Raw genomic sequence first — 57671 nt, forward strand, 5'->3', positions numbered from 1 at the left:
GGAAGGGCGCGGGTTCGATTCCCGCCTCCATGGCCAATCAGCCTCGATGGCCGATCAACTGTGGAGTCCACTGTGCCTGAGCAGAACCGCGCCGCATCAGCCGGTTACGCGACCGGTCAGCTGGCGCGGGCGCTGGCTGCGGCGGTCAGCGCGGGCACCGAGGCCGACCGCCAGCGGGCGTTGCGCAAGCTGCGGCGCTGGGAGGATGTCGTCAGCGGGATGGCCGACGCAACGCTCACGGTCGGTTCCCGCACCCCGGTCGCGGATACCCCGGCGTGGGTGACGCTCGAGGTCGCGCACGGTGGGTTCGCGACCGGCAGGTATCGGGCCGAGGTGCCGCTGTCCGAGGACGAGGCGGCCCGCGTCGCCTGCCTGCCCGAGGGCGTACCCGGGCGCAACGGGCGCGAACGGCTCAACCTCTGGTATCTCGGTGACGCCGGTCAGGCCGAGTTGCTCGACGCGCTGCGCCGCGGGCACTACCGGGTCGAGGTGCCCGAGGACGCGGCGCTGCCCGTGGTGGCCTTGCTGCTGGACAAGGGTTACCCGGAGCAGGCTCTCGACCTCGTGGCCGAACTGCGCCCGCTGATGCACCGGCTGCGGCTGACGCCACGTTTCGAGCCGGTCACCCGGCCGTCGGACTCCGCCGTCCGCGTCACCTCGGTGGAAGAGGCCGCCGCGGCGCTGCGTGCGGTGCGGGTCCCGGCGCAGATCGCCGCGATGCGGGACACGCTGGCCGCGTGGGATCCGCTGTACGACCGGCTGGTCGCGTTGTGGTGCCGGACCGTCGACGGCGAGTTGCCGTCCCTGGAGAACGGGACCGTGCGCGGCGGTTGGCCCTGCCGGACGTGGCCCGCGGACTGGGCGGCGGCCCGGGCCGGGTGGCTCGCGGACTTCGCCGACACGTGTCGCACCCACACACCCTCGGGCAGGCAGACCAGCCCGAAGAGCAACTTCGCGATCCTGCGCCGCGCACTGGAGTCCTGCCCGCAGGGCAGTGACTCGCTCACCGCGCGGGAGGTCGGCCGGATCCGCCGCGCCCTCGCCAGCACGGTCAGCCGCCGCGGTGCCCCGGACACCGAACAGCGCGGCGCGTGGCGCACCGCCCAGGCCGCTACCGTCACGGCGCCGACGAACGCCGCACTCGCCGCTGTGCTCGCCGGCAGGCTGGACCGCTACCCGGCCGAGAGCGGTCTGCCCTCGCTCGAGGTCGCGACGGCCGCGGTTTGCGACACCGAGACGACCGCCGCCATCCCCTGCGGTACACCGATGCCGGGCCGCCTGGTGCGCAAGGCGGCACGGGCGCTGGAAGCACCGGCGGACGAGCTGGTGGGCCTCGGCGTGATCGCCTCGGGGGAGACGCTGGCGCTCGTGCTGCCGCAACTGACCTCACGGCTGCTCAGCGCGGCGATCGAGGACCCGGTCGTGGCCCGGCTGCACGAGCAGACCTACACGGCGTTCCGGCGTCGCCGCAGCCTGCTGTTGCTCAACCTCGAGCACCAGGTGCGCTTCAGCGAGCTGCCGTGGGTGCACGCGCTCGCCCCGTGCCACTCACCCGAGCCGGGCACCGCCGCGGCCGCACTCCGCGTCCTGCGCGAGACCACGATGCTCGCGCTCACCGCGTTCCCGCACGCCGTGCTGCCGAATCCGCTGGTGTCCGAGCTGAGAACGCTGGCGAAGCAGGCGGGGCTGGAGCTGCCGCTGGTGGAGGAAGTGGCCGCGGACATCTTCATGGGCACGTTCACCACTACATGGCGCGACGCCGCCGCGGTGGCGAGCCGTCTGCTGGCCGGCACGCTCTACGCGCACTACTACGACCTGCCCGCGGACTGGTCGGAGCCCTCGAAGACGGTCCTGCGCTGGGGCAAGCGGACCGCCGCGGACTTCACAGCTGTGTGCCGCCAGCGGGCGGGTACCCCGGGTGGTTCCGTCGCGGCGAACGGCATGCTGCTCGAGCAGAGCCAGATCCTGACCACGCACAACCTCGCCGTGCTGGTCGATGCCCTGGATTTGACCGGCGAACTGCGCGAACGCGCGCCGCAGCTCGCCGGGCAGACCTTCGGCTGGATCCGGCGCAGGCTGGCCCAGCGCGCAGGCCACCGGCACGCGGCGCTGATCCAGCTGAAGAACGCCGCGTACGCGTGGCGGCAGGCCCTGTTCCTGCTCAGCTTCTGCGAGCCCGCCGCGCAGTTCGCTCACGCGGAAAGCCTGATCGATCAGGCGCGCGGCACCGTGCTCGAGCCGGCAGCCGACGGTCTGCTGCACGTGCTCCACGGTGGCCGTTTCACCACCACCGGCACGGTCCGGCGCGGCGCGGGCGTGCGGTTCCTCGGCTGGGCCGAGGGCACGAACCAGCTCCTGCTCCACTCCGGCCGTGGCTGACCCAGGTCTGCATCTGGCAGGGCAGCGATGGCCGTGGCACGTGCTCGCCTCAACGGGCTGCGGCTAAATCGATGCCCTCGCGAAACGGGCTTGGACGCGTACTCGGTCGGGACCGCGCTGCGCGGCGGCGGCATTCTCACCTGCCGCGACCTGCTCCCGATCGGCTGCCGTCCGCGCGACGTTCGCCGCCAGTTCAGTGGCCACGGCGCCCCACCGCTGCTCGTGTGCGGGCGGTGCCGGCGGGAACTCGTCCATGCGATCACCCCGTCCTAGAACACCGGCGCCTGCGGTGGGTGAAGGCGGGGTTGCTCCATCCGGTCGCCCTCCTGGCCGCCTTGCCCGCCCGCGATCCAGATGTCCTTGGTGCGGATGGTCTCCAGCTGATCGGTCAGCCGCCCGGGCAGGCTCGTCAGCGCTTCGTAGGCCTCGTCACCGATCCGGTTGGCTTCGCGGATGAAGTCGTCCGCGAGTTCGCGCCAGGTGCCCTCCGGGACCGGCCGCTTTTCCGCGCCCTTGCCCAGATCGGTCGCCAGCGAGCCCAGCGCACCCATGATGCCGGTCATCGCGGCCGCGATGACCGGCATCATGGGTGCGCTGGGCTCGCTGGCGACGATGGCCGCGATCGCTGCGGAGACGAAGCTCAGCTCTGGGCCGCTTTCCTCGGCCGGCTCGAGCTTCTGGGCGAAGCGCTCGGTCATCTTCACCATCAGGTCGCGGACCTCGTTCAGCGCCACCAGGTGGATGGCCCGGTACCGGCCCAGCGACTCGGCGATCGCCAGCATCTGGTTCTCGTGGCCCTTGGCATAGGCGAGCGCGCGCTGATGGTAGGTCAGGAGCTGAAAGGTCCGGTCGTCCTGGACACCACGCTGGATGGCCTCGAAGGCGGAGTGCACGTTGGCCGCGGACTCCTCGGAAGACTCCGGGTAGTCCTCACCGTCGGCCTTCGCCGCGGCCGCCGAATCCAGCAGGAACGGATCAACAAGCTTGCCGAAGGTCTCGCCGATCTGGCCGGGCGGCTGGATCCAGACGTTGGAGAAGGCGTACAGCGCGTAGAAGAACTTGCCGGGATCAATGCCGTCCAGCACCGAACGCACTCCAGGCAGCCTCACTGTCCGCGGCTACCTGCACTTGCGATCGGCCATCCTCGCCGCTCGATCGCGTGACAAGGCGAACTCGGACGCGCATCTCACCGAGGCGGCATCCTGCGCGAGGGCGATCGCGCCGACGGCGGATTTCTACGACACCGCCTTCAACCGGGCAAACGTGACAATCCACAACGTCGCCGCCGCCGTCGAACTCGGCGACGGCGAGACCGCACTATCGCGGAACCAGCCACTGCCATCCGGAACGCTGCGTTCGCGGCGCGCCCACCACCACATCGACCTCGCGCGAGCATGGCTCCTGCACGGACACCGCGAGAAGGCGTTGAGAGAACTGCACACCGCCCGGCGCCTGGCGCCACAGCTGACCCGAAACCACCCACAGGTGCGAGAAACCGTCGCAACATTGACATATCACAAGCGGCGACAACCTGATGCCTTGGCCAACTTCGCGCACTGGATCGGCGTTCACCTATCCCTCGACGACGTCGCGATCTGATCGCGGCCCGCGGTCATGATCGACGGGTCGATCCGTGCAAGAGGGTGGAGATGTACGCTGCGTCGCCCGGGATCAAGGCGAGGTCTCCGGGAGCGACGCGGTGATACCCGGCGTCGAGCCGAGACTACTCCAAGCCGCTCAGCGGTGCGTCGCGATCGAACGGTTGAAACCTCCGGTGCTCCAGCACGTGACCATGCCGCTCGCCCGCGTGCGATCGGACGTAGACGAGTTATAAATTGCTGCCCGCCGAAGGCGTCAGAAGGTGCGTGCCCAACTCCTGGCGAGCAAGATCGACCATCGCGTCGCGGACCGCACGGATCCATGCCTCATCCTCGTCGGCTGCCGCTTCGCTCCATCGCCCGAGCAGTTCGCGGGCTTGCGGGCTGCCGTATGTCTCCAACCCGATCACCGCGTCCATCTCCATCTGCACGCGTTTTGCCTTGGGCCAGGTCTGATCGAGTTCGGCCAGCTTGCCGGCCTTGCCCTCTCGCTCATATCGCCTGCGTCGAAGACCTAACTCTGCAACCAGCATCGCAGCGAAATATGCCTCGCGACGTTCTTGCATCAGCCGATCCCGCGCGGCCGCTTCCTCGGTACGGCGCGTCATCCGCTCGACCTGGCTCCGGCCCTGGCGACCGGTTAACCAGGTGAAAAACACACCGGTCACGGCGGCCAGCCCAGTAGCCGAAGGCGCAACCCATTCCCATGCCATCAACGAATTATGCCGCCTGGCGACCGTCGTGTGCTGATGAGGCGGCCCAGTCGGCAGCGGCCCAGAACGCCATCAAGCGCGCAGCAAATACGTCTCCGGAAGCGTCGACCGCTGCCGTAAACTCCGGGACTCCTACTGATCAACAACGCCGGAAACACCGATCACGGGACCCTTCTGATCAACTTTCCTGCTACCAGGGCTTCTTGTGCTCGTGGCTATCGGCGCCGTTCGTCGCGCACTCTCTGCGGATTCCTTGCGTCACCTGCATGGCGGTATCGGATTTCGTCGTCGTGCGACGACGCTGGGCTGCGGGAGAGCTTGAGTGAAGTGCCCGGCGGGGTTCGCGCCGGTGTCGGGTGCGTGTGCACAACGAGATTCGTCCGTGGAGTCTGATGCGGTATGTCATCGAGTCCGGCGCAAAACGTGCTGCTCCTCGATCGAATCCTGAGGAGCAGCCAAGAACACGCAGACAAGCTGGCGTACTGTTTCTTGGACTACGGCGAGGCCCCGGTCGAGTCGATCACCTGGGGTGGGTTGCACCGGACGGCTTCGCGCCTGGCGGGCGGCCTCCGAGCCAACGGCAGCGCGGGGCGGGTCGTGCTGCTGCCCACCGAACCGGGGCTGGGGTTCGTGGTGGGCTTCGTCGCGTGCTTGTACGCCGGAGCCGTGCCAGCGCCCGTGCCCGTGCCGGACACCCCGGCGGCGCTGCGCCGCCTGTCGGCCATCGCCGCGCAAGCCGACGCGCACTGCCTGCTGCATCGGAATGGTGAGCCGCCCGACTGGGCAAGGGAGATCCGGCCCGACGCGGAGGGACCACTGCTCTTGGTCCCCGTGGTCGGCGGGCCGGGTGACGCCCTGCCGCCGCCGGAACACCGGCCGGCGCGCGAGGACACCGCGCTCGTCCAGTACTCGTCCGGCTCGACGGGCGATCCAAAGGGCGTGATCGTGACCCACGGGAACATCGCGGCCCAGGCGCACGAGTTCCGGGTGGTCGCGGCGGTGGACGACCGGTCGGTGTTCGTGTCGTGGCTGCCGCTGTTCCACGACATGGGTTTGATGACCGCGGTCCTGCTGCCCGCGTGGTCGGGCGGGTCGTCGTATTTCATGACGCCGCGGTCGTTCCTGCGTGAGCCGGTGGTCTGGCTCGACGCGATCTCCCGGTTCCGGGCGACCCACACCGCGGCGCCCAACTTCGTCTTCGACCTGTGCGTGCGCCGGACGAGCCCGCAGGTGCGCGACGAGTTAGACCTCTCGTCGCTGCACATGGTCATTAACGGCGCCGAACCGGTTCGCCTAGCGACTCTGCAGCGGTTCGCGGAGGCCTTCGGCGACAGCGGGTTCGACCGTGGCGCGATGTGTCCGGGGTACGGCTTGGCCGAGGCGACGCTGGCGGTGACCATGAGCCCGCCCGGCACGCACCCCAAGTGGCTGCGGGTCGACCCGGAGGCGTTGCGCCGGGGCGTGGTGAGCACCACGACCAGTCCGGGCGCTGACTTGGTGTCCTGCGGCCCGGCGCAGCCGTTGAGCCGGGTCCTGGTGGTCGGCCCGGACGACGGCCGGGTCCGGCCGCACGACGGGGTCGGCGAGATCTGGGTGTCGGGTCCGAGCATCGCGGCGGGCTACCGCGGCCGGCCGGACCTGACCGAGCGGACCTTCCGCGCCGAACTGGCCGACGACCCCGGTGGCCAACGTTTCCTGCGTACCGGTGACCTGGGTTTTGTGCACGAGGGCGAGCTGTACGTCACGGGCAGGCTCAGCGACCTGATCATCATCCGCGGTGTCAACCACTATCCCGAGGCGATCGAGGCGACTGTCGCCGAGGCGGTGCCGGAGGCCCGGACTGGACACATCGCCGTCTTCGTCGCCGACGATGATCCCGAGTGTGACGCCGTGGTTGTGGCGCTAGAGCTGCGAGGTGACCTGTCGCCGGAGCGGGTCGTCGCGTGCGCGGACGCGGCGAGGCACGCGGTCGAAACCGGGCACGACCTGGTGGTCCGCGACGTGCGGCCGGTAGCACCGGGCGGTGTTGCGCGCACCACCAGCGGCAAGGTGGCTCGCCGCCGCTGCCGGGACGACTACCTGGCCGGTCGCCTGCCGCGGCCGGTGTCAGCGACGTCCGCGTCCGATGCCGTGCCCGCGCTGCTGGACTGGGTGGTGTCGTGGAGCGCTCGCCGGTTGGACCCCAGTCTCGTCGACGAGCGCCGCACGATGCCCCCGCACGTGGTGCTGGACCTGGCGGGACGGGGCCTGCTCGGCATCAGGGCACCCACTGCGGCGGGCGGCTTGGCGTTGGGTCACCAGGACGCCGCCAGGGTGCTTGAGTGCCTTGCCTCCGTCGACCTCACGCTCGCCACTTTCGTGTGCGGGCACAACTTCCTCGGCGTGGATGTGGTGTCCCGGTTCGCTGCGGACCCTGTGCGCGAGCGGCTGCTTGCCCGCCTGGCCTCCGGACGCGCGCTCGTGGCGTTCGCGTGGACCGAACCGGGCGCCTCCCACGCCGTGGGCGCGATGAGCAGCACGGCCACGCCGCTGCCCGGCGGCGGCTACCGGCTCGACGGGCGCAAGCTGTTCATCGGCTCGGCTGGCTGGGCGGACACGATCGTCGTGTTCGCCCGTCTGCTCGACGAGGACGGGCAGGACCGGGGCCCGGTCTCGCTGGTGGTGCCGTCGGACGCGCCGGGGGTCCGGGTCGGCGCGGAGGCGCTCACCATGGGGCTGCGGGGCATGACGCAGAACGAGGTCGTCTTCGACGGTGTGGTGGTGCGGGCGGACGCGGTCCTGGGCGAACCCGGCAACGGCGGCGCGGTGGCCGAATCGGCGATGACGCACACCAGGTTGATGATCGGCGCACTGTGCGTGGGTGCAATGAAGCGCCTGCTGCGCGACGGCCTCGCCTACGCGGCGCATCGCCGGGTCAGCACCGGTTCGCTGCTGGACAATTCGGTCACCCTCGCCCGCCTGGACTCCGCGACGTCCGCCGTCGCGACCGTGGAGGCACTGGTGAGTGCGGCCGCGTCGGCGCTCGACCGCGACGAGCCGGTACCGCCCTCGGTGTTCGCCGCCGTCAAGGTACTCGGCCCCGAACTGCTCTGGGAGGTCGCCGACGACGTGGTGCAACTGCTGGGTGGACGCGGCTACGTCGAGACCAACGACGTGCCGCGGTTCTTCCGGGACGCCAGGGTACTGCGCGTCCTGGAAGGCCCGACCGAAGCGATGCGAATGCACCTCGGCGCCATCGGCGTCCACCGGTTCCCGGAGGTCTCGGTGGTCCTGCGGGACGTCCTACCGGCGGCGCCGGTCCACCGAAGGCTGCGCGAGGTGCTGTCCACCGCTGCGAGCCCGGGCGCCCCGAGTTGGCGTGACCTGCACCGGCGCTATCAGGTCGGCGCCGTCGTGGCGTGGGGCTACGCCGCAGCGGCGGTACACGCCGTTCCGCCCGCCGACCCGGGCCCGGTGGCCGCCTGGGTGGCCGCCCGGTTGGACCACGCCGTGCGAGACCTCGACGAGCCGCTTGCGCCCAGCGCGTCGGTCGAACGGCTCACCGCGATCGTCAACAGCTACGGGCACGGCCGCGGGCCGACCGTGCACCACGAGGGCCTGGAAGCGGCACCTCAGGCGGCCTCGCCGCCACGACCGCCGAGCGACCGCCAGGTCCCGCAGACCGTCACCCGGTGGCTGACCGACTGGATCGCCCAACGCACCGGCACGCCGGCTGCGGAGATCGACATCGGGGTGTCGCCGCTGCGCTACGGGCTGGACTCCGTGACCACTGCGGCCTTGGTCAACGACGCGGCGGCGCGGTTCGGGGTCGAGGTGTCCCCGCAATTCGCCTGGGGCTACCCGACCATCGCCGAACTCGGGGGCGCACTGCAAGCCTTGGTGGAACGCAACCGCCTGGGGAGGGCCGGATCGTGACCACACAGGTGGATGTCGTCGAACGGTCGGTGAGCACGGGGCAGGATGCGTTGTGGTCGGCGTACCTGTCGGCGCCGGCGGGAACCGCGTACAACGTGGGTATCGCGGCGGAGGTCGACCGCCAGCTCGACCCCGCGCTGCTCGCCGAGGCGTTGCGGCTGCTTGCCGATCGGCACGAAGTGCTCCGGTCGACCTTCGCCCAGGACGACGACGGCGTGCTGCGCCGCCTGGTCGACCGCGCGGCCGGTCCGGAGCTGGTCGTGCGCGACGGCGACGGGCTCGACGTCGAGCAGGTACGTCGACTGGCGCGCGACCTATGCCGTGAACCGTTCCGGCCGCAGGTGCGCCCGGCCGCGAGGCTGGCCGCCGTACACCGCGGTGACCGCACGGTGCTTGTGCTGGCCGCCCACCACCTGATCACCGACCACCTGTCGCACGGCACCCTGTTCACCGAACTGCTGCGGCTGTGCGGCCGGCTCTCCGGGGAACCGGTGGAACCGTTACCCGGACGGGTCCGCGCGTTCGATGACCACGTGGCCGCCGAGCGGGCCCTGCTGTCCGGTGCCGAGGTGGACCGGCTCAGGCAGTTCTGGCTCGACGCCCTGCGCGGTGCGGACACGGTGTTGGACCTGCCGCGCGACCGGCCCCGGCCCGCGCGACGCGGCTACACCGGCGAGACCGAGCGCGTGGCGATCCCGTCCACGACGCTGACAGCGTTGACTGAACTGGCCACCACCGAGGAGGTCTCGCGGTTCACGCTCGTGCTCGCGGTGCTCCAGATCGTGCTGCACCGCTACACCGGGCAGACCGACTTCCTCGTCGCCTGTCCCGGCAGCACCAGGGCCTCCGGGTTCGAAGGGACCGTGGGATTCTTCGTCAACCCGGTCGCCATGCGTTCCCGCGTGGTACCGGACCACAGCCTGCGCGCCCACCTGAAGGCCGTGCACGAGCGCGGTGTGGCCGCCCTGCGGCACGGCGCGTACCCGTTCGCCCTGGTGCCGGCCGACCTGCGCGTCCCACGCGACCCGGCCGTGCCGCCGCTGTGCCAGGTGGCCTTCGGCTACCGGCACGCCTACGCGACCGACCCGCTGCTGGACCTGCTGGCCCGCGTCGAGAACGGCGAAGGCAGTGGCGCGAGCGCCGAGATCGGCGGCGCGACCGTCACCCCGATGGACCTGCCGCAGCAGGAGGGGCAATTCGACCTCGCGTTCGAGGTCGTGGAGTCCAGCGCGGGCGCGACGCTGGTGGTCCGCTACGACACCGACCTGTTCGAGTCTGCCGGTGTCCGGTTGCTGGCCGGGCAGGTGGTGCACGCGTTAGCCGAGACGGCACGCGACCCGGACGTCGCGGTGAGGCGGCTGCGCATCGGCCCGCCCGGCGGCCCCGTCGAACCGCGCCCAGCGGCGGCAACCGGCGCGCCGCTGGTGGTCGAGTCCGTGGTGGACGCGGCCCGCACCACACCCGACCGGGTCGCCGTCGATGGGTCGCGGCGGCTGACCTACGGGGACCTCCTCGCCCTGGGTCGGCGGCTCGCCGCACGCGTCGCGGACCTCCCCAGCAGAGCCCTCGTCGCGGTGCTGTGTCCCGACCCCACCTGGACGGCGGCGGTGGCGGTGGCGACCTGGACGACCGGCCGCGCGTTCCTGCCGCTGGACTCGCGCTACCCGCCGCAGAGGATCGAGTTCATGGTGCGCGATTCCGGCGCCGCGTTGCTGGTGACCACCCGATCGGCCGACCGCCCGGCCGGTGTGGCGGTACCGGTCGTCCACGTCGAGGACCTGACCGGCGACCTGACCGGCGACCTGGCGGCTGACCGGACGGGCGATCCGGTCACCGCGATGCCGGGACCGGGGCGCGACGACACCGCGTATGTCATCTACACCTCCGGGTCGACCGGCGCACCCAAAGGGGTCCCGATCACCCACGGTGCGTTGGCCAACCTCGCGGCGTGGCAGCGGGACTACTTCAAGGTGCGCCCCGAAGATCGGGTAATGCAGTGCGCATCACCGGGCTTCGATGCGTTCGTGTGGGAGCTGGCGATGGCGCAGGGTTGCGGAGCCACCCTGGCCTGTGGTACCGGACCGGCGGTGCTCGTGGGCGCGGACCTGCGCCGGGCGCTCGTCGAGCGGGCGCCGACCCTGCTGACGATCACGCCCACCGCGCTGCGGACGATCGACTCCGGCGATGTGCCCGCGTCGTTGCGAACCGTTGTCCTGGCGGGGGAGACATGTCCGCCGGTGCTCGTCGAGAGGTGGCAACCCGTCACCGACCTCGTCAACGCCTACGGTCCGACCGAGGCAACGATCTGCGCAACCGCCTACCGGTTCGACCGACCGGACGGGCCCGTCCGGATCGGGACGCCGTTACCCGGCGTGGACACCGTGGTGGTGGACGGATCCGGCGAACCGGTGCCGGCGGGCGTCGTCGGCGAGCTGCTGATCGGCGGCGCGGGCGTGGCCCGCGGCTACCTGGCCCGTCGGGCGCTGACGGCCGAGCGGTTCACCGAGCGCGACGGGCGGCGGTTCTACCACAGTGGCGACCTGGTGCGGTGGGACGCCTCGGGCAACCTGCGGTTCGTGGGCCGGACCGACCGGCAGATCAAGGTGCACGGCCACCGCGTGGAGCCGGGGGAGGTGGAGCATGTGCTCGCCGATCACCCGACCGTCGCCGACACCGCGGTCGCGGTGCTCGACGTTCGCAGCTCCGAAGCCCTGGTCGGGTATGTCACGGGAGCGCCGCGGGTCGATCTGGACGACCTGCGCCGTCACGTGGCGCGGGTCCTGCCGCACCACCTGCGTCCGCACCACCTGATCGAGGTCGACCACATCCCGCTCACCGCGCACGGCAAGCTGGACTTCGCCGCCCTGCCCCGACCCGCCGCGGACCCGAGCCGGTCCGGATCGCCGATCGCGCCGGGCGGGGTGCGCGGGACGCTCGCCGAGGTGTGGACCCGGCTCCTGGGGCCCGCGGAACTGGCCGAGGACAGCGATTTCTTCCGGCTGGGTGGCCACTCGCTGCTGGCCACCAAGGCCGCGCACCTGCTCACTACGGCGCTGGGGACGTCGGTCGGCGTCGCCGAGCTCATGGCACGCCCCCGCTTCGGCGAACTCGTGGACCACCTGGAACAGGCAGTGGGGCGAGCGCCGCGGGCACCGGCGGCGCCCGTGCCCGTCACCCCGGCGGACGCGCCGTTCCCGCTGACCGAAGTCCAGCAGGCGTACTGGATCGGCCACCGCGACGACTTCGAACTGGGTGGCCTGCCCACCACGGGCTACGTCGAGCTGGCCACGCGCCATGTGGACGCGCACCGCCTGGAGGATGCCTGGAACGCGGTGGTCCGGCGGCACGACATGCTCCGGGCGGTCATCACCCCGGAGGGAAGGCAACGGGTCCTCATCGAGGTGCCGCGCTGCGCCGTGGCGGTTCACGACCACCGCGACAGCGCGCCCGCCGTGCTCGCCGCCCACCTACGGCAACTGCGCCGAGACATGGCCGAGCAGCCGTTGGACCCCACGCGGTGGCCCTCGTCCGAACTGCGGGTCACCCGCTGCCCCGACGGCGAGACGCGCGTGCACCTGGCCGTCAACGGTGTGTTCGTCGACGGGTCCAGCCTGATGGTCCTACTGGGCGACCTCGGCCGGGCCCACCGCGACCCGGCCGGGCTACCACCGCCCCCGGCGACGCGCTTCGCCGACGTCGTGGCCGCCCTCGCGGTCTCCGATGCCGACCGGTTACCCGCCGCGCGCGCGTACTGGCTGGACCGGCTGGCCACCCTGCCGGACCCGCCGCAGCTGCCCGCCGCGACGGACACCGGCCGGAGCGACCGCGCGGAGTTCACCTCCTTGCACCGGCGCATCCCGGCCGCGACCTGGTCCGCGATCCGCGCGACGGCCTCGGCCAGGGGCCTGACCGCGTCGAGCGTGCTGCTGACCGCGTACGCGGCGGTACTGGCGACCTGGGCAGGACGACGGCACTTCACGGTCAACACCACCGCGTCCCGGCGTCCCGGCGGGCAAGCCGAGGAGGTGGTGGGCAACTTCACCGGCCTCATGCTCACCGAGATCGACCTCACCGCGCGGCAGAGCTTCGAGCTGCACGCCCGGCGGGTGCAGCGGCAGGTGGCCCACGACCTGGAGCACGTCTGCTTCGACGCGGTCCGCGTCCTGCGCGAGCGTATGCGGCTCACCGACGACCCGGTGGCGGGGACGGCGCCGATCGTCTTTACCAGCGTGCTCGACGGTGCGGGCGGTCACCGCGATGGCGTCGGCGCGCTCGAATTGGTCACGACCCGCACACCGCAGGTGCTGGTGGACCACGTCGTGTTCGAACAGCGGGGCGAACTGGCGCTGCGGTGGAACGTGCGGGCGGGACAGCTGCCCGACGGGGTGGCGGACTCCATGTTCGAGTCCTACACCCACGTCATCGAATCACTCGCCGACGACGACACGTGGCAGGTTCCGCTCCGGGTGCCACTGCCCGCGCGTGACCGGGCCGAGAGGAGCCGGGCCAACAGCACCACCGCGCCGATGCCGCGCACCGCACTGCACGAGGCTTTCTTCTCGTCGGCCCGCCGGGCACCCGAACGGTCCGCGGTGCACACCGCCGACCGGACGCTGACCTATGGTGAGCTCGCGGAACGCGCGCTGGCCGTGTCCGGTGAGCTGCGCCGCCGCCGAGTGTGCGCGGAAGAGCTGGTCGCGGTCGCCGCGACGCGCGGCTGGCCGCAGATCGCCGCCGTCCTGGGCGTCCTGCACGCCGCGGCCGCCTACCTGCCCGTCGACGTGGACCTGCCGCCGGAGCGGCAACGTCGGCTCGTTGCCGATGCCGGCGCGCGATTCGTGCTCACCAGCGCCGCCACCGCGCTGCCCGCCTCCGTGACGGACACCGCCGAGGTGATCGTGGTCGACGACCTGCCCGGTGACCAGGACGCGCCGCCACCCTCGCCGGTCACCGGTTCGAACCTCGCGTACACGATCTACACCTCCGGTTCCACCGGCACGCCCAAGGGCGTGATGGTCGAGCACGCGGCCGCCGGGAACACCGTCGAGGACATCAACCGGCGTTACGCCCTCGGGCCGGACGACGTGGTGCTCGCCCTGTCGGCGCTGTCGTTCGACCTGTCGGTGTTCGACGTGTTCGGTCCGCTGTCGGTGGGCGCCAGCCTGGTCGTGCCGACCGCGGACCGGGCACTGGACCCCGCGCACTGGCTCGACCTTGTCCGCCGGCACCGGGTCACCGTCTGGAACTCAGTGCCGGTGCTGCTCAGGCTCGCCCTGGACCGGGTGCGCGAGGACCCGACCCGGAACGCCGCGTTGTCGTCGCTGAGACTGGTGCTGCTCAGTGGCGACTGGGTCCCTCGGGAATTGCCGGGAGAGCTGGGTCGCCAGGCCTGCGCACAAGTGGCCGCCCTGGGCGGCGCCACCGAAGCAGCTATCTGGTCCATCCACCACGAAGTCGGCGACCTGCCCGACTCGTGGCCGAGCGTGCCCTACGGGACACCGCTGGCCAACCAGACCTTTCACGTGCTCGACGAGGATCTGCGTGACTGCCCCGCGTGGGTGGTCGGCGAACTGCACATCGGCGGCGCCGGCCTGGCCCGCGGCTACCTGCACGACGACCAGCGCACGCGGGACCGGTTCATCACCCACCCAGAAACCGGGGACCGGCTATACCGCACCGGCGACCTCGGCCGGTACCGCCGAGACGGGGTGATCGAGTTCCTCGGCCGTGCCGACTCCCAAGTCAAGATCAGCGGTCACCGGTTGGAACTCGGCGAGGTCGAAGCCGTGCTGGCGCGTCATCCCCAGGTCGAGTCCGCGGTGGTCACGGCTCCCGAACGCGACGGCGGGCGTTACCTGCACGCCCACGTCGTCACCCGGACGGCGCCGGCCGGCGACCACCCGCCGGTCCTGAAGCGGGCGGCGCCCGCGGTGCTGTCCGGGACCGGCGCACAGGCCGCCGCGGAGCACGCCGCACGGGTGCGCGTCGACCACGTCCACCAGCAGCCCCTGCAGACCATGAAGCGGTTCGAGGATCTGGTGGAACAGGCCGCCACCAGGACGATGTACGACCTGGTCGCCTCGACCGGGCTGCTGCGGCTGCCGGGCGGCCGGTGCTCGGCCGAGGATCTGATGCGAATCCTCGGGGCGGCGCGGCGATACCGCCCCCTGTTCGGCCGTTGGCTGCGCGTGCTGGGCGAGGCCGGGCTGCTGCGGGTAGACGGCCACCACGTCACGACCGCCCGCCCCGTCGAGCGGGCCACGGCGGCAGAGCTGTGGAACGCGTGCGAGGCGGCAGCGACCTGGGAACCCGGTGGCGCCCTGCTGGTCGACTACCTCCGGCGGTGCGCCGACCGGGCCGGTGACCTGCTCACCGGTGAGACCGACCCTCTGGAACTGCTGTTCCCCGGCGGGAACCTGGACGTGGCCGACGCACTCTACAGCGACAACCCCATCACCCGGCTGTGCAACGAGGTCGTCGCGCACGCGATGGGCGCGCTGACCGGCCAGGGACGTGACACCACCCGCCTGCTGCGCGTCCTCGAACTCGGCGGCGGCACCGGTGCCACGACCCGGGCCGTCATGCCCATGCTGCCGTTGCACGACCGCGACTACCTATTCACCGATGTGTCCGACTACCTCATCGACCGCACGCGCCGCCGCCTCGGTCAATACCCGTTCCTGCGCTTCGCCAGGCTCGACGTGAATACCCTCGCGCACTCGCCGCTGGTGCAGCCCGCTGCCTTCGACCTGGTGCTCGCGGTCAACGTCCTGCACAACGCGCGCGACCTCGACGCCACCCTGGGCCACGTGCGCCGACTGCTGGCGCCAGGCGGTTCGCTGCTGCTGGTGGAGGGAACCGGGCGCAACCGCATGCAGCTGATCAGCCTCGCGTTCCTGGAAGGACTGGCCGAACCGACCGATGATCGGGAGGACGGCGAGGTCCTGCTGTCCGAGGCCCGGTGGCTCGACAAGCTGACCGCGGCGGGATTCGTGACCGCCCGGACGTTGCTGGGCGCCGACCACCTTCCGGTCGTGGCCCTCGCGCAGACCGTCATCCTCGCCCAGGCACCACCGACCGCGCAGGTGCTCTCCGGTGATGCCGTCCGCGACCACCTGCGACGCCACCTGCCCGCGCACGCGGTGCCCCACGCCGTCACGGAGCTGATCGCCGCACCGCTCAACGCACACGGCAAGGTCGACCGTTCCGCGCTGACCCGGCAAGCCGCCCCACCCCGGCGCAACGCACCCGCCGCGAAACCCCCGCCCGGCGACCGACCGGCGCACCTGGCCGAGGTCCTCGACATCTGGCGCGACGTGCTCGGCCGCCCGGACAGCCAGCCGGAGAAGAACCTGTTCGACAGCGGAGGGGACTCCTTGTCCGCCATCCAGCTCTCCGCCCGGTTACGCGAGCGGTTCGGGGTGGACGTGAGCCCCCGGGACCTCCTGGGTGCCGCCAGCATCACGGCCATCGCGCGTCTGGTCGAAGGCGCGCATCCGGCACCAGCGCAGGCCCCGCAACGCCCCTCGCGTCCGGCGCCCGCTCAAGCGGAGGTCCTGCCCGTCTCGGTCCGCCGCGACCGGGCCACCTACGCCTACAGCGCCATGCCGCTGTGCGTGGTGCTGGGCAACGGCGGCGAGGAGTGGGCGCACAACCGCTACGTGGACCTGTACTCGACTTCGTTGCCGGCTCGACCGCCGTACCTGGACTTCGTGGACTCGTTCGGCTACGGCGACTTTCTGGACGTGCACACCCTCGACCTGGCCGCCACCGAGGGGATCGACATCATCGAGTTCCTCCGCGCGCAGGTCGGCGGAGGCAACTATGCGGTGGTCTACCTGGATGACCACCACCTGCGCGGCCTGCCCTCACCGCACGTGCACGAGATCCTGGTGCACGGTTACGACGACGGGGCCGGGCTGGTGCACGCCGTCGGCTACGACAACGACCGCCTCCTTTCCCGGCTCAGCTTCGACTACGCGCTGTTCGCCGAGGCGTTCGCGCGGGGCAGGACGCAGATGACCGGCGCCAACCGGCTGTCCGACGTGGTCGCGCCGATCCAGCTGCTCACCCCGCCGCGAACCGCGCCGGGGCTGGACCTGGCCGGCCTGGTCGCGCGACTGGAGCACTATTTGCGCCCGGACGCCACCCGGTTCGGCCGCCTGGACCGCTCGCAGTGGTGGTGGTGGTCCAGACCGGCACCCAATCCGGCGGTGGAGGTGCGAATGGGACTGGACACCTACGACCACCTCGTCCGCTACCTGGACTCGGCCGAACCCCGAATGGGCATGGACTACCGCACCTTCCACCTCCTTTACGAGCACAAAAGCGCGATGGCCCAACGGCTGACCTACCTGCGCGGACGGCTGGGCGACCTGCCGGGTCTCGCAACGGGCGCAGCCGCCTACACCACACTTACCGACGAGTTCAACGACCTGCGACTGGTCGTGCTGCGGCACCTGCACGACCCGCGACCCGACCTGATCACCGGCATCCCGGCCCTGCTGCACCGCACGCGCGAGCGTGAATCTGCCGTTCTGGCTGGCGTGGTGGACGCGCTGGGTGAGGTGGCATGAGTTCCCTGAGCCGACCTCTGCGGTGGTCGCGCCACCACCGAACCGATACCAGGTGGGCCGGCAGAACTCACTCCGACCACCTCGTGGTGCGCACCGAAGACCGCGCACCCACCGGACCGAGAGACGACACCCCTACCGGTCAGGGCTGCGAAAGGAATGGTGGCCCGATGAGCACCGAGGAAACGATGACCCCGTTGCGTGCGGCGACCATGCTGCTGACCCAGCGCACGATCACCGACACCACCGGGCTGTGCCGGGCGATCGGATCGGCGGGGCCTGCCTATCGGGCACCGTTCGGGGTGACCTTCGTCGGCCATTACGCGCTGGGCCGCGAGGTGCTCAAGAACCCGGCCTTCGGTGCGGTGACGGTTGAGCGCATGGACCGCGTGTGGCCCGACTGGCGACACCACCCGGCCGCGATCCAGTTCGTGGACAGCATGATCGGCGCCAACCCGCCCCGCCACGGGCTCCTGCGCAGACCGTTCCGGCCGCACTTCACCGCGGCTGGCGTGAACCGCCGGTTGGCCGTGATCACCGCTATGGTCGACCACAGACTGGACACCCTGGCCGACGCGCTCGACCGCACGCCCACCGCCGACTTCGTCAGCACCGTCGCCGATCCCCTCGCGCTCGACCTTTCCTGCCACATCATGGGTGTGCCACCCGACGAACGGCCGCGGGTCGGCCGGGCGCTGAAGCAATGGTCAAAGGTGCTGGAGTTCTCCCGGACCTCCGCCGACACCCGCGCCGCCGACCGCGCGGTCGAGGACCTGCACGAGGTCATGGAAGCGTCGCTGCGGCGAGGCGGCGAGGCGGATTCCCTGGTGGCCGACCTCCTCCGCTCCGACCTCGCCAGCGCACGCCGGGAACTGGTGGCGAACATCGCGATGGTCGTCGGCGCGGGCGCGGAAACCAGCGCCAGCCTGTTCGGCCATCTCGTGCACTCGCTGGTGAGCGACCCGCGACGGTATTCCGCCATGACCGCGGAGCCCCGGCTGGCCGCGCCGATGGTCGATGAAACGCTGCGCCTCACACCAGCCCTGCTCAGCACCTCGCGGATAGCGCGGACCGACGTTACCGCCGGCGGCGTCCACTTCCGCCAGGGCGAGGAAGTCCTCGTGCTGCTCGCCGGCTGCAACCGCGACCCCCGTGCGTTCCCCCGACCGGATGCGTTCGACTGGTCGCGCCCACCACGCCGGTCGCTGAGCTTCGGCGGCGGCGCACACCACTGCCTCGGCGCCGTGGTGGCCAGGACCACGGCGGTGGCGCTGGCACAACGCCTCGTACGACGCCTGCCGGACCTGGCGGCCAGTGGACCGGCGGTTGTCGCACCAGGCGTGGGGCTCCGCTCGCTCGACGCCGTGCCGGTGATGCGCCGTCGTGCGTCGTCATGACCACGCCGGGTCTGCTGCGCAACCGCGACTTCGTGAGGCTGTGGACCGGGCAGGCGGTGTCGTCCCTGGGGTCCGGCGTGGCTGCGATCACCTACCCCGTCCTCGCACTGACCGTGGCGGGGTCGACCGCGCTCGCCGGGCTCGTCGGCTTCGTCGCGCTCGCCGGCGGGGCGCTGCTGCGGCTGCCCGCCGGCGCGCTGGTCGACCGATGGCCGCTCAAGCCGGTGCTCGTCACCGCGGAAGCGACCAGGGCCGCCGTCACCGGCCTGCTCGTCCTCGCCCTGCTGCTCGACCGGCTGACCCTCGCGCAGTTGCTCCTCTCCGCGTTCGTCACCAGCGTCAGCGGCGTGCTGTTCGACACCGCGCACGCGGTCGCGCTGCGGCATGTGGTGCCCTCGGGCCAGTTGGCGCCCGCGTTCGCGCTCACCGAGAGCCGCAGCCACGTCGCCGACCTCGTAGGCCGACCCGCAGGCGGGTACCTGTACCAGATGTACCCGGTCTTGCCCGTCCTCGCCGACACGCTGTCGTTCCTGTCCAGCGCGAGCCTCGCCGCGTCGATCAGGCAACGCATGGCGCCGTCCGCGCCACCGACACCGCGCCGCCTCCGCCACGACATCGGGGACGGCCTCCGCCACGTGCTCGGCCAACCTCTCCTGCGGGTCTGCCTGGTGTACGCGGCGGTCTTCCAGTTCGTCCTCGCCGGACTTCCGCTCGCCCTCATCTCCCTGATGCGGGCCGACAACGTGGGAACCGGTCAGCTCGGCGCGCTGTTCGCCGTCGCGGCGGCAGGCGGACTCCTCGGAGCCGCGGCGGCACCCGCCGTCCAGGCCCGGTTGTCCCCGCCGGTGCTCGTCCTGGGCTTCGGTTGGACCGCTGCGCTGCTCCTGCTTGCCATCGGCGTCCCGCAGGGACCGTGGACGACCGGGGCTCTGCTCGGTGCCCTGTTCTTGAGCGCCGCGCCGGCCAACGCCATGCTCCTCGCCGTCCAGCTGCACAGCACCCCTGCGGCTTTGCATGGCCGCGTGCTGAGCGCGGGGATGTTCATCGCGGGCCTGGGTGCGCCGCTCGGCCCACCGGTGGTGGGAGCACTAGCGGACCTGCACGGCAGGACGTGGACGTCCACCACCCTCGCCTGCGGTGTCGCGGTATTCACGGTCGGGATGCACTGCCTCCGCTCGGTGCGCACCATGACCCGGCCGGTTTGAGGCCCCCGGTTTCGCCGCGGAGCCAGTGATGGAGGTGCATGGTTGTGAGAATCCTGATGTGGCACGTGCACGGTGCTTGGACCAGCAGCTTCGTCCGAGGACGGCACGAGTACCTGCTCCCGGTCACACCCACCCGCGATCCGAACGTGGGCCTGGGCCGGGCCGAGTCGTGGGACTGGCCGCCCGCAGTGCGGGAAGTGCCGTACGACCGGTTGCGGGACACCGAGATCGACCTGGTCCTCCTCCAGCGCCCGCACGAATTAGACCTGTGCACGGCCTGGTCCGGCCGCACGCCCGGCCGCGACATCCCGGCGGTGTACGTCGAGCACAACACACCACGCGGCGACGTACCCGAGACCCGCCACCCGCTGGCCGGGCAGGACTCCATCCCCGTCGTGCACATCACGTCGTTCAACGACCTGTTCTGGAACTGCGACGGCGCTCGCACCACGGTGATCGGCAACGGCATCCCAGACCCGGGCGACCGATACAGCGGTGAGCTGGCGCGGGCGGGCGTCGCGATCAACGAGCCGATCCGCCGAGGCCGGATCACGGGCACCGACCTGCTGCCGCGCTTCGCGACGGCCGCGCCGCTGGACGTGTTCGGGATGGTCACCGAGTGGCTGCCCGACTGGCTCGGTGTGGCGCCCGACCGGATGACGACCGCGAACTTGGCGCAGGACGCCATGCACACCGAACTGGCGAAGCGACGCGTGTACATCCACCCGTTCAGGTGGACCTCGTTGGGGATGTCGCTGGTGGAAGCGATGTATTTGGGCATGCCGGTCGTGGCGCTGGCCGCCACCGAGGCGCTGCACGCTGTGCCGCCCGAGGCAGGGGTGATCTCCACGGACGTCGACGTGCTGGTCGATGCCGTGCGGCGGCTGGTTGCGGACCCGGAGGAAGCGCGCCGACTTGGCCGGCAGGCCCGCGACGTCGCGCAAACGCGGTTCGGCCTGGACCGGTTCCTCGACCAATGGCACCAGTTGCTGACCAGGACACGTGCGGAAGGTTGAGTACCACCGCCGGACGTGACAAGGTCGTACACATCTGGCGCCCGACACTGGCGTGATGGAACAGACCTTGCCTCGGCGCATCCGGGGGGATTGCAGGATGGCCGCCGCGAGCACGCCCCGGCCGCAGCTGGCCATCAGCACCGGACTCCTGCCGGCAAAGGTCCACCTGCGGGACCCAGCTACCGGACGCAGGCTGACCCAGCGCGCAGACCACCGGCACGCGGCGCTGATCCAGCTGAAAAACGCGGTGTACGCGTGGCCGCAGGCCCTGTTCCTGCTCAGCTTCTGCCAGCCCGCCGCACAGCTCGCCCACGCGGAAAGACTGACCGATCAGGCGCGCGGCACCGCACTCGAGCCGGCCGCCGACGGTTTGCTGCACGTGCTCCACGGTGGTGGCTGTAGCCGAGCATTTCGGCGACGAGTGGTGGCGGGACCTGGGTAACGACGCGGTGCGGATCGCCGTGATGCGGGCGCCGAGGAGTTGATGCCGAGGTCGGGGATGCGCGTCATAAGGGCGTGGGGGCGAAGGTGTTGCCCGGCGCAGAGGAATGCCGTTGATTCATCTGATGCAATACCGGGCGTTCTACTTAACATAACGACACTATCGGCCAAACTCTCAGCCACGGGCGCGTAGCCACTCATCCCCGTCGAACACACGAAAGCCAACGACTGAACAGGCGGGTCGCGACGCCGGCGCTCGCCGTAGTACATACGACTGCAGTGACCCACGGGCCGACAACGTACAACACGGCGACGATCCCGCCGATCACAGTCACCAAATAGGCAATAGCCCACCTGGGCGCCGTCCGAGCCGGAAGTAGCCGAAAGATCACTCGGCGAAGCGAACACGAAAATCTCGTCTCACATGCAGGTTGCTTGCGAACGTTCGTTTCTGGATTACCCATGCGGTGATTACCCCACGGCCACGAACCCTGACGCCAGCGAACTGGTTGCTCCATTCGAGTGTCCGCGCGCCATCCTAGCTGGTCACAGCCTCGAAGTTACTCTTTATGGGTGTACTTGTACTCGCGAGTACGACACCTTGCGCTGAACCTTGTCCAAGCTCGCCACAGAGGTACTAAGCGCATCTTTCTGGCACATTAAGCAGGCAGAACGAGGAATCGATCGATACCTTGCCGTATCAGAAGTCACAATATGCGCCATGTGAAGCTGGTTAATCGAATGAGCCCGCGTTATACGCCCCCGTGAATCATGCATAGTAGTCATTATGCATGAACTGAAACGATGGCGAGAAGATGAACGATCGACTGTTTCTCGAAGTGGTTTAGCGTCGGTTGGACCTTGCCTTCCGAGTTGAGCTCTAGAATCTGTGTGCCAATGTGTGCGAGTTCGGCGGCCTGCCTCAACGAGATTCGCGTGTCTCGCTCGACAAAACCACTGATGCTCTTGATCTGGTCGAGTGTGTCGTTATCGTAGCCGTCGGGCAGTTTCAGGGCTCCCCCTCGCACGCGATCGGCTGCAACGGAGGCGATGACGTAAGGCGGGCACGAAATGAATCCGCCGGCGCTCCTTGACACAAAGCCGCCAGATTCCCGACGGAAGGTCGCAATGATTTCGGGATCCGTCACTTCCTTGGGTATATATCCGCTCATGTCGCTTTCCTTTCGGCCGTAGCTACGGTCAAGCTCCGCGCCTGGCGCGGTGCAGCGCAGCCACTGCGGCCGCGCGTCGTCCAGCTCGAACATGACCAATGTCCTCGTGAGTGTTGAGTAATTACGACTATAGACCTGCCTGGCGGGCTTTTCTGCAGGCCTCCGGTTGTCGCAGGTGTGCGACCATTGAGCAGCTGAGATGGAAGGCCGAGAGGCAGCGCTCCACTCAGGGGGCTCATCGACACAGTTCACCCGCCCGTCGGCGGGTGGGTGATCGTAGAGGTCGAGGATGCGGGTCTTCTTGGCCACGAAGTCCGGGTCCTTGCTGGCTTTCCAGGTCTTCGTGGGCTGCCAGGACACGCCCTCTTTGCGCAGGATCTGCCGGACGGTCTCCGTGCTTGCCCTGATCCGGGCATGTTCGGCGAGGTAGTCGACCAGTTTGGTCAGGCTCCAGGTGGTGAACGGCAAGCCCAGCTCAGTCGGTGTGCAGGCGGCGATGCGGCAGATCTGATCACGGGCGGCCGGCCCGAACTTACCAGGTCGGCCGCCGCTCCATTTTGGGGACAACGCCGCGAACCCGGATTCGTTGAACGCGTGGATCACCTCCCGCACATAGCCTTCGGTCGCGGCGAACATCACCGCGATCTCTCTTGCGGACCGGCCCTGCACCGAGGCCAGTACGATCCCGGACCGGCGCAGCCGCACCCGATCCCGGGTCGACCTCGTGATCTTCACCAGCCGCTGGGCTTCCTCCTGCTCCAACGACCGCGCGAACACCTCCGGTTGACGCGCCATGGGCTTACGTGCTCAGGCCGCTCGCCAAGACCACGCCGACATCGTCGGACGCTGCCGGCGCCTGCGCTGCGCAGCACCCGCGAGAGCATGCCGCGCGGCGTCCGGCCGGGCAGGATCGGCGCAGAGACCGCGGAGTGCGCGCTTCGGGCGGTGACTGCGAGAGAATTACTCGCATGACGCCCTGTAGTTGCGAACCGTCGGTGAAATGTCTATCCGGCAGCGTTGTTCACGCCCTGGCGATCGTTTTACGGGCCGCGTCGTGAGCGTGCTCGGGACGCTGATCCTCGCGTTGGCGCGGCGGCTGCCGGTGCAGGAGCGCCAGCTCATCGCCATGCAGCTCAGCGAGAGCGTGCACGACCGGGCCATCGTTGCCGCCTGCCCGGACGACCCGGTCGGAGACGAACCGGACTGGAAGTACGTGTCGGAGGTGATGAGCGAAGCCGTTGATCACGCAGACCGCATTGAGACGCTGCTGAGCAGTGAGCGGGCGTACTTCGATTTCGGCGACCTCAGCCACGCCGCCACCGACCTGGGAGCACAACTCGATAAGACCCACCGGCTGCTGTGCGAAGCCGGCAACCTCGGCGGTCTGGCCCTGCACGCCGGTGCCAACCTCGCCCAGGTCCAGAAGCTGGTCGGGCAGCGCCGCGCGGAAATCTTCGACGCCCAACTCGCCCCCCTGCGCCCGGCGGTCGGCCCCAGCGCGCCGGTGTGGACGGTTGAATTCGACAAGCACGGTGGCTTCGTCGCCACAACCACCCAGCACGACGACGTCGCGCCGTGGAAATTCCACGGGCGGGCCGCGACCGCGGCATCCGCGGTGCACACCCTGCAGTGGACTTTCCTCGATGAGCCGCCTCACGTCAACGTCGATCCGCCAGTGGGCCCGCAGCCTCTGGCGGGCGGCGGCCCGGGCGCCGACCGCTCCCGGGAAGGCCCTGCGATACCGGAACTGCTCGCCCGCCGCGGCTCGCTCTACCAACAGCACCACAGCGCGCTCCAGGCAGCACGGGACAGGTTGCGTGACCGGCCCGGCCGCCTGCAGGACTACCTCGCCGAACGCGCCGCCGAGCTGAACACCTCGGATCCGCAACTGCCCGGAAGCCGCCGAGCGCTCGACACGCTCGCATCGGCCGAGAACGGCGATCACGACGGCGTTGCCTACACGGTGATGTGGGTGCCCACCACGCTGGTCGTGGCTACCAGCCACCGCGTCTGGGGCGACTTCGGTGGGTTCCGCGACGAGGTTCCGTTCGACATCGCGACCGGGTTGCTCAGCACCGACGATCCAGAAGCCTTCACCGAGCAGCTGTTTCGCGATCCCATCGTCCTGCAACGCTCCCCTGGCTGGGCCGGCCCGCTGTACCAAGTCGGCAGCAACGGCAACCACCGCGTCCACAGCGCCAGAATGCTCGGTTTGCCCTGGCTCGCCGCGGAGGTGGAAAGCGAGGCCACAGCCCCGGGCTGGAGCACGCGCACCTTGGTCACCGCAGATCCCCACACCGACAGAGAGCTACGGCGGCCCTTCCAGGAGCGCCTCGACGAGCGCGCCGCTGCGCTGCTCGGCCGGATCCGCCGAGCTCCGCGGGGCACGAGCCACCCGACGGGCCCTCGCAGTCGACCTGGTCGCCGAGATCCGCCATCTCGACAAGAAGATCTCCGCCGCGGAGCGGCGAGTATCGGACGCGCTGTCCGACAGTGAACCGACATTGCTGCAACTGCCCGGCGTCGGTCCCATCCTGGCCGCCCACATCATCGGCCGTGTCGGCTCACTCGACCGGTTCCCCAGCGCCAGCCACTTCACGTCCTACTGCGGCACCGCGCCCATCGAGGTGTCCTCCGGCGACGTCACACGCCACCGGCTATCCCGCGCTGGCGACCGGCAGCTCAATCATGCACTGCATCTCATCGCGCTCAGCCAGGTCCGCTGCCATGCCCCCGCCCGGGCCTACCACCAGCGCAAACGCTCAGCCGGCAAAGGACACCGCGAAGCCATGCGCTGCCTCAAACGGCGCCTCGCCACTGTCATCTTCCGCCAATTCACAGCCGACCAGCGGGCCGGAACACCCGCTGCGGCTTGACAGAAGGAAGCTACCATCGACCACACACCGCCGCCGGAAACCAGCCACCAGCCGCCCGGCTCCACACCGGCGTCACCAACGTCATGACCTCATATAGTTAGGCGGCGCTCGGCTGCGTCGTGCTCGGTGGGACTGCTGGCGCCGCCAGGCCAGCACCAGCATCATGATCGCCCCGGTCCCGACGCCGACGGTCAGCGCGGTGCGGACCAGCTCCAGCCAGCCGCTCGAGCTGGTGGTGTCCAGCAGTGGCAGCAAGACCAGAACCGCGAGCGCGATTACGAACACGACCGGCATCACGATCACCGGGACCGGCTGCCACCAGGGCAGCGTTGAGGTGGAGCGGCGGCCAGGCCGCGAATGTTGGACCATGCCGCACCATCCTGCGGCGACGGCAGGGAGTCACCCGTCGAGGTCACCATCGCAGACGAGCCTGCGGGTGCGGAAGCGGTCGGTACTGGCCGGGCTGCGTTCGGACGTGAGCAGGTGTATCGCGGTAGACGCTCACGGCCCGGTGAGCCGGGTAGGACCGCGAGCGCGGAGGCGAATTTGCGGCGTCCAGTCGACGAGCGATTCGACCGGGTCCTATCACTCGATGTGTCCCCCGCGTGAGCGGGTCGTCCCGTGCTGGTGTCCTCTTGCTATCAAATAACAACTAATAACATTGAGGGCAAACTATGGAACAGTAACGTTCAACGGTCGGCGGCGATACAGTGGTCATGCCGGACCAAAAGGACATGCCAGAGCAGGCCGATAAGGCTCGATTAGACGTCCTGATTCAGGACTACTCGATGGCGCGAGACGACGAAAGATCGTATTTGACTGTCCTCGCAGCCATGTTCGGCGTGGTGATCACTCTCTTGGGCCTACTAGTTGCTGTTGCGTCGAGCGCCTGCGATTTTCGAACGGAACGGACTCAATGTTTCGATATCCCTCGACCGGCGCTGGCTGCGTTGCCGCTTCTTCCGCTCGCCACCATGGCTTACATCCAAATTACATCATCGTTGGCAACCTTGCGATCCTATTATCTCAGGGGTGTCGAGCGAGAAATTAGAAGTATTGCAGGGTCACCCATCGAAGCTTTGCCTGGAGTGCTATCAAGCTCATATTTTGACTTCATTCAGACACTAGTGAGCCTACGTCGGGGACGCATAGGAATCAGGATTAGCGGCCTGATTGTCCTGTGCTCCATAATGGTGATCTTTGGCGGATTTACTTTTATTGTCGCAATGAAGATGCCCCTGCCATATCGAGCCGCCATGGCATTCGTTTACATTCCATTGGTGCTCATTCTCCTTAAGGAAGCGATGAGCGCTACGATTGGCGGACGTTCACTGTTTGCCAAGGTGCTACATCGATACGTTGCCGATCCAGGGGAGCGATTGTTTACCAGCTCGCCGCAAACAACCGGCCGCGGGATTGGTTCATACCTCGTGTTCCCTCGCCCTGAAGACTGGCACAAGTGGCTCTTTCTTCCCTGCGCGTTCGGTTTCGGCTTGCTCTGCAGCGGGCGACTGCCAAGTAACGACACCCTCATGGAGCTGATGATTGCCATTTTGGTAGTGGAATATCTCGTCTACCAAGGCCGATACCAGTGGAATGACATCAGAGGGCTGGATGAAGACCTGGTTCACCCTGAGTCAGGGGCAAGAAAAAGGCTGCCAATAACGCACGACGATGCGCGAGGTTCTGTAGGGAAAAGTACGTGGTTGATTGCCATGCGTCAAAGTCTCGCGATCACGGCAATCGTATGGATGTTCTACGCAGGACATGGTGAGACTGGCTGGATATTGACCACTGCAATGGCGGCTGTATGGCTCACGGCGATAGGATATGAGGCACTCCGCTCAAGAAAATCCACAGTAAATTTGACTAGAATGACACGAGGCTCACTGTGCTTAGTAGTCTTGGTGGGGTGCGGTTATGCGGTCCGACTATTCGTTGGATTCGGCATTTCAGGAATTTCCCCTCTGGAGCAGCCGATCGCCTGGACATTAGTAGCGGCCGCATGGGCTTTTGGAGTGATGTTTGTTAGCATTACGTGGGCTCTTGAGGGATTAGCTCATGTAAACCAAATCGACGACAAATACTACTACGCCACTGGAGGGAGCACTGGGCAACCCGGGCTCCCCCTCCTTAGTCGGAAGCCACATTTGGGTGCAATGCTCTCTTTTCTCAAGATTGATGTTCATTTCCGTGGACACTTGACGAAAACGGAAGCCCCCTTATGCGTTAATCTCAAACCATTCACCGAAAGCGGAGGCAGTCTACTGGCGCCATGGAACCTCGGGTTGATCATGTCCACCGCTCTTGGGGTTATGTTCAACGTGGGGTTTTTTCAGCTGTCCTGGCAGGTTGGACTCGTTGTATTCATAGCCGCGCTGGCTGCAACTCTCGTCGTCATAAAAATGCGTATCGGCATCGGGTACTGGTTCATATTCGGCGGCTCGGTGCTTGTACTAGGAATGATTAGCCTGACGTCAGGAGTGCTATGTCTTGCATTTGTTTTGATGTACACTCTCTTCAGATCAAATTCTTATCACTCATTGAAGAACCCGTTTGAGGAAATTGCCAAGTCGCTGCGTTCAGTACGGTCAAAATTATTTGTTCTCTTTGTTGGCAAACAGACCGCGAGCCTCGTCAATAATTGCGATCCAATGCAACCGCCTGACTAAGGGAGGGTTCCGCAGATCTTCTTCATGATCGTGTGCAGAGGATCGGCGTGTGGTTGAACGTGGTGACCTGACGAACAGGGCGTGGCCGAGGATCGCGCCGTTGCTGCCTGCGGAGACTGGGCGGCGGGGCGGGCGCTGGCCGCAGCCAACAGGGTGCAGGTGTGCCTGTGGGCTGGTGGCGTGTCGGCGCTGGCGGATGTGTACTCAGTCGGCGCGACCACGTCGATGACCTGCGCCGGTGACGGTGTCGGGAACGACGCCGTGGACAGCGCACGCACGCGGCAGTTGTTGCGCTCGCGGTACCGCTCGTTCGAGTCGAGGTACGGCCTGGCATGTAGCAGGCGACAGGCGGAGAACGACAGTTCAGGAGTGACCGAACCCGAGAACCTGACACGAGCTCGCGCTCCCGCCGCTGCGGAGGCAGCGAGAGCGCGCGGACTCGACCTGCCGAGGGCCCGGCCGCCGTTGCGTCCGATTCCCACGTGGGTCATCGCGGTGGGTGTCCCGGTCATGGTGCTCATCGCGGCAGGTACGGCATGGCTGCTGCTCGCTTCGGGGGCGACGAGAGAACAGCTGGACGCGGTACGAACCGCTGGCGCACTCGGCATCGGCTTCGGCGGGGCAGTGGGGCTATGGCTGGCGATTCGCCGGCAGCGTTCCACCGAACTGGACTTGCTGCAGAAGTACGAGGACCACGAACTCGCTGTTCGTGCCGCGACTCACGCCGAGCACGACGCCCGCGAACGACGAATCACCGACCTCTACCTGAAAGCTGTCGAGCAGCGCGGCTCGCCGCAGGCCATGCTTCGGCACGGTGGCCTCTACGCACTGGAACGACTTGCCCAGGACAACCCGAGCCAACGACAGACCATCGTCGACGTGGTCTGCGCCTACCTGCGGGCTCCCGACGCGCTACTGCGGCGTCCCACCACCCGTAGGTTGGGAGTGAGGCGACCGCTATTGAAATCCGCGTCGACGCGAGCTGCCACAGCCAAGGCCGACACCCGCGTGGCACCGGCACGCTGCGACCTGGAGATCGAGGCCCGAAACGAACGCGAAGTCCGCCTTACCGCTCAGCGGCTCCTCGCCCGCCACCTCCGGCCCGTCCGCGACCAGGCATCGACGCCCACCTACTGGGAAGACATCGCCCTCGACCTCACTGGAGCAGTCCTGACCGACTTCGATCTCACAGAGTGCCACCTCCGTGAAGGCCGATTCAATAAGGCCACCTTCAATGGAACTGCAAGGTACACTGGCGCGAGGGTCGACCAGGAAGCCTCGTTTGACGGTGCGACGTTCGCCGAAGATGCCAGGTTTGATCGGGTGACCGTCAACGATCGGGCCACCTTCGTCGGGACGGTCTTCCTCGGGTGCGCCAATTTCAGAGAAGCGAACTTCGTTCGCGCAAACTTCTCCGCAGCGCAATGCGCCGAAGCTGCCCACTTCAGCTGGGCAACCTTTACTAGAGACGGCGACTTCCACAACGCGGATTTCGCTGGATACACCGCCTTCAACGGAGCCAACTTTCTCGGCTACGCTGGATTTCACGGCGTTTCTTTCCACAGTTCCGTCACGTTCCGGGACATCCATCCCGTGGATCATCTCTCGCGCACCAAGGCCGAGATCGCCGAAGGCGGCTCTGCGAGGTTCGCGAATGAGATTCCTAAACAGGTGGCATCTTACCTTGCGACGGCGAGCGATGCAGGTAGGCCAGAGGCGCCGAATCCGGCAACATAGGCCGGTTCCGCGCACCACTCCGTTGACATCGTCTCGAGGGTGGAATGCTTAACGAGGAACGTCAGATGACAAGACGCATACCCGCGGGTTCGTGGAGGCGGTGGCGCCAGAGTTGCGGCGGTCACCTGTTCAGCGCAGGAGTTGCTGGCCTCGGCGCGCTCGCACGCATGCCACCCGCGGCAAGACAACCATACTGCGAGTGCTGTCGTACCGTGTTCCGCTCGACCTCGCGGTACTTGTTTGCCTGCACGACCACAGCGCTCAGCGCGTCGACGACGCTGAGCGGCTAGTTTCGCTCTACGCTGGGATTCATGAGCACGGAAGAGTTCGATCTCCACGATCCCGTCGACGTGGCCAAACTGGTATTCAGCGCAGAGGACGGCGTGATCCAGGACAACCTGACGTGGCAATCTTGGGTGGTGACCACCGACACCGGTGAGGTCTTCGTCGACGTGTACCCCGACTACAACCCGATGGGCGAGCACGACCTCCCGGCCTACCGCTACCGCGTCGAGCACGTTGGCGAGCCACCCGAACACCCCAGGCCGTGAACGCCGAGCAGAGCGACGCGGGACGATAGCTCCGCGCGGCCGATGACCAAGCACGCCGACAGCCCCTGCCGCCGGACCGCTCTCCGATGGCTTCATCGGTAGTGGCGTGTGGAACTAACCGTCGCCGACAGTGACCGGTTCAAGGTCGTCTGAAGTGCCGTGGCGGTCGCCAGGCGCGCGGCGCCGGCCGCTGCCTTTTCGCAGCTCAGGGCTACCTTGGCTTCGGCATCCCGCAGCGGATCACCCACGGCCATCCGTACGGGGCTTCACGGCGTCTGCAAGGACCCATTGCGATACCCGCGTGTAGCCCTCGCCGGAGCGGTACGAGAACGCAACGAACGCCACCCAGTGACCCGAGGTCATCCGGTTCCACATCTTCAGGTCGCCGGGCACCACGGCGCGGAAGTCGATCCCACCCTCCAAATGGACCCCATCCGAGGCGTCCACCGGGTACACCATGGCCAAATTCACCCACACCGGCTCGGGCACCTTCAAGGTCTTCAGGTACCCGCGCTTCGGCGACGGCTGCGCGCTATCGATCACGGGCTCGATTATGCGCTGGGCGATCCAAAACAGCCGACCGCACAGGAGTGTCTACTCTGCAGCTTCGGTGGGGTCGTCGTGCGCCGAGGGCAGCGTGGCGGGAACGGGCACAAGCCGTAACCAACGGCTTGCGCGGTCGGCAACAGCAGCATCTTCGGTGGTGGCCCATCCGGTCGGCCATGTTGACTGTCTCAGACGCGTCTTCGCGCCTGTCATCACTGCGAAGTTCTCGAAGTCCGCCTTGTCGAACGCGGCGTCCCCGGTGAATTCCGCCTCGTCGAACCAGGCGTCCCCGGTGAACTTCGCCTCGTCGAACCAGGCGTTCTCGGCGAACTTCGCTTCGCTGAACGCGGCGTCCCCGGTGAATTCCGCCTCGTCGAACCAGGCGTCCCCGGTGAACTTCGCTTCGCTGAACGCGGCGTTTTCGGTGAATTCCGCCTCGTCGAACCAGGCGTCGCCGGTGAACTCCACCCCGCCGAACCGGGCGTACCCGGTGAACTTCACCCCGCTGAACCAGGCGTCCCTGGTGAACTCCGCCTCGTTGAACCAGGTGTTGCCGGTGAACTCCACCCCGCCGAACCGGGCGTACCCGGTGAACTTCACCCCGCCGAACGCGGCGTCCCTGGTGAACTCCGCCTCGTTGAACCAGGCGTTCTCGGTGAACTCCGCCCCCTGAACTCGGCGTCCCCGGTGAACTTCGCCTCGTTGAACCAGGTGTTGCCGGTGAACTCCGCCCCGCCGAACCGGGCGTACCCGGTGAACTTCGCCCCGTTGAACCGGCCCGTTCCAATGTGGCAATCGGAGAGATCGAAGTTGATGAGGGTGGCGTCGGTGAAGTCGAGGTCGATGTCGGGCCAGAAGGTGTGGACGGGGCGGCGGGGACGGTCGCCGGGGTACAGGTGGCGGCTGAGGATGCGTTGGGCGGTGAGCCGGACCTCGCGTTCTTGGCGTAGATCCTCTGGCGTGGGGGACGGTGTGGGTGGGTGGAGGCTGGTGCGGCGTGCGGCTGCGGTGGTGGCGGCGACGCGGGTAGCCGGGGTGCCACGCAGGGATACGGATAGTCCGGCCCGGCTAGGGGCGGAAGGATCTGAGGGCGGGGTATAGGGAGCGCGCAAGTACGCGCAGAGCACGTTGACCACGGTCTGGCGATGATCAGGGTTGTCCTGAGCGACGCGTTCGAGCGCGTAGAGCGCGCCATGGCGGACCGGTGCCTTCTCCGAGCCGAGCTGTTCGACCGCTTTGACATATAGGTCGGTCAGGCGGCGTTCATTGGCGTCGTGCTCAGTGGACCACTGGCGGCGCCAGGCCAGCACCAGCGTCATGATCGCCCCAGTGCCGGCGCCTACGGCCAGTGAGGCGCGGATCAGCTCCAGGCGACCGGTCGGACTACTGGGGTCCAGCAACTTCAGGAACACCAGCACCGCCACCGCGGTCATGACCACGACCGGCACCACGATTACCACGACCGGACGCCACCAGGGCACCACTGATGAGTTCGAGCGACGACGAGATCGTGTGCCGTTGACCATGCACCCACCATCACGCCGTGGTGCCCGTCCGTTACAGTGCGCGGGCTGTCACAGCTGCCGACGACCAAACTCACCGCTCACACATTGAACGCATCTCGGTGACAACGCGATGTGACGTCTTGGCACCAGATAGGGCTACGTCCCGGCAAGAGGACTATCCACGGTGGGCGACACGCGAGGTGTGGCCGATCGGGCGCCTGAGTAGCACTAGTTTCATATTTGCCGTGCGAAGACGCGGTGGGGTGGCTGCGCGACGCTGTGGCCATGACAAGCGAGCGTGTGTGCCCGCGACGGGTGAAATAGCACTGACCGCGCTGACCACACCACCAGTCCAGAACACACACCGCCCACGCCGCCGACACCTCCTGGACCCCCACGGCCCGCTCCTGCGCCCCGACCCGCCCGCGCCCGGCATCCGCCCCTACCCGCTGCCCGACGCCACAGCCGCACTCGCCTGGCTACAGGCCGAGCACGCCACCCTGCTGGCCACCCAGCGCGCCGCCGTCGCCCTCGGCCGCCACCACGTCGTCTGGCACCTCGCCTGGGCACTGGACACCTTCCTCCTGCGGCGGGGGCACCGATGCGACGCGCTCAGCATGTGGCAGGCCGCGCTGGACGCCGCCGCACACCTACCCGACCCCGCCACCCGCAGCCGCGCCCACCGAATCCTCGGCCACGCCTGTGCCCGGCTGGGCCTGCACGAGCAGGCCATCGAACACCTGGACCGGGCCCTCGACCTGGCCGTGCGCCACCGCGACCTCGCCGAACAAGGACACACCCACCGGGCACTCGCAGTCGCCTGGGAACTGCGGGGGGACGATCGGCGGGCTCTGGAGCACGCCCGACACACCCTCGACCTCTACCGCGCCTTCGACCAGCCGGTGCGGGAAGCCGAGGCGCTCAACCTCGTGGGCTGGCTCGCCGCACGGCTGGGCGAGTACGACGCCGCCCGCGACCTCTGCCACGCCGCCCTCACCCTGTACCGGCAGCACCACGATCCCGATGGTGAGGCGGCCACCCTGGTCAGCCTCGGCTTCATCGCCCACCGCACCGGCGACCACCGCCAGGCCCTCGACCACTACCACCAGGCCCTCACTCTGTTCCGCACCGTCGGCTACACCTACGAGGTCGCGAACACCCTCGACAACGTCGGCCACCCCCACGCCGCGCTCGGACACCACGAGCAGGCCCGCGCGGTGTGGCGGCAAGCGCTGGAGCTGTACCGGGATCAAGGCCGTGACGCCGACGCCGACCGCGTCCAACGGCAACTCAACGACCTCGACAACTCCACCGACCACGAGCAAATCCCCCCGACGGGGACACCCTGAACTCGACGGCGTGCGCATCGCCGCGCACGCGCGATCCGGTTCCGGCCAATCCCACCACCACCCAACTCGGTGTCCGAAGCGATTCCGGCACGGGACCAGCACCGGACGAGCGGGCCACCGTTGTGCGGAGGCCGGCCTCCGCCTACTTGCCTGTCGGGGGGTGCGACGATGGTGGTCTCGGCGATCGGCGGGGCCGGGGGATCGGCAAGACCTGGCTGGCCGTGGCGTGGGCGCACCGCCACCTGGACCGGTTCCCCGATGGGCAACTGTTCGTCGACCTGCACGGGTTCAGCCCCTGCGGAAGAACCGACGGCGTCCGGAGCGGCGATGCGGGGTTCCTTGACGCCCTGGGGAGTCACCCCCGGCCGTATCCCGCCGGACCTGATCAGTCCGACGTCGGTGGCATCCCTGCCCGCGGCCGCACGGGTTGCGGTCAGAAGACTTCGTCGTCCGGGTAGCGCAGGACTTCCGTTTCCGTACGGGCCCACCAGAACCCGGCGACATGGTCGAAGAGGTGAGTGGCGTCGGGAAGCCCGACGATCCGCACTGTGCCGTCGGCCGGGTTCAGCACACGCTGGCGGCCACCGGACTTGAAGGCCGGGGTGAGGATCACGTGCTCGCCGCCGTGGGTGAAGCGCCCGTCCACACCGTGCTTGCCGGGCTGGTCATGCAACCGGGTTTCTTGCCAGGTCCGGACGGTCGGTGACCCGGCCGTCCGGACCCAGCCGGTAGCAGCCGTAGAAGTCCACACCGTGCTTGCGGCGGGCCCACAACCCGCGCCCCACGACGAACACCAAGCGCTCGTCGCCGTCGGTCCACACATCGCCGAGGTCGGGCAGTTGGTCCGGGTTGTCCTGGCCGGAGGCCGGGAAGTCCGCTGCCACCAGGCTGAGCAAGTCGCCGTAGGCCGCGGTCCCCCCGTCGACGACCAGGTCCCGCAGATAGCGCGGCCTGTCGTGGTTGAACTGCTGGCGCACTGGCCACACCCGGCCGTCGGCGCTGTGCGCAGTCCACCCGGCCACCACCGGCGGCGCCGCAGCGGGCACTTCCGGACCCGGATCGACCGGCAACTCTTCGAAGTCCGTCCCCACCCGCAGCACCCGGTCGTGGTTCATGGCGACGACCAGTTCGCCGCCACCCACCAGCAACGCCGCCCGGTCGAACAAGCCCGGATCGGGCAAGAGGAGTTCACGCACGCCCGTGTCGACATCGGCGATCAGCAGGACGGTCTGCCCGCCACCGTCGCGGTGCCCGACCAGCGCGGCTCGCTGCGCGTCGATCGCCGCCGCCGTGTCGGGGAAGGCGATGTCCACGCCGTCCGGGATGATCACGTCCGCGATCGTACTGCCGGAAATGCGCGTGTCGAATTACGCCTGGCTCGTTGGACGGACGAACCGCCACCCGAGGTCAAGAGTGAGAACGCTTGACGACAGTCCTTCACGATCGTGTGGCGGAGTAGACGTTGAGGGAAGGCCTCGACGAAGCCCAGGCAGCGGCCCGACACCAGTGGCGGCAGCCACTCCCGCGGCTCCTGGTCGGCTTTCGACTGGTTGTCCCGGTGGTCACCGCGATCAACGCCCGCCGACTTCGAGATCGTGGAGAAGTTCAAGAACGAGCTTCCGGCCCTGTGGAGCGCGTTGGGTCCCTACGCCCAGGGGATCACACGTGGTGCGGTGAGCGGACGTTGTTGAGTTGTCGGTCCGGTGTCGAGTTATCTCGGGCCTTGTCGGCGAACCCGGTGAGGTGGGCGTAGGCGACGGCGTGCGTGCGATCGCGCAGGCCGAGCTTGCGCAGGATGCTGGACACGTGGGACTTCACCGTCTCTTCGCCGACGTGCAGGAGTCCGGCGATCTCGGAGTTGGTGTGGGCGCGGGACAGCAGTTGCAGCACCTCGCGCTCGCGTACGGTCAGTCGATCGATGTGCTCTGGGGCGGCCGGTGCGCTGAGAGTGGAACACCGGTAGCCCGAGCCGGCCAGTACGGACGCGTCGTACTCATGCAGGCCAGAACGACGAGGGTGGGATCCTCGCTGAGGGTGCACAACCTGCCGCCGGCATTCGCTGGTCCGGCCCCCGTGCGGCACCATCGTCGTGGTGAGTCCACCGTGCCGGTCCAAGAGGCGGTTTCCCGGCCGACGCTGCCACTCGGTGGTAGCCGAGGTCAGAGGCAGGCGGGCTCAGGGGGCAGCCGGGGAGCTGCCGGCGAGGCGGGCGGCCAGGCCGTGCAGGATCAGCTCGAGGCCGAACTCGAACTCGCCTTTCGCGGAACGGTCGGGAGCGATCGCCGCGGCGACGGCCGCGCCGCCGCGGCCCTGGGCCAGGTGCAGGGCCGCGGTGAAGTTCGCCTGCCGCTGTTCCGTGGCCACGCCTTGTTCGATGAGGACCCAGCCGACGAGGTAGCTGATGACCGAGCGCTGGACGCGTGCAGCGACGTCCGCGTCCAGCCCTGCCGCCTGCAGCAGGGTCAACGCCCGGATCGTGGCGTTCACGGTGCCGGGAGTGGGCGGACCGGTGGCGATCAGCATGGTGACCGCAGGGTGGGCGCGGAGGACTTTCGCCGTTCACCGCGACCACGCTGGCCAATCTCGGCATCAGCCACCAGACCCGGTTCGAGCGCACCGGCCACCGCGCCGATCTGGACCTCGCGGTGGACCTCAAGGAACGGGCGGCCGCGGCGACTTCGGCCGGCCACCCCGACCTGGGTATCCGGCTGACCAACCTGGCCAGCGCCTATAGCCAGCGATTCCAGCGCACCGGCGAACTCGCCGACGCCGACCTGGCCGTCGAGGCGGGCAGGCGGGCCGTGGCGGCCATCCCGGCGGACCACCCCTGCTGGTTGACCGCCCCGCCCCCGGACGCGATCCTGTCCGACCTCATCGCCCAGGCCGCGGCCGAGGTGCGAAGCGGTCACACCGCGAGCCCGACCGCCGCTGAGCAAGGGATCGGGTTGTTCCCCTCATCGACGATCAAGGCCAAGCCGACGTGGTAGCTGGGCTGGGAGCCAGCGCGGAGTACGTGATCACCCACTGCCCCGGGTGCACACGCTCGTGTTCGTCCACCTGGCGGCGCCGAAGATCACTAGCGGCAAGCATAGGTGCGCGGAAGTCGCAGGTCGATGCGGTGTCCGCCGGCAGTAGCGAGTTTCTGCTGGAGGTTGTCTCGTGCCTTATCAGCCAAGGCTTCAAGATCCGGGCTTATCGCGTCCACAGGAGTTTCCCGCCGCGTCGGAGTACTGCCTTTGGGACGCCCCGGGAGGATGGTGGTGCAGGTGTAGGTGTTTTCGTCAATCGCATCTGCCTGCACCGTGCAGACGGTTTCGCCGGAGTTGACCCGGATGACGAGGGTTTCGAGAGAAACACGTGCTGGGTCCCGCGGTTTACCCACGCGCCCGGACGCCGTAGGTCTGTACTCGACGACCCGGCTCACCACGACGTATTTCACATTGAGCGCCACGTCGAGTTCATCCGCGTAGTCGTCGAGGGAGTCACCGTCTCGCTCGCTGTCGAGGTTGATAGCAGGTTCAGGCCCGAGTTGGTGGAAGTACACGACAAGATTGGACCTCACCGGCCCGACCAGCAGATCAAACTCCGAGTGAGCAAGGCGAACCTCAGGGTGCCGCAACTGGCTTTCCATGATGAACACGGCATTGTTGTCCCGCGACAGGCTCTGGTCAGAGGAGTACCGCAGATCGGCTAGGACCGGGCACGCGTCGTCAGCCTGGCGTCCTGGCGGCGGTAGCGTATCCGCGATGCGGGTGAAGGTGTCGCGGATCGCCTGAATTTGATCGCTCCGCTGGTCCAACACGTCTCGACTGGTGTCTGGCGCGGTCACCAGTTTCCAGGCGAAGAAGATGGCGATAGCCGCCACCAACCCAGCGATCACGTGGCCCGAGCGCACGGGCAACACCGCCGTTCACTTTGTCGACGGAGCCAACCTACTCAGCATGGCATACCGATGTCGGTTGTTGTCCCTCGTGGTGAAGCAAGGCCTGAAGCTGCCACCGTGCCCCCTGAGCACCACTGAGGCGGTCACTTCGCGGTGCTGCTGGACAGCGTCAGGCGGGCGAACACGCCGCGCACCAGCCGGCAAGGCTCCAATGCGGAGCAAGGCGCAGAGTCCACCACGGCCAGAACACCGGACGGGGAGAAGGACCGCACCCGCCGACGCTACGCGGTGACGGGTGCGGCGAGGCGCTCTGCGCCAGCGCGGCGCAGGCGTTGGGAACCGTAAGCATGTGGCAGGAGTCCGGTGTGTTCGATGACCTGGACGTTGTCGAGACGCTCGTTGAGGGAGTAGATCGTGATCGGGCGGCCGGTGAACGTCGCCAGGTCGGCGAGGAGTTGGCAGCACTCGCCACAGGGGGTGACATAGCCGGGGTCACCGCCGTCGGTGCGTCGCATCGCGAGGTAGAGGGAGTGGATTGCCGGGTCCCCGGCAGTGGCGGCGGCGGAGATCGCGGCCGGTTCGGCGTGCACACCACTGGTGCCCGAAAGCCACAGTGTCGTTCCGCGGTGGGATGCGGTGTCGGTGCGCGCGACCGCCGCGATGACGGTGCCGGTGACTACGTTGATTCCGTGGGAGAGCGTCTCGAGAACCAGGCGAGCGCCAGCCTGCTGCTCCGAAGTCAGGGAATCGAAGTCGGTCATGTGTGACATGGCCCCGCAGAGTACTGGCACAGAGCGGGCTGGGATCCCCAGCCGCCACCGCGCAGCACAGACCTGCCCCCTACATCCATCCATCGCTGCGTATAACGACCTATATGGAGCGTTCTTAGTGCATACAGCTCGTGTTGGGTCTTCAAAGAACAGCAACGGAACCAGGATCCGACAAGGCGGCTTCGGGAGGGGACCGCCTGCTGTGTCCGCGCCTTGGCGGCGTCGGCCGGTCAGCGCCGTGACCGTGTCGATGAAGATGGGGTGGGTGCCAGCAGCGGTGGCTCGCGCGGCGGCCGCGGTCTCGGCTGGCGGAACGATCGCGTGGGCGCCGCCAGGGCAGTATCGGCTTCGGGTGGCGGGGTCACACGCGCTGCGGGCCGGCTGGTCGCCCGTTTCATCATCGGCGCTCCTCGAGAACGAATCGCCGGAATTTTGCCCGGAGCGCGGCCCTGCTGGCCCGCCAGAGACGCCGGCCGAGTTCGGCCGCCAGCGCTGCCAAACCCGGCCATGGCGATGTGCTGGCGCGCGCCGTCGGTGACGAACCAGTCGCAGTAGCTGAGCTGGCGGCGGTGACGACCAGCGGACCCGTTTCTGGCTTCGATAGGTCTGCCGAGCAGGTCAGTTGGGGTCGAACCGCAGAAGCGGAACGTCGTAGAGGTCGGGTTGGCGGACGCGGTGCATTTGTGGTGCGGCGACCTCGATGACGAGCATCTCGGTGAGGAACTGGACTTGTGCGTCAAGGAGGTGGCTGGTGTGGCCGACGGCGCTGTTTTCTTTGAGGCCGACCGCGACGTGGATGTGCGGCGCGACGCTGTTGTTGGTTGGGTCGTAGGCGAGGGTGCCGCCGCCGAAAGCTTCGACGTTGGTCAGGTGGACCTTGGTCCACACGGGTGCGTTCGGGTCGTCGAGTTTGTCGCAGGTGCCGACGATCTGGACCTCGCTGAATCCGGCGATGAAGCCGGGGATATAGCCCTGACGCACCCCGTTGTCGCGGCAAAAGCCGGAAAGGGCAGTGAAGAAGTCGTCGCCGTGGTCGAAGGTGACGGCGAAGCTGCGGCCGAGGGTCAGTTCGTGGCTACGCACGGGCGGCTCCCGGGACGGTGGTGTTGGCATGGTCGGGGTGCTGATCGAGGTTGGCGTAGCCGCCGGCACGGGCGAACGTGGCGCGGATCCTGGCCAGGTCGTGTCCGCTCGCCAGGAGGCGATGCAGCAGAATGCGGGCCTTGACGGGGGCGAGGAAGCCTGCGGAGATCAGGCCCCTGCCCAGCAGGTCGGATTCGGAGCCGGGGAAGGCGTAGGTGTGGGCGAGCACCGATCCGGATCCAGTGCGGGAGGCCAGCACCACGGGCATCGCCGCAGCCAGTTCAGTCAGCGTGTCCACGACCGTGGCGGGCACGTGGCCGACGCCGAACCCGGCCACGACCAGCCCGTCGCAAGAGCCGGCGACTGGGCGCAGCAGGACGCCGGTGTCGCCGAGCACCATCGTAACCAGCGCGACGTCGACTGAACGGGGTTCGACAGCTGCCGGGATGGTGGTGCGGGTTGTTGGGTGGTTGAGGACGCGGGCTTGGCCTTCCACGACGTAGCCGAGGGGGCCGCCGTTCGCGGAGGCGAAGGTGTGGCCGCTGGTGGAGTGGGTTTTGCCGACGCGGGCGGCGGCGTGGATCTCGTCGGCGAACACCACCAGTGCACCGAGGTCTCGGGCGTCCGGGCTGGCGGCGGTCTGGATGGAGGCCAGGAGGTTGCCCGGACCGTCGGCCCCCGCCAAGGTGGGATTGCGCATGGCTCCGGTGACCACGACCGGCTCCGGCCGGGTGTGTGCGAGGTCGAGCAGGTAGGCAGTTTCCTCGATGGTGTCGGTGCCTTGGGTGATCACCACGCCGTCCGCGCCCGCGACGAGCCGCGCTTCGATCGCGGTGGCCAGCGCGGTGAGGTCGTCGATGGCCAGGGACGCGCCGGGGACCCGGAGGAAGTCCTCCACCTCGATGGAGATGCCCGACTCGGCCAGGCCGGGCACGGCCGCGACGAGCTGATCCGCGGACAGCGCAGGCACCACACCGCCGCCCGAAGTGGAGGTCATGGCGATCGTGCCGCCTAACCCGAACACGACCACGCGGCGTGCCGAGTTGGCGGAGAATTCGGGCACAGGACGCCCCTTCCCTGGGTCGTTGTGGGATCGGTGAGGCAGCCTAGCGCGACGTTCGGCGATCACCTCGCCCCACGCGCTGGGCTGCGTGCTCCGCGCCTGGGCTGGTCTCAGGTCAGCAGTGAACAGCCTGTGCGAGGAAGCGGCAGGCTTGATCGACGCCGTCGGTGGACAGCAGGCGGCTACGGGGTTGGGCGATGCCGCTGCTGCCGTACTCACCGAGTTCGGCGCAGCGGCGGACCAGCCAGGCCCATTCGAGGTCGAGGTACTCCGCCAGCGCCCGCAGTCGTTCGTCCGGTGTCTCGGCGGCAGCGATCGAGTGGGCACGTGCGTAGCCGGTGGCGTCGGCGAACTCACGCAGCAGCGACGAGGTGTCGGTGACGTCGACCTGCCAGATGCCGTCGGTGCCGACCCAGTTCGCGACGATCGCGTGCCGTTGGCCGTCGAAGACGAAGCCGGGGACGGCGGCATATTCGGGCTCCGCGGTGACGTTGACGGTGATACCGAACGACTCCATCAGCGCCATCGCGAGCAGAAGCATGATCCGCTCGGGACGGCTGGAGTCAGCCACGGCCGAAGGCGGGATGCAGAACGCGCGCGTGGGCGCGGTATCCGATCCGGGGCGTGCGCCGCCGGATCGGCGTAGGTAGGCGTACTTGTGCGCGAACAACAGCCAGGTGCTGGCTTCCTCGCCGCGCTGCTCCCGCGTCCAGAACGCCGGGATGCCGGTGAGCTTTTCGATGTGGCGCAGGATGTGGCTGGCGCAGAATTGCGAGCCCAGCCACATCTGCGACACCGGCGCGAGGTCGTCGGCGATCTCCCGCCCGGCCGCGGAACGGGGCAAACGCTCGTAGGCGGCCAGTTGCCCCCGGCTGTCATCCAAGGACCCGTCGTCGTCCAGCAATGCCTCGTCGAGGTTGGCCACCGCCCACAGGATGCCGAGGGTGAGGTCGTCGAGTGCGTAGGCACGCGACATCAAGAGCCTCGCCTGATCGGGTGTCCCGGCCAGGCGGCGGCGAGCCTGCCGGGTGTCCAGCCCGAACAGGCTGGGACCATGCCCGTCCCCCTGGGTGACGCCGACGACCAGTCCACGCCGGGGTCGCCGCAGGAACGGATCGTCGGCGAACCCGGACGGCACGGTGGCGAGGATGCGGCCGTCGTCGCTGGCCGGATATGCCCTGGCCGCGATCTCAGTGCCGGTGAAGAATCGGCCCGCCGGTGCTTGCACCGCGACCTCGCCCTCGCAGCTGCGCCCGGTGTCCAAGGTAAGCCCAGGGACACCGGCGGGTGGCGGGCCGGGGACCAAGATCGACATCCCCGCCACCAGCGTGCCTGTGCGGGAGCGGCGCCGTGCTTGCTTGGCGTTTTCGGCTTCCTCACGTAGGCCGAGCAGCGCGCCGTCTGCGCCCAGGCCGTGGTCGAGGGCGCGAACCAGGTCTGCGGAGGGCAGGCCCTTGCGGGGCCGCTCGGCGAGCGACACGTACTGCCGGGAGTACCCGATCTTCGCCCCGAGCTGGGCGTGGCTGAGGTCGGCCGCGTGACGGCGGCGCCGGATCTCCTCGGCGAGCTGGGCCGCCGCGGACTCGACATCCCCGCCGCCGACCGTGGTCTCGGCCGTGTCGTCCGTCATCGTGGGCTCCTGGCGCGGTGGGCACGGAGGGGGCAACAAGGTCCAGCCACACGCTGTCGCGGGTTTGCCCCATTCCGTGAGCATAGGTGCTCCTGGTCACATGGCAATCAGCTCACCGGACATCACTCCCGGGAGTCAGGAGGCCCTTGTGACGCTGCTGCCCGCCCTGACCGAACAGTCCGGCCTGGACTGGCCGGGGTCGGTGCGCGTCGCGCGGCTGCCTGGCTACGACGGAGCCGACGAGCCCGATCGGCAAGGAGAACTGTGGTGAGCGTTTCATTGGACAGGCCGGTCACCATCGGCGTGCTTGGTACCCATTCCACGGGCAAAGCCACCTTTGTGGCCCGCCTCGCGCACGAACTCCGGCAGCAGGACATCAATGTCGCCACCGTCACTGGTCTCGGGGAACAAGCGCAGCGCCTCGGGTTGCCGATCGCGTTCAACCACACCTTCACCTCCACCCTGTGGATCATCACCCGGGGGATCAGCAACGAGCTGGAGGCGTGGCTGCACGCCGATGTGGTCCTGGTCGACCGGGCCGTGCCCGATGCCCTGGGTTACTACCGCGCCGCACTGGCTTACCGCAACGAAGAGCCCGACATCGCCGCCGTGGCCGACCTGGAATCCCTGGTCAAGGCACACAGCCGCCACTACGACTTGATGCTGCGCACCACTCTGGACCCCAGCACGCCCCCGGGCGGGAATAAGACCAGCGATTCCCGCAGTGACTTCCGCGTGTTGGCCGATCATTACGTCAACCGGGTCCTGCACGAGATGCGGCTACCGCACGAACTACTGCCCGCCGACGGCCACGACCAAGCTCTGGCCCGTGCCCTCGCGTTCGCCACCGCCCGGCTGTCCGGGCTGCACACCGGCTGATCACATGACGGGCCAGCATCCGGGGCTGCCCCCCGGGCGAGCGGCTCCCAACGCCACCACCAAAGGAGTGATTCACCTGTCCAGTGTCGTGATGCAACACGAGACCGTCTCCGACGGACACCACCACGGCAACCAGCGCCTCGAGATTCCGCGTGCCGCGACGGTGGTGCGAGCGTTCAGCCACCCCAGCGAAGCCGGAGACCGCCACGTAGTGCTGGCGGTCGCCGCGAAGCTGGCCGCCGAGCACCACATGCGCGCGCAGGCCCGCCAACTCACCCACGATCCCCACGCCGACGACCACATGATGGCCGCCGCCGCTCGCACACTCGCCGCGCGGGAAACCGCCTGCGCGGTGTTGATCGAACAGATCGATCGCTGGGCGGCCGTCGAGTTCGGCGAATCCCGAGCCACGGTGCTGCACACCGAAACCCTCGGCCAGCTCGTCGACCGGCTCGCAGCGGTATGGACCCGCTCCCGTCTGATCGCCAACGCCGCCGGCCCGGCCGCATCCACCTGGGCCCGGGTGGCGCTGCACCAGCTCGGCGAGTTGTGTACCGGCTTCGACGACCTGGTTACCGACGTAGAACGCGGCCGACGTCGCCTGCCGGTTCACCAGACCCCGACCGGTCCCGACGTGGCGGCGTGAATCATGGGCGGGATACGCGAGATCGTCGCCGTCATCGTCGCGGCCGACAGCTCGGTCGGCCGAGCCGCTCAGGCGATCGACGACATGTCCGCGCACCTGCCGCCGCCGGACGATCCGCGGGCATGCCCGCTCTGCTCCACCCAATCGTGGCCCTGCGCCCGGTTCGAGAACGCCGCCCACCATGTCCAGGCCGCCGGTGTTCGGTTGGGCGAACTGGTGCCAGCAGACCTGCACACTCGCCTCTGGCCGCCGGCCCGACCTCAGCCGTCACCGCCCACCACCGGCCACCCGGACACCCGGCTCGACAGGGAGCAGCACGATGGATGAGATTCTCGCTGGCACCATGTGCGATGCGGTGTACGCCCGCCTGGACTACCTGGACCGACTCGTGGCCGACGGCGATGAGCCGTCCCGCGCCGCCCTTGCCAACACGGAGATCCCGCGGCTCACCACCGGCTGGCGAGACCTGCTCGACGCGCATCGTCCCGATGAACACGGCCGATGCCCACAGTGTTCCCGATGGCGACGTCCTCGCCGCCACCCCTGTTCGGTGTGGACCACCGCCCACCGGCACCTGATCACCGACGACGGACCTCGTGGGGCCCTCTCCGGCAAGCACGCGGCTGCCACCGGACAGCCGACCAAGGCGGTACTCCGGGTCTCCTGACGTGGACGTGCCAGCCGGCTCGCGTCGTCCACGTGTCGTTCTGCAGGACTGAGGAAGGAGGGCAATATGAAGGCAGAGGCTACGAGCGAGAATTCCCTCGCAGACGAGCAGATCACCATCTCAGAAAGGTTTGACTTCAGTGCCAGCCATGAACTGAGATTATTGCCGGACAGTCACAAATGTCACCGCAACCACGGGCACAACTATTCGGTTACTGCCTCGGCGCTCGTGCGTGACGGCGCCCGAGAGGGCTTGTCAGCCTTGCGGGACTATCTCACCGAGACATTCGACCACCGTCTCCTCAACGACCGGGTCCCGTTCCACCCGACGTGTGAACATCTCGCTGCTCATCTCGCCGAGTGGTTCCGGGACGCCATCGAATCGGCGGCGCCGATCACGCTGATCGCGATGGTGGTGTCGGAAACGACGACCACCTCGGCTCGTTGTGACGGCGTCACCGGCGAGATCACGATCTCGAAGACCTTCCCGACCGGCCACGGCGACATCACGCTGGTCGTGGGATCGGACGGCCTCGACGAATTCGGTTTCGTCACCGACTTCGGTGAGCTGAAACCGTTCGCGGCCCACCTGCGTGCGCCCGGCACCGATGAGGGGCTACGCCGCGCGGGCCCCGCGCTGGTCGCCCACCTCGCCCACTGGTTCGTCGACAACCTCGAACCGAAGATCCGCGGTCGCCTCGTGTCCGCACGAATCGAGTCGGGAACCACCACAGGACTGTGGGAACGGGGTGGGGCGGCGTGAAGGCCTCGGCGCTGCTTCCCGACCGGGTGCAGGGCACCGCGATCCTGACCGAGAAGTTCGCGTCGTTCCAAGGCGAGGGCCCATGGACCGGTCAGCGCTGCGCGTTCGTCCGGTTCTCTCACTGCAACCTCCGGTGCGTCTTCTGCGACACCCCGGAAAGCTGGGACTGGACCAAGTACAACCCGACCGAGGTCAGCGAGAGAGTCCCCGTCACCGGACTGGTGTCGTGGGTGCGCGAACGCGCCGTGGACCTGGTGGTGCTCACCGGCGGGGAACCCATGCTGCAGCAACCTGCCATGGCCGCCCTCGCCCGCGGCGTTGGACCATCACGGGTGCAGGTCGAGACCAACGGAACAACGATACCCATCCCCGAACTGGTGCCCCTGGTCGATCTGTGGGTGGTGAGCCCAAAACTCGCGAACTCCGGTATGCCCTATGAAGTTCGGATCAAGCCCGATGCGCTCGCCGCGCTGGCCGGGACTGCTCGTGCCGCGTTCAAGTTCGTCGTTACCGACCCCGATCATGATCTCGACGAGATCGCCCAGCTCGTCAAGGAATACCAACTAAACCCGGTATGGGTGATGCCGGAGGGTACCGCCCGCGAGAAAATACTGGCCGGCATGGACGCGCTCTACGACCCGGCCACCGCCCGCGGGTGGAACGTGTCAACTCGGCTGCACATCCTGACCGGTGCCCGATGATGCCAACCGAGTATCGCCGAGTACGAAGGCCAACTTCCTGCGTACCAACTATTTCCGGAGAAAGTGCCTCGGAAGGCCGCAATCGAATGTCTGACGAGGACCGTCTGGGTGGTCTCGGATGCCCGGGTGGGGCGCCTTCCCCGGGCGCGTACATATTCGGCCTTCGTCGTGCTCAGTCCAGTTTCTCCAGTCACCCGGAAGCGAGGAACCGTCTATGACCAACACCGTCTGCAGTCCTGCGGTCGGCGGGAGCCTGGCTTTGGCGCCACAGCTTCAGCCGACCGCGCCGGGGCCGGTCGACACCGAGCGCGTCGCCGAACTGGTCAGCCAGCTCCTGGTCGCACTCGGGGAAGACCCCGCACGGGACGGATTGGTGGACACGCCGAACCGAGTCGCCGCGTGGTGGAGCACATTTCTCTCCCCGGACTCGTCGGTCGCACCGACGTGCTTCATCGAGAGCAGCCTGAGCGGCCAGTTGGTCGTGATCGGCGGCATGAGTGTCTGGTCGTTGTGCGAGCACCACCTGCTGCCCATGCACCTCGACGTCGCTGTCGGCTACGTGCCCGATGGCGAGGTGGTGGGTCTGTCGAAGTTCGGCCGGATCGCGCAGCGGCATGCGGGCCGCCTTCAGGTGCAGGAGCGCTTTACGCGGCACGTCGCTGATGACATCGCCGCATTGATCGAGAGCACGGACGTGGCTGTCACCGTGCGCGGCACGCATCTGTGCATGAGCGCACGGGGAGTGCAGATGGAAACCGCCCGCACCACGACACATCACGCCGGCGGCCGATTTCACAGCGACCCCGTTCTCTCCCACCAGTTCCTCACTCTCGCCACCGGCACCTGGCAGGCCAGCCGATGACCAAGAACATCGACAACGCGGTGATACAGCGCGTATTCGAGCACCGGCGCGTCTGGCGCCTGACACAGAACGCCTTCGCCTCCGCTGCCGCGTTGATCGCCGGGCAGGAGCCGACGCCCGACGTGGTGGTCGGGATCGCGCGCGGGGGAGTTCCGTTGGCCCGGTTGCTCGCCAGCCACTACAGCGTGCCGGTTGTCGAGCTGACGGCCCGCCACAATCACAGCGACGACCTGCACTTTCCCGCGACCGGGCAGGTCGAGCTGCCGAAGGAACCCGACGCGGCGCTGGCGGCGCACCACGGTGCCCGGGTGCTGCTGGTCGACGACATCTGCGGCACCGGCTCGACCTATCACGCGGCGATTCCGTGGCTGGCCACACACCTGGCGCCGGCTGCCGTGCGTACCGCAGCGCTCTGCCGCAGCAAGGCATCGGCCTTCACCCCGGACACGTGGGTGTGGGACACGCTGGACTGGGTCGTGTTCCCCTGGAACGAGCCGGTCCCGACCAGCGAGGACTTGATCGTGCCGGCCTCGCCGCGGGGCCGCTCCGCGCTCGGTGAGGCCGAGGTCGACGCCACCGAATGCGGAGACCGCCGATGAGCGGGCAGAACCGGCCGTACTCCGCCGGACCGGACCTGCGCCGGTACGCCGCCACGGCGGCGCCCGCGCTCCACCTGGACGATCCACAGGGAGCACACCGATGAACGCTGCGCAACTGCCGGAGCAGTACACGACCCGGCCGGGAACCCCGATGGTGGGGCCCTACAGCACGAACCAGATGGACGACTTCTACCACGCACTAGGCCGCGGTGAAGCCAAGCCGTCGGGCCTGATGAACCTCCTGCAGCACCTGATCGTTGCTGAGCAGTGCGCGCCGGACTCGCGCGTGCTGGATGTGTGCTGCGGCCGCGGGCTGGCGCTGCCGCTGCTCTACCGCTACGCCCCGACGATCGCGCGATACGTCGGACTGGACATCAGCGTGGACAACCTCGATGAGGCCCGCGAGCGGATCGAGGCCCTGCGCGCGACGTACGGCGCCCCGTTCCCGGTGGACCTGGTGGAATGCGACGTGGCCCAGCCCTGGCCGGCGCTGCCCTCGTTCGATATCGCGCTCTACACCTCGGCACTGGAGCATCTGCCGTTCGAACTCGGCGCGCAGAGCCTGCGCAACACCGCCGCCGCGCTGGCGCCGGGCGGAGTGCTTTACCTGTCGACCCCGGCGGCCGTCGGCGCCCCGCCGCGCCCGCTGCAGTACCGCGTCCACGTTTACGAATGGTCGCGCGACGAGGTCGAGCAGGTCGTCGGCGAGACGGGCCTGGTCATCGAGACCGTGCTGGGCCTGCTGCCGCCCGCACCGGACGTGCTGGCGACCGCGCTCACCGACCGCTACGGGGATACCGCAGCCACCTGGTACCGCGACCTGGTCGAACGCGTCCCCCCAGCGCTGCTGGACGCGGTCTCCGCCGTCGCCGTTCCCGAGGTCGCCACGGAACTGCTCTACGTCTGCCGGAGGCCGGCATGACGATGCCGATCGCCACGCCGATACCTGGTGCCACGCCGCTGTGGGTGAGCATCGAAGGCATCAACGGCGTCGGGAAGACGAGCGCGGCCCGTTCGGTCGCCGCCACGCTCGGTGCGCGAGGACGACTTCTGGATGAGCTGACCGACCAGGCTGGCGACACGCTCCCCGGGCTGGTGATCGCCGCGTTGAGCGCCGAGGGCGACCCGTTCCTGCGCACGGGCCATCCGGTCGTGGAGACCCTTGCTCTGCTTGCCCTGCAGCTCCGCAAGGCCGAGCGCCTGGCTGAGCCAGACCTGACCGGAGTCGACGTGATCATCGAGGACCGCGGCGTGGACTCCGTCGCTGTGTACCAGGCCGCGATCCTGTGCTTGCAGTATTCGGAGGCGTCGCCGGGCGCGGTGGTGCGGCACGTGCTCTCGAGTATCCGGCGGTGGAGGGCGTTCCCGGACGTGACCATCCTGCTCACGGGGGACCCCACGGTGTGTGCGGCACGCTTCGCCGATCGGATCGGGCCTTCGGTGGCGCCCCCGGACGTACGGGTGATCGAACAGATCGACGCGTTGTACCGCCAGGCGGCGGCTGATGATCCCGGGCGGTACACCCTCGTCGACGTGGGCGACCTGTCGCCGCAGGACAGTGCCGCAGCCGTCGAGGACATCGTGACCACGCTGCTGGATCGGCAGGCCGCCCATGCCTCGTGACGTGACGTTGCTGTGGGGCCTGCGGTCTCCCTGTGCGTTCGCGTGCCCGCACTGCTACTTCGGCACCATCGAGGAACACAAGGACAACCCGCCGGGGCAGGCAGGTGTCCTGTCGCACCTGTCGCGCACCGACCTGTCCGCCGAGGCTGTGACAGCTTTCGCGCGCACGCTGGCCGGCTCGGAGGTCGAGCGGGTGGTCATCGCGGGAGGCGAGCCGTTGGACTGGCCCGGCACGCTCGGAGTGATCTCCCTGATCAAGAACGCGGGCTGTGAGGTCGTCATCGCGACGAACGGTGTCCCGCTCACCCGCCCGCATGTGGCCGAGCGCCTCGTCGCCCTCGGTGTCGACGGCGTGTCGGTGTCGCTCGACAGCGCGGACGCGGAAACCAACGACCGGATGCGCCCCTCACGATCGGGCCGTTTCGGCTACCACGACGTCCTGGACGGCATCAAAACCCTGCTCCGCGTCCGCACCGGAACGGCCTTGCCCAGGGTCGGGATCTACACCGTGGTCACGCGGTCACGTCCGCAGGAAATCACCGAGGTGGGGCGGTTGGCCGCCGACCTCGGTGTGGACTACTACGTGCCGCAGCCGATCTCCCTCGCGCCCGACCACAAGCTCTTCCACCAGATGTCCCACACCTCCGGCGACGTCGCCGACGTCAGCGAGCAGCTCGACCGCCTCTACAGCGACCCCCACGGGCTGAAACTGCCCGACCCCTCGTACGTCCAGCGCTTTGTCGCCGCGATCGCCACCCACGACAGCGGACACGTCCCCGACTGCTTCGGCGGCGCTCGCCTGTTCTTCATCCAGCCCGACGGCTCGGTCTGGGACTGCCCCTCCGATCGCCGGATCGCCGCGACCACGCCGGAACGGCGACGCACCATCCGAGACGGCGACGCGCGCGCCCTGTTCGCCACGAGGCCGACGTGCACGGACTGCTCACTGTTCAGCCGAGACTGCGTGAACATGTGGCCCCTCGTGCCAAGCATGCCGCAGCTGCTGCTGCACGAGGGGGCTGCCCGATGACGATTCCGCACGCTCCTGGCGACGCACAGGCACTCGAAGATCAGCTCGGCGCGGTGCTCCGGCAGATGCCCGACCCCAGCGGCGGACCGGCCGCCGCGGAACTGGAGCGCGAACTGGCGACTGCGTTCGGTGTCCCGCACGCCGTGGCGGTCGCCTCCGGCACCGCGGCTCTGCATGCAGCCTTGTCTGCCTGCGGTATCGGCCCGGGCGACGAGGTCCTCGTTCCGGCTCTGACCGTCGTCATGACGGTGGCGCCGCTGCACGCTCTCGGGGCAACGCCGGTGTTCGTCGACAGCGACCCGGCCACCCTGGACCTGGACTACGACGACGCCGCACGGAAGCTCACCTCACGAACCCGGGCGATCATCCCGGTACACCTGTGGGGCCGGATGGGGAATTCAGCAGCCCTGACATCGTTCGCCTCCGAGCACGACCTCGACGTCGTCGAGGACGCTGCACAGGCCGCCGGCACCACGCGCGACGGGCAGCGGGCGGGCACGGCGGGCACGGCTGGCTGCTTCAGCATGAAGGACGGCAAGATCCTCTGGGGCGGAGAAGGCGGCTTCCTGCTCACCACCCACCACGAGGTGGCCGAGCACGCGAGGGCGTTCCGCAGCCATTGGCAGCAGGCTCCGGCGGGCGAAGCCCCGCTGAGCCGCCTGGCAACCAACTCCCGCCTCGCTGCCCCCTTGGCCGCGATCGCCCTGGCCAACCTCCGGAGGATCTCGCACCTGGTCGAGCTGCGCCAGGAACAGACCCGCCGGGTGCTGCACGCCCTGCAACAGACACCCGGCCTGGCCACCCTCACCCCAGCTGCGGGTGAGCAGTGGAATGGCTTCGCCCCGTTGCTGCACATCGACCTGCCGAACCCTCGGGCGTTCGCCGAACATCTCGCGCGCCAGGGAGTGCCGAACTCCACCGGCAGCTTCCGACTCGTGCCCTGCGACACCCGGCCTATGTTCACCAGCTCCCGGCCGTGCCGCGGCGCCGCGCAGATCCTCGACCACACCCTTGCCGTCGTTCTCACCGAACGCGACACCGAGATCACGCTCGACCGCTACGCCGCCGTCATCGCCCGAGAGGCCACCGCATGGGCCCCATGATCGACGCCCGAGAACCAGCACAGGCGAATCCCTCGGCACCGACCCTTCCGATAGCGCGCTGTCCTTGTCCCCGAACGGATCTGCCCACATGACGATCACACAAGCACACCGCTCCTGCACCCGCGGCCCGCTGATCGCCGCCGAGGGCATCAACGGAGTCGGCAAGACATACCTGACCAAACGCGCCATCGACGCCCTCGACGACAAGCCGCTGATGCTCGACGGGTTCTCCCAGCGGACGACCGGGCATCCAGGACTGGGCAAGGCTCTGCTTCGCGCGCTGCGCGAGGCCAGCGCCGGGGACCCGTTCCTGCGCGGGGGCGCTCCATTGGCCGAGGCCCTCATCCTGCTGGCCATCAAGCGCGATGACCTGGACACCGTTCTCCCCGAGCTGTCCAGCGGACGTGCTGTCGTCGAGGGCCGCAGCGTCGACACCACGGCGGTATGCCAAGCGCTGCTGCTGCACCCCGACAACTCCGACGCGGCCCTTCGGACGGCAACCGCCCTGCTGGACCTCGCGTCCTCCTACCGGCCGCTTCCCGACCTCACGATTCTTGTCACCGACGACGCTTCACAGGCCGTTGCGCGCGCGCAACGGCGCGACCAGTGCGTCATCACCGCCGAGCAGACCACGTTCATGCGTGACGCAGCCGCCCTCTACGAGCGGGTCGCCGCCACCGATCCGGCACGCTACCGAGTCGTGGACCGGCGCAGCATTGGCGAGCACGAGGCTGCCGAGCAGATCCGGGCATGGATCCAGGGCGCCAGGACCGGTCTGAGCTGCGTGCACGAGCCGTGGCAGGGACCTGAGGCCCGGTGCATGTGCTGCGGCCGTCACGGGAAAGCGGCGCCGGCATGAGTCAGACGGCGCACCCTTCGACCGGCCCGGACTCAGCTCCAATGAGGAGCTGCGTGCCCCCGATTCCCGACAGCGTCGAGGCCGTGATGTTCGACTTCGACGGAACCCTCGCCGGCACTACCGACAGTCACGAGCAGGCGCTGCGAGCGGCGTTGCAGCCACACGGCCTCGACCTGGACCGCGGCTGGTACCGCCATCACGTCGGCCTGTCCATCCACGACCTGCTGACCGCGCTCCCGGGAAGCCAGCTGCTTCCCCACGACGAGATCATCCGACACAGCCGTACCCACCTGCTGGCCACCGTGCACATGATCACCCCCATCGTGTGCGTCGTCTCGCTGCTGCGCGCCGCTCGCCGCGCAGGACTGCCCTGCGCCGTGGCCTCGGGAGCCAGCCGGCTGCTGGTCCATCCCGGGATCGCGGCGCTGGGCCTGATGGACGAGTTCGCGGCCGTCGTCGCACGAGAGGACGTCACGCACGGCAAGCCAGCCCCCGACCTGTTCGTCGAGGCTGCCCGTCGCCTCGACGTCGCGCCGGAGCGCTGCCTCGCCGTCGACGACGCTCCCGACGGTGTCACCTCCGCCCGCGCAGCCGGAATGCAGGTAATCACGGTGATCAACGGCCACCTGGCTACCGCCGACGGCGCTGTGGCAGCCGCGCGCTTCGCCACGAACGCCGGGACGCCGCAGCACCGCCACGATCAGCGGACTCCGCCAGATGACGGCACGAGGCCGTCGCACCAGGGAGCATGATGCCCGTCCTCCACTCGACCAAGAACCTTGAGATTCTCGAACCGCCCACGGCAACGAGGGAGGGAGTCGGAATCTTCGAGTACACGGACAACTACACGGTCTTCCACTACGGCAGGATGCCGGACCTGATCCCCGGGAAAGGCGAGGCGACCTGCCGCATCGCGGTCTTCAACTTCGAGATGCTGGAGGCGGCGGGTGTGCGCACGCATTTCCGCCGGTTCATCGCCCCGAATCGGATCGAATTCGCGCTCGCGCGGGTCCCGGGCCCGGACGCCCGGCCACTCACCCCGGACGCTGGAAACTACCTGGTTCCCCTGCAGGTCCTCTTCCGAAACGAGCTTCCTCAAGGAAGCTCCGTTCACCGCCGGATCGCAGCCGGCGCGCTGACACCGGCCAAGGTCGGGCTCGACGGTATTCCCGCCGTCGGCGAAACGCTGCGGCATCCGATCATCGAGTACGCGACGACGCGGGAAGACGTCAACCGGTTCATCGGCGAGTCCGAGGCCCAGCGCCTCGCCGGCCTGAGCGACGAACAGTTCCAGGCGATGCACGACACCACCCTCACCGTCAACGACGTGCTGACCAGGCACGCACGCGAACTCAGGCTGAGCCACTGCGACGGCAAGGTCGAGTTCATGATGTCAAGCGAGGCGAACCTCGTGCTTGCCGACAGCCCCGGCACACCAGATGAAAGCCGCCTGATGTTCAACGGCGTGCACTGCGGCAAGCAGGTCATCCGGGACTGGTACGTCGACAACGGACTCGAGATACCGGTCAGCAGGCTGATCGCCGAGGGCGTGCCCCGGAGCCGGTGGCCGCGGCCGGCGCCACTCCCACCCGAGCTCCTGCCGGTGATGTCGGACCTCTACCGGTCCCTGAGCGAGACCTGGACAGGCGAGCGCCTCTGGGACGCGCCGGACCTGCAGGCGGCCACGCGAGCCGTTGCTCGCCTCAGCAGTCAGTGACGAGCAGCACGGAGGCAGGCGCTCGGGCATGCTCTCCGCGATCTGGCGGGCGCAGGCCGCGGGCCGCCACGGAACCTACGAGAACGGTGGATGCATGGGCGGCTTGACCGAAGACCCCGCCTTCCTGGCGACGACGTTCGTGGTCATCGACTTCGAGACGACGACCCCCACGGGCTACCCGGCCCAGCCCATCGAGGTCGCTGCTCGCGCGTTGCGCTACGAGGAAGGTACGTGGGCGACGGTCGGCAGGTACGCATCTCTCATCCGCCCGCCCGCGTTCGCCCCGGTGACCTCAGCAGATACCGCCCAGACCGGCCTGACCCCCGAACAGGTGAAGCAGGCCCCCAGCCCGGCCGACGCGCTGGGCGCACTGGATCGGCGATTCACTGCGGACACCCGGTACCTGCTGGTGGCACAGCACGCCGCCACCGAAGCCAACGTCATCCACAATCAGCGTGAGCATTGCCCAGCGCTGGCCTGCGTCGACTTTCTCGACACGATCCCGCTCGCCAAACACCTCGTTCCAGGTCTGCCGAACTACAAGCTCGACACGCTGCTGGCACATTTCTCCGTCCCGCTACCGGCGGATCGCCACCGGGCTGCCGCCGACGTCGATGTCACCACTGAGGTGTTCTTCCGGCTCATCAACGCTACCGCCGAGACACCTCAGATCAGCGATCTTGCGGCACTGGTGAAAATCGCCGGGCGCACGGCCAAATGCAACGTCCCTGTCCAAAGTGGATTATTCGACATCTAGGACTGCCAGGAGGTACAGCACATGCAAACCCGAACTGAGATTGGACGGTGCTCATTCTTATGATCAAGGAACAGTCGGCCCGCGACGAGGTCCCGTTCTGGTTCGATCCGCTGTGCCCTTGGGCGTGGATCACCTCGCGCTGGCTCCTGGAGGTCGAGCAAGTTCGCTCAGTGTCCGCCGATTGGCGGATCATGTCGCTGGCCTACCTCAACCTCGTCCAGCGCGAGGACAAGAGCCTCAGCGACGAATACCGCGAGCTGATGGCGAACGCGTGGGGGCCGGTGCGGGTCTGCGCGGCAGCTGCTGAGCACGGTGGCGGCGGCGTCCTCGGGCCCCTGTACACCGCCATCGGCACCCGGCTTCACAACCACCGACGCCGCGACGATCCCACTGTCATCACTGAAGCGCTCACCGAGTCGGGTTTGCCCGATTCGCTGGCGTCGGCCGCTACGAGCACGGATTTCGATCAGCTCATCATGGACTCGCACGACGAAGCGTTCGACGAGGTCGGCCTCGATGTCGGGACACCTGTCCTCCGCGTCGGCGGAACGGCCCTGTTCGGCCCCGTGATCACCCCGGCCCCGCGCGGGGAAGCTGCCGGTCGGCTCTGGGACGGCCTGGTCATGGTCGCGGGTACGGACGGCTTCTTCGAGCTCAAGCGGAGTCGGGACCGGAAACCGTCTTTCGAGTGAGCGGGCACCCGGCAACCTGGGCCAGCGTCGGCTGAGAGTGCGGTCGTCAATGGTCCGCGGGTGGCTCGAAGGATGCGACCAACCGCCGCGCAGCCTCCGCCGGTTCCGCACGGTGGTCCGCTGCCGACCAGGAGCGTTCGAAGAGCTCGGTCAGCCGATCTGGGCTGGTGCGCTGATCGCCCGCGTGATGCGGGGTCCGACAAGGCGCTCGGCCACGGCGAGTGGGTACCAGGCGGCACCCGTCACCTCGGACTCCTGGATGTCCCCGATGTCCGCCTGCGCCGTCGTGAAGGAGTAGCCGATGTCGAGGTGGTAGTGCTCAGGCTCGTCCTTCGCCGGTCGTGCCGGGACCTTGCCGTACTCGATGTAGATGGGGGTCGGCGACGCTGGGACGACCTTGCCGGGGTCAAGACCGGTCTCCTCCGCCAGCTCGCGCACTGCCGCGTCGATCAGCGTGGTGTCGGTCGGCTCGAGGTGGCCTCCAGGCTGCAACGTGATCCCGTATGCGCGGTGCTCGACAAGCAGGATCTCGGCATCATTGCGGACCAGCAGCGCGCCGACAGTCACGTGCATCGGGAAGGTCCGCCGCGAGGCGAGATTCTTTCCCGTACGCAGCAGCCGCATCGGCTCAGACAGCTGCGCGGCCTCGTCCGGGTGGCGCTCGAGGTAGGCAGAACAGGTGCCTGAGATGTCCGAGTCACTGATCGACATGGGTCGCCTTCGCACCAGTCCGAGGGCGCAACTCTCCGGGACTTCCTGCTCGGATGTGAATGATGAGACGCGACACAGTCAGCTCCGTAGACAGCGCATAGCGTACGAGAAGATCCGTACTCTACAACCTGGGCGTGAGCCGGTGCGCGCATCCCACGCCGAGGTCAAGTGGTAGGTAACTGCCCCGGACGAACCTGGCAAGAGGCAGGCGAACTACTCAACTTCGACGACTGCACCGGCACGATGAACGCCTCGCCACCGAACTCGCCGACCTGCACGCTCAACTCACCCGCGCACTCCACGCCTGACCAGCAACAACTCAACTCAATGGCCCCTGAACTCGGCGCGACACTGGCCGTAACCCATGGCGGTGACCAGCCCGGTAATTTCCGAGCGTCAGATGAATCCTCGTCCATCACATGCTCGGGTGGTAACTGGCGCGAGGATTCTGGCCGTAGGTGTCGAGCGGCTGGTCACAAATGCCGGTGCCGGTACCTCGGTACCTATTCGCGGCACAGCGCCCGACGGAGGGAATGCTTGGGACAGTTGTCGGCGGGGTCGGCCGCCTTGGGCACGGGGGTAGCCCCGTGCCGTCGAGGGCGGCTTCGCCCGCATACCCGCCGAAATATGACTAGTGCTGTCGCGGCTCTGGCGGTTCGGTTTGCATGACGTTCAGAGACCACTTGTCAGACGTCTTCGAGGCACCGGCGCCGTCATGGATCATGAAGACGTGCTGCTCGGTGGTTTGCGCCTGCGCCCAGGCTCATCGGATCGGTCGGCCTTCCCGCTCTCGCTCGAGTCGTGTCTGCTTCTTCGTCGCTTCGCGCGCCCTGTCGCGAAGGAAGATTGCGGCCTTGTGAGTGATCGGCGCGTCATGGATGTTGTGCGAGCCACGCAGGAAATTCTCTGTGCGGTCGGCGATGGAGTAGGCCACCGCCTGCTCGACCACTGCGGCGGTCTGGCGCACCTCGGCAAGTTCCTCGCGCAGCGCGCCCAGCAGCGTAGTGCGTTGAACCTCAAGCGTTTCGAGACCGTCCAACCGAGCCGCCAAGCTGCTCAGCAGCGGGTTCCGCGAACGGAAGAGCTTGGCTGCGAGCCGAGTGGACGCATCCGCTTCGAGTCCGAGATCCAGTTGCGCCAGCAGGAACGCGGTCACCAGGCTTACCTGGCTGAGCCGTTCGCTGAACACGCGTGCAGTGGCATCGTTTACGCCAAGGTCCTGGACAGCCGCCGAGCGCAATTGCTCCCGCAGCGTGCTGACCACGATGCCCGGCAGAGCGCGGACAGCGGGCTGACTCTTCACGCCCGAAAGCTTGAAGCCGGACTGGGGGAGCGCAGCGCCGTCCTCCGGGCCGGCGGTACCGCCCCTCGCTGAGGCCGCGCCGCTCTGCACCGACTCCTGATGATTGGTGAGCTCGAGCGAGATCGGAGTAGACTCCCCGCTCGCCGCACGCGTCCTCATTGACGCGGTCACGGCGTCCTCGTCGAGAGTCACCTCGTCGAGAGTCACCTCGTCGAGATCGGCACCGTCCTCCTGACGCGCCTGGAAATCGGCGTCGGTCACAGCACCACCCGGGGAAGAGCCCGGCATCATCTCACCGGACGGCGCGGTGCTGGTGGGTTCCCCACCGCCGTGCTGGCCCTGCCGGCCAGAGTGCTCGGTGCTCCTGGAGTCCGGCTCAAGCCCCGGCACGACATCCTCCCCGGCCCCCAGGGCGCCGCCCGGACCCGGAAGGCGAGTCTCGACCTCATGATGAGCGTCCACACCACCGGAGCCGCCCGCATCCAGTTCAATCCGAGTTGTACCGATCGTCCGCGCTGGTGTGTCGGACTGTCGCGTCCGCTGCTGGGTCCGCTCGAGTTGCTGAGTGCCGCTGCGCCGGTAGGCGTCGAGAAAAGACGTGTCGACGTCCATGAGCTCGTCGGTCGACGGTGTCGGCTCTAGTATCTCGTTCAGACCCCGGTTCATGAGAGCTCCTTATCCCCATC

Annotated in this window: 52 protein-coding genes, 1 tRNA gene and 1 pseudogene (2 of these 54 only partly in view); 35 read left to right on the plus strand and 19 right to left on the minus strand. The window is 68.3% G+C overall.

From position 1 onward, the window contains the following. A tRNA-Arg gene (locus L3Q67_RS26290) sits at positions 1 to 36 on the plus strand; it begins 39 nt to the left of the window's first position. Between the two features lie 36 nt (positions 37 to 72). Next, the gene (locus L3Q67_RS26295; RefSeq protein ID WP_499184138.1) at positions 73 to 2379 is read left to right on the plus strand and encodes a hypothetical protein; all 2307 of its coding nucleotides are present in this window, start codon (positions 73 to 75) and stop codon (positions 2377 to 2379) included. Between the two features lie 269 nt (positions 2380 to 2648). Here the strand turns inward: L3Q67_RS26295 and L3Q67_RS26300 are convergent, their stop codons facing one another. Beyond that, positions 2649 to 3473 carry a hypothetical protein gene (locus L3Q67_RS26300; RefSeq protein ID WP_499184139.1) on the minus strand — a complete coding sequence of 275 codons (825 nt, stop codon included), beginning with the start codon at positions 3471 to 3473 and terminating at the stop codon, positions 2649 to 2651. On the opposite strand from L3Q67_RS26300, the gene L3Q67_RS26305 reads away from it, so the two are divergent. Then, positions 3451 to 3978: a hypothetical protein gene (locus tag L3Q67_RS26305; RefSeq protein WP_499184140.1), complete on the plus strand. Its 528-nt coding sequence runs from the start codon at positions 3451 to 3453 to the stop codon at positions 3976 to 3978. The genes L3Q67_RS26300 and L3Q67_RS26305 overlap by 23 nt on opposite strands. Positions 3979 to 4207: 229 nt before the next feature. Here the strand turns inward: L3Q67_RS26305 and L3Q67_RS26310 are convergent, their stop codons facing one another. Then, positions 4208 to 4690 carry a hypothetical protein gene (locus L3Q67_RS26310; protein ID WP_499184141.1) on the minus strand — a complete coding sequence of 161 codons (483 nt, stop codon included), beginning with the start codon at positions 4688 to 4690 and terminating at the stop codon, positions 4208 to 4210. 489 nt (positions 4691 to 5179) lie between these two features. On the opposite strand from L3Q67_RS26310, the gene L3Q67_RS26315 reads away from it, so the two are divergent. The 6 genes from L3Q67_RS26315 to L3Q67_RS26340 all read left to right on the plus strand — a co-directional run bounded on the left by L3Q67_RS26315 (position 5180) and on the right by L3Q67_RS26340 (position 21238). After that, the gene (locus tag L3Q67_RS26315) at positions 5180 to 8605 is read left to right on the plus strand and encodes an AMP-binding protein (protein ID WP_499184142.1); all 3426 of its coding nucleotides are present in this window, start codon (positions 5180 to 5182) and stop codon (positions 8603 to 8605) included. Beyond that, a complete protein-coding gene (locus tag L3Q67_RS26320; protein WP_499184143.1) occupies positions 8602 to 17181 on the plus strand; it encodes an amino acid adenylation domain-containing protein in 8580 nt (2859 codons plus the stop codon). The genes L3Q67_RS26315 and L3Q67_RS26320 overlap by 4 nt, the downstream gene beginning before the upstream one ends. 167 nt (positions 17182 to 17348) lie before the next feature. Then, on the plus strand, positions 17349 to 18575 hold the full coding sequence (locus L3Q67_RS26325; protein WP_499184144.1) for a cytochrome P450 family protein: 1227 nt from the start codon (positions 17349 to 17351) through the stop codon (positions 18573 to 18575). After that, positions 18572 to 19780 carry an MFS transporter gene (locus L3Q67_RS26330; RefSeq protein WP_499184145.1) on the plus strand — a complete coding sequence of 403 codons (1209 nt, stop codon included), beginning with the start codon at positions 18572 to 18574 and terminating at the stop codon, positions 19778 to 19780. The genes L3Q67_RS26325 and L3Q67_RS26330 overlap by 4 nt, the downstream gene beginning before the upstream one ends. A 38-nt stretch (positions 19781 to 19818) precedes the next feature. Continuing rightward, positions 19819 to 20796 carry a glycosyltransferase gene (locus L3Q67_RS26335; RefSeq protein WP_499184146.1) on the plus strand — a complete coding sequence of 326 codons (978 nt, stop codon included), beginning with the start codon at positions 19819 to 19821 and terminating at the stop codon, positions 20794 to 20796. 55 nt (positions 20797 to 20851) lie between these two features. Next, positions 20852 to 21238, plus strand: a complete 387-nt coding sequence (locus tag L3Q67_RS26340) for a hypothetical protein (RefSeq protein ID WP_499184147.1) — start codon at positions 20852 to 20854, stop codon at positions 21236 to 21238. A gap of 784 nt (positions 21239 to 22022) precedes the next feature. Here L3Q67_RS26340 and L3Q67_RS26345 read toward each other — a convergent pair. Then, positions 22023 to 23171 (minus strand): helix-turn-helix domain-containing protein, encoded by a 1149-nt coding sequence (locus L3Q67_RS26345; RefSeq protein WP_499184148.1) that lies wholly within the window; start codon positions 23169 to 23171, stop codon positions 22023 to 22025. A 292-nt stretch (positions 23172 to 23463) separates the two neighbouring features. Between L3Q67_RS26345 and L3Q67_RS26350 the strand changes: the two genes are divergently transcribed. Both L3Q67_RS26350 and L3Q67_RS26355 read left to right on the plus strand, forming a co-directional pair. Then, a complete protein-coding gene (locus tag L3Q67_RS26350) occupies positions 23464 to 24906 on the plus strand; it encodes a hypothetical protein (RefSeq protein ID WP_499184149.1) in 1443 nt (480 codons plus the stop codon). A 7-nt stretch (positions 24907 to 24913) separates the two neighbouring features. Further along, a complete protein-coding gene (locus tag L3Q67_RS26355; protein WP_499184150.1) occupies positions 24914 to 25285 on the plus strand; it encodes a transposase in 372 nt (123 codons plus the stop codon). An 81-nt stretch (positions 25286 to 25366) separates the two neighbouring features. Here L3Q67_RS26355 and L3Q67_RS26360 read toward each other — a convergent pair whose 3' ends face one another. Beyond that, positions 25367 to 25654, minus strand: coding sequence for a hypothetical protein (locus tag L3Q67_RS26360; protein ID WP_499184151.1), 288 nt, complete (start codon positions 25652 to 25654; stop codon positions 25367 to 25369). Positions 25655 to 26001: 347 nt separating this feature from the next. Here L3Q67_RS26360 and L3Q67_RS26365 point away from each other — a divergent pair, with 347 nt between their 5' ends. From L3Q67_RS26365 to L3Q67_RS26375, 3 genes are all read left to right on the plus strand, one after another. Next, complete coding sequence (locus tag L3Q67_RS26365; protein ID WP_499184152.1) at positions 26002 to 27957, plus strand: hypothetical protein; 1956 nt, start codon at positions 26002 to 26004, stop codon at positions 27955 to 27957. Between the two features lie 81 nt (positions 27958 to 28038). Beyond that, positions 28039 to 29694, plus strand: a complete 1656-nt coding sequence (locus L3Q67_RS26370; RefSeq protein ID WP_499184153.1) for a pentapeptide repeat-containing protein — start codon at positions 28039 to 28041, stop codon at positions 29692 to 29694. Between the two features lie 311 nt (positions 29695 to 30005). Further along, entirely contained in the window at positions 30006 to 30245 is a 240-nt protein-coding gene (locus tag L3Q67_RS26375; RefSeq protein ID WP_499184154.1) for a hypothetical protein, read from the plus strand. 240 nt (positions 30246 to 30485) lie between these two features. Here L3Q67_RS26375 and L3Q67_RS26380 read toward each other — a convergent pair whose 3' ends face one another. From L3Q67_RS26380 to L3Q67_RS26390, 3 genes are read right to left on the minus strand one after another with little or no spacing between them, the layout of a single operon-like run. Next, on the minus strand, positions 30486 to 30788 hold the full coding sequence (locus tag L3Q67_RS26380; RefSeq protein WP_499184155.1) for a hypothetical protein: 303 nt from the start codon (positions 30786 to 30788) through the stop codon (positions 30486 to 30488). A 51-nt stretch (positions 30789 to 30839) separates the two neighbouring features. After that, positions 30840 to 31502 carry a pentapeptide repeat-containing protein gene (locus L3Q67_RS26385; protein ID WP_499191646.1) on the minus strand — a complete coding sequence of 221 codons (663 nt, stop codon included), beginning with the start codon at positions 31500 to 31502 and terminating at the stop codon, positions 30840 to 30842. Continuing rightward, complete coding sequence (locus tag L3Q67_RS26390) at positions 31388 to 32215, minus strand: pentapeptide repeat-containing protein (protein WP_499191799.1); 828 nt, start codon at positions 32213 to 32215, stop codon at positions 31388 to 31390. Before L3Q67_RS26390 ends, L3Q67_RS26385 begins: the two co-directional genes overlap by 115 nt. Positions 32216 to 32598: 383 nt before the next feature. Here L3Q67_RS26390 and L3Q67_RS26395 point away from each other — a divergent pair, with 383 nt between their 5' ends. Continuing rightward, a complete protein-coding gene (locus tag L3Q67_RS26395; RefSeq protein WP_499184156.1) occupies positions 32599 to 33645 on the plus strand; it encodes a tetratricopeptide repeat protein in 1047 nt (348 codons plus the stop codon). A gap of 433 nt (positions 33646 to 34078) precedes the next feature. Here L3Q67_RS26395 and L3Q67_RS26400 read toward each other — a convergent pair whose 3' ends face one another. From L3Q67_RS26400 to L3Q67_RS26415, 4 genes are all read right to left on the minus strand, one after another. Further along, on the minus strand, positions 34079 to 34318 hold the full coding sequence (locus L3Q67_RS26400; RefSeq protein ID WP_499184157.1) for a hypothetical protein: 240 nt from the start codon (positions 34316 to 34318) through the stop codon (positions 34079 to 34081). Continuing rightward, the gene (locus L3Q67_RS26405; protein WP_499184158.1) at positions 34311 to 34976 is read right to left on the minus strand and encodes a hypothetical protein; all 666 of its coding nucleotides are present in this window, start codon (positions 34974 to 34976) and stop codon (positions 34311 to 34313) included. Before L3Q67_RS26405 ends, L3Q67_RS26400 begins: the two co-directional genes overlap by 8 nt. 328 nt (positions 34977 to 35304) lie before the next feature. Next, positions 35305 to 35535 carry a response regulator transcription factor gene (locus L3Q67_RS26410; RefSeq protein ID WP_499184159.1) on the minus strand — a complete coding sequence of 77 codons (231 nt, stop codon included), beginning with the start codon at positions 35533 to 35535 and terminating at the stop codon, positions 35305 to 35307. A 285-nt stretch (positions 35536 to 35820) separates the two neighbouring features. Continuing rightward, positions 35821 to 36168 carry a TetR/AcrR family transcriptional regulator C-terminal domain-containing protein gene (locus L3Q67_RS26415; protein ID WP_499184160.1) on the minus strand — a complete coding sequence of 116 codons (348 nt, stop codon included), beginning with the start codon at positions 36166 to 36168 and terminating at the stop codon, positions 35821 to 35823. Positions 36169 to 36233: 65 nt separating this feature from the next. Here L3Q67_RS26415 and L3Q67_RS26420 point away from each other — a divergent pair. Together L3Q67_RS26420 and L3Q67_RS26425 are read left to right on the plus strand one after the other, a co-directional pair. Further along, positions 36234 to 36281, plus strand: a pseudogene (locus L3Q67_RS26420) (hypothetical protein); the annotation flags it as partial. A gap of 9 nt (positions 36282 to 36290) precedes the next feature. Further along, the gene (locus tag L3Q67_RS26425; protein ID WP_499184161.1) at positions 36291 to 36632 is read left to right on the plus strand and encodes a hypothetical protein; all 342 of its coding nucleotides are present in this window, start codon (positions 36291 to 36293) and stop codon (positions 36630 to 36632) included. A gap of 89 nt (positions 36633 to 36721) precedes the next feature. On the opposite strand, the gene L3Q67_RS26430 is transcribed toward L3Q67_RS26425, so the two are convergent. The 5 genes from L3Q67_RS26430 to L3Q67_RS26450 all read right to left on the minus strand — a co-directional run bounded on the left by L3Q67_RS26430 (position 36722) and on the right by L3Q67_RS26450 (position 42074). Then, entirely contained in the window at positions 36722 to 37549 is an 828-nt protein-coding gene (locus L3Q67_RS26430) for a hypothetical protein (protein WP_499184162.1), read from the minus strand. A 260-nt stretch (positions 37550 to 37809) separates the two neighbouring features. Continuing rightward, entirely contained in the window at positions 37810 to 38289 is a 480-nt protein-coding gene (locus tag L3Q67_RS26435; RefSeq protein ID WP_499184163.1) for a hypothetical protein, read from the minus strand. A gap of 627 nt (positions 38290 to 38916) precedes the next feature. Further along, positions 38917 to 39381 (minus strand): PPC domain-containing DNA-binding protein, encoded by a 465-nt coding sequence (locus tag L3Q67_RS26440; RefSeq protein ID WP_499184164.1) that lies wholly within the window; start codon positions 39379 to 39381, stop codon positions 38917 to 38919. Further along, entirely contained in the window at positions 39374 to 40444 is a 1071-nt protein-coding gene (locus L3Q67_RS26445) for an asparaginase (RefSeq protein ID WP_499184165.1), read from the minus strand. Before L3Q67_RS26445 ends, L3Q67_RS26440 begins: the two co-directional genes overlap by 8 nt. Before the next feature lie 115 nt (positions 40445 to 40559). Then, positions 40560 to 42074 (minus strand): helix-turn-helix domain-containing protein, encoded by a 1515-nt coding sequence (locus L3Q67_RS26450; RefSeq protein WP_499184166.1) that lies wholly within the window; start codon positions 42072 to 42074, stop codon positions 40560 to 40562. Positions 42075 to 42174: 100 nt separating this feature from the next. Here L3Q67_RS26450 and L3Q67_RS26455 point away from each other — a divergent pair, with 100 nt between their 5' ends. The 18 genes from L3Q67_RS26455 to L3Q67_RS26540 all read left to right on the plus strand — a co-directional run bounded on the left by L3Q67_RS26455 (position 42175) and on the right by L3Q67_RS26540 (position 54971). Continuing rightward, positions 42175 to 42345, plus strand: a complete 171-nt coding sequence (locus tag L3Q67_RS26455) for a hypothetical protein (RefSeq protein ID WP_499184167.1) — start codon at positions 42175 to 42177, stop codon at positions 42343 to 42345. Then, positions 42342 to 42953 (plus strand): P-loop NTPase family protein, encoded by a 612-nt coding sequence (locus L3Q67_RS26460; protein WP_499184168.1) that lies wholly within the window; start codon positions 42342 to 42344, stop codon positions 42951 to 42953. The genes L3Q67_RS26455 and L3Q67_RS26460 overlap by 4 nt, the downstream gene beginning before the upstream one ends. 67 nt (positions 42954 to 43020) lie before the next feature. Then, positions 43021 to 43599 carry a DUF4254 domain-containing protein gene (locus L3Q67_RS26465; protein WP_499184169.1) on the plus strand — a complete coding sequence of 193 codons (579 nt, stop codon included), beginning with the start codon at positions 43021 to 43023 and terminating at the stop codon, positions 43597 to 43599. A gap of 3 nt (positions 43600 to 43602) precedes the next feature. Next, positions 43603 to 43926: a hypothetical protein gene (locus L3Q67_RS26470; RefSeq protein WP_499184170.1), complete on the plus strand. Its 324-nt coding sequence runs from the start codon at positions 43603 to 43605 to the stop codon at positions 43924 to 43926. Beyond that, complete coding sequence (locus L3Q67_RS26475) at positions 43919 to 44266, plus strand: hypothetical protein (protein WP_499184171.1); 348 nt, start codon at positions 43919 to 43921, stop codon at positions 44264 to 44266. The genes L3Q67_RS26470 and L3Q67_RS26475 overlap by 8 nt, the downstream gene beginning before the upstream one ends. A 66-nt stretch (positions 44267 to 44332) precedes the next feature. After that, positions 44333 to 45028, plus strand: coding sequence for a 6-pyruvoyl trahydropterin synthase family protein (locus L3Q67_RS26480; protein WP_499184172.1), 696 nt, complete (start codon positions 44333 to 44335; stop codon positions 45026 to 45028). Beyond that, positions 45025 to 45729, plus strand: a complete 705-nt coding sequence (locus tag L3Q67_RS26485; protein WP_499184173.1) for a 7-carboxy-7-deazaguanine synthase QueE — start codon at positions 45025 to 45027, stop codon at positions 45727 to 45729. The genes L3Q67_RS26480 and L3Q67_RS26485 overlap by 4 nt, the downstream gene beginning before the upstream one ends. 214 nt (positions 45730 to 45943) lie before the next feature. Further along, positions 45944 to 46591 carry a GTP cyclohydrolase I gene (gene folE, locus L3Q67_RS26490; protein ID WP_499184174.1) on the plus strand — a complete coding sequence of 216 codons (648 nt, stop codon included), beginning with the start codon at positions 45944 to 45946 and terminating at the stop codon, positions 46589 to 46591. After that, complete coding sequence (locus tag L3Q67_RS26495; RefSeq protein WP_499184175.1) at positions 46588 to 47190, plus strand: phosphoribosyltransferase; 603 nt, start codon at positions 46588 to 46590, stop codon at positions 47188 to 47190. The genes folE and L3Q67_RS26495 overlap by 4 nt, the downstream gene beginning before the upstream one ends. Before the next feature lie 100 nt (positions 47191 to 47290). Then, on the plus strand, positions 47291 to 48112 hold the full coding sequence (locus L3Q67_RS26500) for a class I SAM-dependent methyltransferase (RefSeq protein WP_499184176.1): 822 nt from the start codon (positions 47291 to 47293) through the stop codon (positions 48110 to 48112). Between the two features lie 2 nt (positions 48113 to 48114). Then, a complete protein-coding gene (locus L3Q67_RS26505) occupies positions 48115 to 48813 on the plus strand; it encodes a dTMP kinase (RefSeq protein ID WP_499184177.1) in 699 nt (232 codons plus the stop codon). Continuing rightward, a complete protein-coding gene (locus L3Q67_RS26510; RefSeq protein WP_499184178.1) occupies positions 48803 to 49843 on the plus strand; it encodes a radical SAM protein in 1041 nt (346 codons plus the stop codon). The genes L3Q67_RS26505 and L3Q67_RS26510 overlap by 11 nt, the downstream gene beginning before the upstream one ends. Next, positions 49840 to 50946, plus strand: coding sequence for a DegT/DnrJ/EryC1/StrS family aminotransferase (locus L3Q67_RS26515; protein ID WP_499184179.1), 1107 nt, complete (start codon positions 49840 to 49842; stop codon positions 50944 to 50946). Before L3Q67_RS26510 ends, L3Q67_RS26515 begins: the two co-directional genes overlap by 4 nt. Positions 50947 to 51034: 88 nt before the next feature. Continuing rightward, a complete protein-coding gene (locus tag L3Q67_RS26520) occupies positions 51035 to 51805 on the plus strand; it encodes a dTMP kinase (RefSeq protein ID WP_499184180.1) in 771 nt (256 codons plus the stop codon). A 53-nt stretch (positions 51806 to 51858) separates the two neighbouring features. After that, positions 51859 to 52557: an HAD family hydrolase gene (locus L3Q67_RS26525; protein ID WP_499184181.1), complete on the plus strand. Its 699-nt coding sequence runs from the start codon at positions 51859 to 51861 to the stop codon at positions 52555 to 52557. After that, positions 52557 to 53522, plus strand: coding sequence for a phosphoribosylaminoimidazolesuccinocarboxamide synthase (locus L3Q67_RS26530; protein ID WP_499184182.1), 966 nt, complete (start codon positions 52557 to 52559; stop codon positions 53520 to 53522). Before L3Q67_RS26525 ends, L3Q67_RS26530 begins: the two co-directional genes overlap by 1 nt. Positions 53523 to 53550: 28 nt before the next feature. Next, positions 53551 to 54279 carry a 3'-5' exonuclease gene (locus tag L3Q67_RS26535; protein ID WP_499184183.1) on the plus strand — a complete coding sequence of 243 codons (729 nt, stop codon included), beginning with the start codon at positions 53551 to 53553 and terminating at the stop codon, positions 54277 to 54279. Positions 54280 to 54338: 59 nt separating this feature from the next. Then, positions 54339 to 54971 (plus strand): mycothiol-dependent nitroreductase Rv2466c family protein, encoded by a 633-nt coding sequence (locus tag L3Q67_RS26540; protein ID WP_499184184.1) that lies wholly within the window; start codon positions 54339 to 54341, stop codon positions 54969 to 54971. 150 nt (positions 54972 to 55121) lie between these two features. Here the strand turns inward: L3Q67_RS26540 and L3Q67_RS26545 are convergent, their stop codons facing one another. From L3Q67_RS26545 to L3Q67_RS26555, 3 genes are all read right to left on the minus strand, one after another. Next, positions 55122 to 55682 carry an NUDIX hydrolase gene (locus L3Q67_RS26545; protein WP_499184185.1) on the minus strand — a complete coding sequence of 187 codons (561 nt, stop codon included), beginning with the start codon at positions 55680 to 55682 and terminating at the stop codon, positions 55122 to 55124. A 763-nt stretch (positions 55683 to 56445) separates the two neighbouring features. Further along, the gene (locus tag L3Q67_RS26550; protein ID WP_499184186.1) at positions 56446 to 57651 is read right to left on the minus strand and encodes a hypothetical protein; all 1206 of its coding nucleotides are present in this window, start codon (positions 57649 to 57651) and stop codon (positions 56446 to 56448) included. Continuing rightward, a protein-coding gene (locus L3Q67_RS26555; protein WP_499184187.1) for a hypothetical protein crosses the window boundary here: on the minus strand, positions 57648 to 57671 show its 3' end. 387 nt of this gene lie beyond the right edge of the window; only the last 24 of its 411 coding nucleotides appear in the window; the start codon falls outside the window, past its right edge — the gene reads right to left on this strand; it ends in the stop codon at positions 57648 to 57650. The genes L3Q67_RS26550 and L3Q67_RS26555 overlap by 4 nt, the downstream gene beginning before the upstream one ends.

The sequence above is a fragment of the Saccharothrix sp. AJ9571 genome, assembly GCF_021725495.1.
Classification (GTDB): Bacteria; Actinomycetota; Actinomycetes; order Mycobacteriales; family Pseudonocardiaceae; genus Amycolatopsis; species Amycolatopsis magusensis.

Coding starts and splice junctions, on each gene's coding strand:
- L3Q67_RS26365 (WP_499184152.1), top strand. CDS start 26,002: ATGCCGGACCAAAAGGACATGCCAGAGCAGGCCGATAAGGCTCGATTA.
- L3Q67_RS26545 (WP_499184185.1), bottom strand. CDS start 55,682: ATGTCGATCAGTGACTCGGACATCTCAGGCACCTGTTCTGCCTACCTC.
- L3Q67_RS26435 (WP_499184163.1), bottom strand. CDS start 38,289: ATGACCGACTTCGATTCCCTGACTTCGGAGCAGCAGGCTGGCGCTCGC.
- L3Q67_RS26470 (WP_499184170.1), top strand. CDS start 43,603: ATGGGCGGGATACGCGAGATCGTCGCCGTCATCGTCGCGGCCGACAGC.
- L3Q67_RS26475 (WP_499184171.1), top strand. CDS start 43,919: ATGGATGAGATTCTCGCTGGCACCATGTGCGATGCGGTGTACGCCCGC.
- L3Q67_RS26310 (WP_499184141.1), bottom strand. CDS start 4,690: ATGGCATGGGAATGGGTTGCGCCTTCGGCTACTGGGCTGGCCGCCGTG.
- L3Q67_RS26495 (WP_499184175.1), top strand. CDS start 46,588: ATGACCAAGAACATCGACAACGCGGTGATACAGCGCGTATTCGAGCAC.
- L3Q67_RS26515 (WP_499184179.1), top strand. CDS start 49,840: ATGACGATTCCGCACGCTCCTGGCGACGCACAGGCACTCGAAGATCAG.
- L3Q67_RS26360 (WP_499184151.1), bottom strand. CDS start 25,654: ATGGTCCAACATTCGCGGCCTGGCCGCCGCTCCACCTCAACGCTGCCC.
- L3Q67_RS26330 (WP_499184145.1), top strand. CDS start 18,572: ATGACCACGCCGGGTCTGCTGCGCAACCGCGACTTCGTGAGGCTGTGG.
- L3Q67_RS26340 (WP_499184147.1), top strand. CDS start 20,852: ATGGAACAGACCTTGCCTCGGCGCATCCGGGGGGATTGCAGGATGGCC.
- L3Q67_RS26540 (WP_499184184.1), top strand. CDS start 54,339: ATGATCAAGGAACAGTCGGCCCGCGACGAGGTCCCGTTCTGGTTCGAT.
- L3Q67_RS26530 (WP_499184182.1), top strand. CDS start 52,557: ATGCCCGTCCTCCACTCGACCAAGAACCTTGAGATTCTCGAACCGCCC.
- L3Q67_RS26375 (WP_499184154.1), top strand. CDS start 30,006: ATGAGCACGGAAGAGTTCGATCTCCACGATCCCGTCGACGTGGCCAAA.
- L3Q67_RS26535 (WP_499184183.1), top strand. CDS start 53,551: ATGCTCTCCGCGATCTGGCGGGCGCAGGCCGCGGGCCGCCACGGAACC.
- L3Q67_RS26335 (WP_499184146.1), top strand. CDS start 19,819: ATGGTTGTGAGAATCCTGATGTGGCACGTGCACGGTGCTTGGACCAGC.
- L3Q67_RS26505 (WP_499184177.1), top strand. CDS start 48,115: ATGCCGATCGCCACGCCGATACCTGGTGCCACGCCGCTGTGGGTGAGC.
- L3Q67_RS26550 (WP_499184186.1), bottom strand. CDS start 57,651: ATGAACCGGGGTCTGAACGAGATACTAGAGCCGACACCGTCGACCGAC.
- L3Q67_RS26480 (WP_499184172.1), top strand. CDS start 44,333: ATGAAGGCAGAGGCTACGAGCGAGAATTCCCTCGCAGACGAGCAGATC.
- L3Q67_RS26510 (WP_499184178.1), top strand. CDS start 48,803: ATGCCTCGTGACGTGACGTTGCTGTGGGGCCTGCGGTCTCCCTGTGCG.
- L3Q67_RS26455 (WP_499184167.1), top strand. CDS start 42,175: ATGGCAATCAGCTCACCGGACATCACTCCCGGGAGTCAGGAGGCCCTT.
- folE (WP_499184174.1), top strand. CDS start 45,944: ATGACCAACACCGTCTGCAGTCCTGCGGTCGGCGGGAGCCTGGCTTTG.
- L3Q67_RS26415 (WP_499184160.1), bottom strand. CDS start 36,168: ATGCTGATCGCCACCGGTCCGCCCACTCCCGGCACCGTGAACGCCACG.
- L3Q67_RS26520 (WP_499184180.1), top strand. CDS start 51,035: ATGACGATCACACAAGCACACCGCTCCTGCACCCGCGGCCCGCTGATC.
- L3Q67_RS26305 (WP_499184140.1), top strand. CDS start 3,451: ATGCCGTCCAGCACCGAACGCACTCCAGGCAGCCTCACTGTCCGCGGC.
- L3Q67_RS26500 (WP_499184176.1), top strand. CDS start 47,291: ATGAACGCTGCGCAACTGCCGGAGCAGTACACGACCCGGCCGGGAACC.
- L3Q67_RS26450 (WP_499184166.1), bottom strand. CDS start 42,074: ATGACGGACGACACGGCCGAGACCACGGTCGGCGGCGGGGATGTCGAG.
- L3Q67_RS26325 (WP_499184144.1), top strand. CDS start 17,349: ATGAGCACCGAGGAAACGATGACCCCGTTGCGTGCGGCGACCATGCTG.